Raw genomic sequence first — 40,757 nt, 5'->3', positions numbered from 1 at the left:
CTCCTGGCCAAAGGCCTGTCCGCCGCCAGCTGGCAGGAACTTGCCCGGGATCCGGCCCACCCCCTGATCAACAAGGTGATTGCAGGCCAGTATGCCCCCGGCTCCACATTCAAGATGATGACGGGTCTGGCCGGTCTGGACGCCGGCACCATCAGCGCCCGTCACCGGGTCCACTGTTCCGGACACGTCAGCCTGGGCAGCCACCGCTTTCACTGCTGGCGGCGGGAAGGCCACGGATCGCTGGACATGGTGGATGCCCTGGCCCAGTCCTGTGACGTGTTCTTCTATGACGTGGCCCAGAAAACGGGCATTGACCGCATGGCGGCCATAGCCAATCGCTTTGGCCTGGGGCAAAAGCTGGGAATCGATCTTCCGGGTGAAAAGGACGGCGCCATTCCCACCCAGGCCTGGAAACGCAACCGGTTCGGGGAACGCTGGCAGCAGGGCGAGACGCTGGTGTCCGCCATCGGCCAGGGATATGTGCTGGCAACCCCCCTGCAGATTGCCGCCATGATGGCCCGGCTGGCCAACGGCGGGAAGGCTGTGGTTCCGCGCGTGATCCGGGAGATTGAGGGGGAGCCCCCCCTCCTGCCCGAATGGCCTGACATGGGCCTGGATCCGGACCATCTGGACCTGGTCATGCAGGGCCTGCGAGCGGTCACCCAGGACGCCCGGGGCACAGCCCGCGGCTCACAGATCAGAACACCCGGCCGGGAAATGGGTGGCAAGACAGGAACTTCCCAGGTGCGACGCATCACCATGGCCGAGCGTGCCCGCGGCGTTATCAGCAACGACAAGCTGGAATGGGCGTCCCGCGACCATGCCCTGTTCACAGGCTATGCCCCCCTGAACAAGCCGCGCATGGCCTGTTGTGTCATCGTGGAACACGGCGGCGGCGGATCATCGGTCGCCGCCCCCATCGCACGGGACATCCTGGACTTCGCCCAGGGCCTCACGACCATATAGACTCTGTCCTGCCATGTCTGATACAAGACCGGTCCCGGAGTTTATCAGGATCCCCCGCAGAACCCGCTGCGGTGAGGCAAATGTCAGGAACGAGGAACGGAAGACCGGAGCGTACACGGAAGTACGTGAGGATCTGAGGACCGCAGTGACGTGGCAGTTGACCACCGCAGTCAGGGTTATGGAGGGGATCGGCGGGCGCATAGCTCAGTTGGTAGAGCAGCTGACTCTTAATCAGCGGGTCGCAGGTTCGAGCCCTGCTGCGCCCACCATGACCGGCCTCTCAGGGTTTGGGGTTGGGCCCCCTGGCAGGATCAGGGGCCTCGACATATTCGCAGTTATAGCCCCACCGGTCACGGGAATCGTCCTTCACACTGCAGATCTGCGTAGTCACGCCATACAGAACATTCTGGTATGCCGGGTCTACCAGACCGTGCCGCTGCATCAGAAAAAGTACAGACATGGCCATGTCAGAACCCTTCGGGGTCCGGGCCAGCATCAGCCAGTCCGTCGCAGCATCCCCATATCTTGTCCGGGGCTTCCCGGCAAGTTGCGCCATCATGGTTTTCGGGGGCGTTTCCAGGAATTCGCACTGGCGCTTCCTGATGGCTGACAGGGCTTCCTGCAGAAAGGTGAAATCCAGCTCCTGCAGGCGCTGCTCCGGAGTTTCACCATGAGCTGCCTGCACCACCAGCGCCAGCGGATATGCCGTCATATGCTGGTAAATTACAGGATCGACGCAGGAATATCCTGATCCGGGGACAAAGAACCACCCGTCCAGGATTCCCTGGCGGCCCAGAAAATCACGCCATGTCCCGTCCTCCTTCAGACCATTGCCCTCAAGCCTCTTGCGGCTCTGGTACAGCTGGAAATCTGCTGCTGTCTCCATTGCCAGAGGTACCTCTACGCTGGCCGGAGACAGACGGAGATCCTGGAAAATATGTCCGTATTCATGTCCCAGAATCTCTCTAAACCCCTGCCTCTCATTATAAAATCCTGGCATTACCGGTATAAAGACCAGCTCTTCTTCCGGCCTTGCAAAACCACGTACCCTGCCATCCCTGAAATAGCTGATTGCATAGTCCACATTCGAGGCAACAGCCAGATCAACATCCCGCCAGTATCTGGTATATCCGTCCCGGGTGTCTTTTATCACCCCCTGCAGGCCTTTTTTGTTGTAAATATCCGTCAGCTTCCGGATCATCTGCCGGCGAATGTCCAAAACATCCGCTTTCGGATTCCAGCGCAGATTCTCCAGCCGGCGCAGCTGTTCGCCTGTTACACCAAGGCGCAGCGTGGTCACAACGGTGATCTGTTCCGGCCGGAAATCAGGATGGTCCCCGAATTCCAGTGCGGCCATCCGCTCCAGAGTCTCATCCATCGCCACATGGATGGCCTCTATCTGCACCCTGTATTCTGGCCCCCACTTCCTGTCCGCGTGGTATTTGTCCCAGCCTGCCGACACCTCGGCCAGATCATCCACCAGCTTTCGCAGCTTCACATCCTCAAGAACCAGCTGCAGTTCCCTGTTTTTCTGTTTGGCAGCTTTCAGTTTTTCTGATTCCTCTTTTTCCTTTTTTCTGATTTCCTCAAGCTCCCTGTCCTTATCTCCCAGTTCCTTTTTTGCTCTTCCCTCTATCCAGATGCGGTCTTCCTTCTGGCACCAGCCGAACAGCAGGCTGGCGGCTGTGGTCACTACCGCACCCAGCCATGCCCATCCCTTTCCGGACGAGGGTGGCCCGGATACGGATGGTTCCGCAGCCTTTTCTTCATCAGCACTCACGGAATACCTCCTGTGGTTGCAGTTCCGGTCAGGACGGATCGTGCCACGGCATGGTTTATTTCAGGTTAACGAACTTGCCGGCGCGGACATCCGGTCAAACAGGCGCAGGGCGTTTTCGGTGGTTTTTCTGGCCAGCTCTTCCACAGGAATTCCCTTCAGTCCGGCCAGGACGGCGGCGGTGTGGACCACAAACGCCGGCTCGTTGTTTTTTCCCCTGTGGGGCTCCGGGGCCAGCCAGGGGGCATCCGTCTCCACCAGAAGGCGCTCCAGCGGCACATGTTTTGCCGTTTCACGCAGGTCTGCTGATTTTTTGAATGTGAGAATGCCGGACAGGGAGATGTAAAATCCGAACCCCACCGCCTGTTCCGCCAGCCAGCGGCTGGAGGTGAAACAGTGCAGGACGCCGCGTAGTCCCTTTCCGTCCGCCTCCTCCCGCAGGATGCGCATGGTGTCTTCCTCGGCGTCCCGGGTATGGACGATCAGGGGCAAACCTGTCTGGAGAGCGGCGCGGATATGGCGGCGGAAGCCCTCCTGCTGCTGGTCCCGGGGACTGTGCTCATAGAAATAGTCCAGGCCGCATTCCCCGATTCCCGCGGCTTTCGGATGGCGGGCGACGGCTACAAGCTGGTCCACTGTGGGCATTTCCCCATCATCCGCCGCATGGTGGGGATGCACCCCTACGCTGAACCACACGTTCGGGAAACGCTCGGCCACCGCGCGGACGGCCGGCAGCGTGGACATGTGGGTGGAGATAGTCACCATCCGCCCTACCCCCGCCGCCAACGCACGGGCCACGACGCCATCCAGATCGCCGGAGAGGTCAGGGTCGTCCAGGTGGCAGTGGGTGTCGATCAGCATGGCGGAAATCCTGTGTGGGCCCGGCCCTGCATATCACGGCAATGCCTGTGAGTCCAAAACCCGGACAAAACATTCTGGACGAAAGTAATAGGCCCGGCCATACAGGAACAGGGTTTTTCTGCCAGGGTATACAGCCATGACTCTCACAAATATCAACCAGATCAATTCCCTGCCTCAGGGAACTGTTTACATGATCGCGATCTCCGGTAACCGGATCCTTGTCACCCGGGGTGGGAAAGGTGAAATAACACTGCCGTCCTGCGCACCGGCAACGGACCAGATCCCGGAACAGGCTGCTGCGCAAATTCTGAAAGATCTGACCGGATCAGATGCCCTCGAAATCCGTACCGTGGCAAAGATGTTCAATCCTTCCGGTCCGGCCATGGATATTTACATCCGGTGCAGGATGGTGCCAGTGACACCCTGCAAAAATACCGGTCATGAGTGGATGGACATGGACAGGCTGACCCGCCATGCTGATATCCAGAAAGAACACAGCTGGTACTCCTGGCGCGGCAGAAGACATGACTGGTTTTTCGATGAAACAATTGCGGCACAGGACAGGGAAAAAGGGAATTCCCCCGATCACAGATCGCCCCTTATGGTTACACGACACCTGATCTGGCAGGAATATTCAGCCTTGCAGCGCGGGAATCCTTCTCCCACAACCCCGGCCATAAAAGTTCAACTGACAGCCTGACGGCACAGACAGTCCGCTTTCTTTCCACGTCACACAATCGCCGGGATCTGTGCTAGGATCCCGCCGGTTATTCACTGCTGAACCGGAATCTGTCCCATGAAAAAAGCATTCCTGCCTGCCGCCCTGTCCCTGTCTGCCCTGCTGATGGCGTTCCCGGCGCTGGGGGCCGAGGGCCTGGCCCTGAAGCGGGTCATGCTGTCCACCGGCGGCGTGGGCTATTTCGAGTATGAGGCCACGGTCAGCGGCGACACCACCCTGCCCCTGTCCGTCCCCCTGGACCAGGTGAACGACATCCTGAAAAGCATCGTGGTCTATGACGACCGTGGCGACGTGGGCGAGGTCAGCCTGCCCGGGAAGGAACCCCTGCGGGAAACCTTCCGGTCCCTGCCGTTCAGCCAGCAGTCCCTGAATTCTCCCGCCGATCTGCTGACAGCCCTGCGGGGGGCCGAGGTGCGCATCCGGGGCAGCCTCACCGGCCGCATCCTGTCCGTCACGCCGGAGATGGTGAACCTGCCCGACAACCGCGGCTCCATGCTTCAGCACCGGCTCAGCATCATGACCGTGGGCGGGCTGAAACAGTTCATCCTGGAAAACACGGATTCGATCGAGTTTGTGGACCGCAAACTGCAGGCCCAGGTCAACGAGGCGCTGACGGCTCTGTCCCGCGACACGGCACAGGACAGCCGCACCCTGACAGTCCGCCTGAATGGCGACGGTGAGCGAACCGTGCGGGTAGCCTACGTGGCCGAGGCGCCCCTGTGGAAAACCACATACCGCCTGACCGTGCCGCAGCAGGGCCAGGGGAAAAAAGGCCAGCTGCAGGGCTGGGCTGTGCTGGAAAACGTGAGCGGCGAGGACTGGAACAACGTGGACCTGACCGTTGCCTCGGGCAATCCGGTCACCTTCCGCCAGCAGCTGTTCGACGCCTATTACGTCAGCCGCCCTGAAGTTCCCGTGGAAGTTTTCGGGCGCATCCTGCCAAAGGTCGACCAGGGCGCAGCGCAGTACGCGGACATGGACAAGGACATGGACGGACGCGACATGGCGGAAGAGGCAGCCTTTGGCAGGACCATGGGAGAAGTCTCGGCCTCTTCCGTTGAAAGGCTTGCCCCTGCAACGGTCGCAAGAGAAAAACAAATGAGAATGCAGGGTGGCATCCCCGCAGAAATGGCGCCCGCCCCACCACCCGCGCCTATGCCTGCAAGGATTGAGGCAGCCGCCAGCGCCGAGGCCGCCACCCAGGTCACGTTCCACATGCCAAAGCCTGTGACGGTTCCCCGCGGGCACTCGGTCCTGCTGCCCATCATCAGCCGGGACGTGCCTGTGGATCCCGTCTCCTTTTACCAGTATGCCATACAGGGCACTGATCCTCTGGCTTTGGTGCGGGGATCCGGGCCTTCACCTCACCCTCTGGCCGCCGTCCGCATGACCAACGACAGCGATACGGGCCTGCCGCCCGGAGTTCTGACGCTGTATGAGCGCGACGCGAAAAGTGGCGACGTCAGCTATGTGGGCGATGCGCAGATGGCCCCCCTGCCCGCCGGCGAGGACCGCATGGTCAGCTTTGCGCTGGACCAGAAGGTGCGCATCCTGCGCGATGGCGCGGGAGAGGAGCTGGTGGCCGACGGCAGGATCGCCGACGGGATCCTGCAGCTGAACATCGTCCGCCGGGACGCCACCACATACACCGTCACCGGCGCAGCGAAAGAGGATCGCACGGTTCTGATCGAACATCCGAAATACGAGGGCTGGACGCTGGTACAGCCGGATCCGAAGTCGGTCCAGGTGACCGACAGCGCCTGGCGCATCCGCGATACGGTCCCGGCCGGAAAAACCTCGAAAATCACTGTTGTAACAGAACTGCCCCAGCTGCAGACTTTCCACCTGGTAGACCTGGGCACAGGACAGCTGCAGTACTTTGCCGCCGCAAAGCGTCTGTCTGACAAGGTCCGGCAGGCCCTGACAAAACTGGCGGAATACAGCGCAACCGTCGAGGACAGGCAGCGGAAACTGGATGAGATCCAGAACTCCATGGATACCCTGGAACAGGATCAGGAGCGCCTGCGGGAAAACCTGAAGGCCGTGCCAAAAGACAGCGATGTGGCTGAAAAGTACCTGAAAAAACTGGATACCCAGGAAGACGCGCTGGAGGATCTGGACAGGCAGCGCACAGCCGCCCGCAAGGCCCTGGACAAGGCAAAACAGGAACGGCAGGAGTATGTACGCAGCCTGAAACTGTAAGGGTCAGGCTGGCGGACAGGATACCATGACAGAACCGTCCGGCACTCCGGAACAGAGCACCGCTGACCCCGCGGAAAACGACCTGCGGGAGCGGATCATCGCGGCCCTGAAAACCGTCCACGACCCGGAGATTCCGGTCAACATCTATGACCTGGGCCTGATCTACAGAATCACCATCCGGGAAGGCGGAGCCGTGGACATCGACATGACCCTCACCGCCCCGGCCTGCCCCGTGGCCGGGGAAATGCCCGGCATGGTGGAACAGGCCGCGGAAACGGTAGAGGGCGTCACATCCGCAAAGGCCACACTGGTCTGGGATCCCCCCTGGGACCGCAGCATGATGTCCGAGGATGCCCGCCTTGCACTGGGGTATTACTAGGATACGCTGACATACCAATCACCTTTCACTGCGGCACCAATTTCGGACCGTAAATCCTGCGCGGATCGGCCATCCTGAAAAAGGACGGGCAGGCCATCAGGCATTGAGCCATCTGCCGGCGCAGTCCCTCTGTCCCGGAGGCATCACAGCCCTCCAGAACCTCCAGGGCTTTCGCCTGGCAGGCCTCACCGGCGCCAAACACCCGCACCAGGTCTGTACACACCGTAACGGTCTGGACAAAAACATCCGCCGCCGCTGCGTACCGGCTGGCCGCCAGCAGCTGGTCCAGGTATTCCGGAATACAGTCGTTCAGCGTCTCGTCCATTTCCTCTGTGTGCTCGCCCGTCAGATGCCCCTGACTGAAAAGAGCCTGCAACAGCGGCAAGGCGCCCAGAGACTGCTGACCTTCCAGACGGTTTCTTCCCACAATAGCTTCCACATCATTCAGCGTTGTAGCCACCATCAGCTGCGCCTGAATGGCCATGATCAGCACATGGGGTATCGACGGAGCACCCGCCGGACAGGGTGCCTGACGGTGGGCGACAGCCTGGATAAACGCCGTCTGGTTGATCCGGGCGCAGTGGGTCAGATATTCCTCCCCATAGTCCCGGTATCTGGCCGCACAGACACCAAAATACAGAACGGCGTGAAGAACATCCCCGTGCGTTTTTGCCTCAACGAACCCCCGGGCGTTATACAGCTGGCTCCAGTCATACCGGTACCCGCTGGTCACCGTCTTCGCCATGGCCGGGACAAAACCCGGCAGGGCGGCTGCTTCCGGGGTTGCGGGCCTGTGGCGGCAGAGGGTGTGGAGGATTTCGATCTCCGCCTCTTCCTGTCTCACGGCCCTGTATATTTTTCCGAAAACGCCGATCTCCTGCGTCTCTTCTGACTTTTTCCGGTTCTCTTTCAGCGCCTCGATCCGAAGGCGCAGCGCGCGGGCCTGTTCGGGATGAAGATCCTGAAAATCCGCGTCGGTCAAATGGAATATTGATCTCATGGTCAATGTCTCCTGAAGGTTTTGAAAGAACCGCCGGAAACAATTCCATGCACGTGCAGGGGCCTTGCCATCTGGCGGCCCCTTGCGGACTGGTTTTTAGGACAAGAAAATTCGCCGGGCCTTTATGTCAGGGCCCGCCACCACAAACAGGACAGGGTGCGCATCGAACTCATGCCCGAATGCTGGCATATCCTGCTTTCCGCCGTCAACACGTTTCAGATTCAGCTGCACATTTCTTTACTTTCCTGGTATGGAAGGGGTTATGAGCAAATCAAGCGCACTCGCACCCAAAGTCGGAATCGTCAGCCTGGGATGTCCCAAGGCACTGGTGGATTCGGAACGGATCCTGACCCAGCTGCGCACGCAGGGGTACCAGATCTCCGGCGACTATGACGGGGCCGACGTGGTGCTGGTGAACACCTGCGGCTTTCTGGACAGCGCGAAACAGGAATCGCTGGACGCCATCGGCGAGGCCATGCGCGAGAACGGCCGCGTCATCGTCACCGGCTGCATGGGCGCGGACAAAAATTCCATCCTGGACCATTATCCCAACGTGCTGGCTGTCACCGGGCCGCACCAGTATGAACAGGTGGTCAAGGCGGTGAACGAGGCCGTGCCGCCGAAACACGACCCGTACATGGATCTGGTGCCTCCCCAGGGCTTAAGATTAACGCCGCGCCACTATGCCTATCTGAAGATTTCCGAGGGCTGCAACAACCGCTGCTCGTTCTGCATCATTCCGTCCCTGCGCGGCGATCTGGTCAGCCGCCCGGCCAACCAGGTACTGGCCGAGGCCGAGCGCCTGGTCAACGCGGGCGTGAAGGAACTGCTGGTCATCTCCCAGGACACAAGTGCTTATGGAATTGACGTGAAATACGCCGAAAGCGCCTGGAAAGGCCGGCAGGTGCGGGCAAAGTTTCTCGATCTGTGCCAGGAACTGGGCACGCTAGGCGCGTGGGTGCGCCTGCATTACGTGTACCCCTATCCCCATGTGGACGACGTGATTCCCCTGATGGCGGAAGGAAAAATCCTGCCCTATCTGGATATCCCCTTCCAGCATGCCAGCCCGGCCGTTCTGAAAAACATGCGCCGCCCGGCCAATCAGGAAAAGGTGCTGGATCGGATTAAAAACTGGCGCAAGGTATGCCCCGGTCTGACCCTGCGCTCCACGTTCATCGTGGGCTTTCCGGGAGAAACCGAGCAGGATTTCCAGATGCTGCTGGACTGGCTGACCGGGGCAGAAATCGACCGGCTGGGCGCGTTCAAATACGAACCTGTCCAGGGTGCGAAGGCCAACGATCTGCCCGACGCTGTGCCCGAAGAAGTGAAGGAAGAACGCTGGCACCGCCTGATGGCGCACCAGCAGGGCATCAGCAGCAAGCGCATGCAGGCGAAGGTCGGCCGCACCATCGAAGTGCTGATCGACGAGGTGGATGAAGACGGCGCCGTGGGCCGCTCCTGGGCTGACGCGCCCGAGATCGACGGCAACGTGTTCCTGAACGACGGCGCGAATTTAAAACCCGGCGACCTGGTGAAGACCAGAATCACCAACGCAGAGGACTATGACCTGTGGGGTGAGGTAAACCCTTCCTGATCTCCTGAATCTCCGGCCCCTTCTGACCGGACAGGGCAGGCACGGCTCCAGGATCAGGATCCGGCCCATCCAGCCGCTGACACCGGAAAGAAAAATCCGGTGTACAGTGCATACCAATCACTATTCCCAGACCAATCACACCAAGCATCAGCAGAGCCTGCTTCTCCGACCTGGAGAGTCCCGCTTTATTTCGCTGTGGCCCGGACCGGGCCGCGCGGGAAAGCTTCTGCCACACCCCTGCTGTGTAATCCGGAGGCTTTTTCCCGAACACGGTCAGAAAACCCCTGTAAGTTTCCGATACCTCCCACATCTATCCGGAAAAGATTAACAGGCCCTGAAGGCTTCTTCTGTCCCGTCACCATCCCCGGAAACATCTTTTAGTTGTAAAATTCATGTAAAAACAATTATTTGCTGCCCCTGGTCAGGATTATGTCTATTACCAGTAAACACGCCTCTCCGGGCCTGTAACCTGCAAACTTCAGGAAAACATCATGTCACATCTGAAAACTGCCCTGGTGGCCTGCGTTGCCGCCCTGGAAATTTCCTGCGTAACGCTCCCGGACCGGGAACCTCCGCCGCCAGCTCCGCCGGACGATGCGCCGCCCACGGTGAAATGCGCATATTTCCAGGACCTTTGCAGGCATGAACAAGGGGAGGCAAGCATAGAACTCGCCGGAATGGTCGCCGCCTGGACCGCATGGGGCATCGCACGCAAAACAGGCGAAGAAGACAGAGACAAAGCGCTGGCGCTGAAGAATGTAGCAGTACAGCAGGCTGACAAAGTCGCAAGCCTGCTCACACAAAACGGGCAGACACTGAATAATGCAGAGACTGTTTGCGGGTTGGCAAAAAAGCCGGTGCCTGGAGAATTCCGGCGATGTCTTGTTGCGGGACGGGACAGTGTACGCCTTCACGCCACCCTGTTTGGAAACTCTGTACGCAATTTCGTTGGACTGAAAAATTCCGACAGGCCACGCCCTGCGAGCCTGTTTCCTGACATTGTGACAGCTTTTACGGCTTTCGAATTTGCTGCGTCGGAATTTCAGCGTCTCTGTGCCCCCGGGACAGATTACCCCAGGGAAGTCCATATCGACGGGACAAAAGGGAAATTGCAGGAATACTGGCTTGCCAACGGGGCAATCCGCGATATCCCCGGTTTCATGCCCCCCCGGCAGCAGTACAGACATGAATGACGCCGGATATGCGCTGTTCCGGAAACCGGCAACAGTGCATACCCACCCTTGAACCCTTTTGCCGGTGTCTGCTACAAGAACCCTGTTCTGCTTCCGGCGGGCCTGTAGTTCAGCGGTCAGAACGCACCGCTCATAACGGTGTTGTCGCAGGTTCGAATCCTGCCGGGCCCACCATTCCTCTATTTCAGGGCGCTTCACGTTGCGTCACCAGAGGGCAGAAAATCAGTAAATACCTCATATAATCGCTGTCAGTACGCTTCATGGCGCTTCAGCGGCACCCTTTACAGTTCAAAAATTCGGGGGCATATTCGGTGGCACAAAAATGACCCCATCCCGGAGATGCCCCCATGAAGCTGACAGAGCTGGCCTGCCGCAACGCAAAGCCGAAGGAGAAGCCCTATAAACTGTCTGATGGCGGAGGGCTTTATATGGAAGTGTTCCCGACAGGGGCAAAATACTGGCGGATGAAGTACAGGTTTCTCGGCAAGGAAAAGCGTTTGGCCTTCGGGGTGTACCCGGAAGTGTCGATTGCAGAGGCCCGGGGGAAGCGTGAGGTCGCCAGAAAGGTACTTTCCGAAGGCAGGGACCCGTCCTTTATCAAAAAAGAGACAATCCTTCAGCAGAAGATCGCGCATGCCGATTCGTTCGAATCAGTTGCCAGAGAGTGGTTTGAAAAGCAGAAAAACACATGGTCTGAAAAATACGCGGAAAACATGCTCGGTCGCATGGAAAATAATTTGTTCCCCTGCCTTGGCAAGTCGCCCATCGCCCTTATAGAGCCTCCGGAGTTGCTTAATGTTTTAAGAATTATGGAACAGCGCGGAGTCCATGACATGGCACACAGATGCCTTGGCATTGCTCGATCAGTTTTCCGGTACGCAATCGCGTCAGGGAGGTGCAGAAGAAACCCTGCCACAGATCTCGAGGGTGCCTTAACGCCCCACAAGAAAAAAAACTATGCCGCTGTTGAACAATCCGAAATTCCAGCTCTAATCAAGGCCATCTCGGCATATGATGAAAGGGGCATGAAAATTACGCAAATCGGCCTGCAGCTTCTGGCTTTAACTTTTCTGCGAACTTCTGAGCTTATTAAAACAAAGTGGATTGAGATTGATTTCGAAAACGCCCTGCTTTGTGTGCCGGCAGAGCGAATGAAGATGGCACAGCGAAGGGGCACAAAGGAGGATCATCTGGTGCCGCTGGCACGGCAGACAATCAGGCTTCTTCAGGAGCTCAAACAGATCTCCGGAGACAGCCCATATATACTTCCGGGCCGGAATTTCTGGGAGCACATGAGCAACAATACGATGCTCCAGGCACTGTACAGGCTTGGGTACAAAGGCTTGATGACCGGGCACGGCTTCAGAACCCTGGCCAGTACATTCCTTAACGAAACGAACCGTTTTCAGGGAGACGCCATCGAGTGCCAGCTTTCACATCATCAGGACAGTGTACGTGCAATATACAACAAGGCGAAGTACCTGCCCGAACGTCGCGACATAATGCAGTTCTGGGCGGACCATCTGGAAAGTGTGGTTCAGGAGAAGAAGGTTATTCCCTTCAGGGTGGCATAGATGAAAAAAGCCTTGCTGTTCCTGGCCCTTCTGCTGATTCCCTGCCCCGTTATGGCACAGGCCTATTTGGGCCCGTATCAGGCAACCGTGCAGAAGGTCATCGACGGGGATACCTTCGACGCCTCATTCCCGGTGTTTTATGGGGTCATAATCTCGGCGAAGATCAGGATCCTGGGTATAGATACTCCGGAGATCCGGGGGAAATGCGAAAAGGAAAAGCAGCTTGCCCGGAAGGCCAGGGATTATGTCAGGGGATTGCTGAAGGATCGCGCTGTGCTGGTGGATGTGTCGCCTGACAAGTACAGCGGCAGGTACGATGCCCGGGTCCTGACCGCAGACGGGAAGGACGTGGGCCAACAGATGATTGCTTCAGGATTGGCCCGGAAATATGATGGAGGCAAAAGGGCGGTATGGTGTTAAAAACCACTTTACGGGCGGGGCATTCCTGTGTTAACCACTCATATTTTCAGGAAAGTGAAGATTACCCCTTTTTTAATGTACACGACTGGTGTACATATAATCACATGACGCGGGGGGATCGGCCCCCTGCAAGAGGTAAGGAGACCTGAAGATGGCCTACGAAACAGAAATTCAGAAACTCGAAGAAGCGGCTCGTCATATCAGCGGCTGTGCGATGACAACGCCCTGCGGTGGATCGGACATGGAGCTTGAAGCCATTTCCCTGAGAAATCACGCTGAAGTTCTTCGCGCTGCGAACGGGGACAGGAGAGCGCAGCAGAACGGGGGGTATGACTGGGATGAACCGGGGCGGCTCGATCGCGCCCTGGCTGCTTATGAAAACATAAAGAATTACTGATGGAAACGGTTTTCCAGATACTCCTGCAGTCCTGCGGCCTCTCTCACAGGGAGGCCGCTGAATTTCTCGATGTGCGGCCGGACACCATAAAAAGCTGGTCTTCGGGGCGGAGGGCTGTGCCGGAAGGCGCCGTGAACCAGATCCTGACGCTGCTTAAGGCGCAGGCAAAGGCTGCGCAGGAAACCGTCAGGGTAATCCAGCGGAATCCATATGCCGAGACAATAGAACTGGGATACGCCTCCGATGATGCTGAGGCTCAAGGCCTGGGGTGGTTCTGCGTCGGGGCGCAAATGGGCGCACTGCGGAAAGTTCTTGAGCTGCTGATGCCTGAAGAAATTGTCAGGGTGAAGCTTGTACCCCGCGGATCAACACCGGGGACAGCAGCGGCGGCAGATCAGCATTAACGCACCAGCCCCCCTACCCTGCCCAGCCGCTCCCGGCAATCCTGTCCAACATCAGCGAGCGCAATGATATATCCCGCCAAGTCAGCGTCGGTCTTCATCTCGGGGACAGCTGGCTCTTCCTGACAGGTCAGAAGGTCAGCGGGAGGTTGCGTCTTGACCAGCTGCAGCTTTGGGTACGGTTGTCCTGCGCAGGCCGTCAAAAGCAGCACGAATGGCAGGGCTATCAACACAGGCAGTAGTGACCGGGGCATGGGATATGTCCTCTCTGATCTTCTGGGATTTCTGCAGACGGGCAACTTCGGCTTTGCGAACCTCAGCCACGGCCTGCTCGTTGCGTTCTGCCTGCTTCTGGGCTTCGGCAGCAATGGCCGCATTCTCTTTCGCAACCTGAATTGCCCTGTCGCATTCGATTGTCAGGCGGGCGTTATTTATTTGGAGGTGTCTGACATACCAGAGACCAGCCACAACAAACAGACCAGCAAGGCCTATGCCAATGGCTTTCCGGAAGCTCCAGAGCGTTGAGAGTGCTGCTATCATTATCGCTTATCCCATCTTGCAGGCGTTTCCCGTGTGTCCAGGTGGACGAATGATGGATACTGGCCAATCCCCATAAACCCGACCTCTTCCGCTGCATGTGTCAGCCTGTAGCGGTCATGGCCCTTCAGGGAAATGTCAAAGGCGATCCCCAGAAGGTGCTTTGATTGCGGACTGCCCCCGACCTTCGCATTGTGCGAGGGGCTTCTGTAGGCTGAATTGATGATAAGCGGCTTGCCGATGGTATCCCGCAAAGCCTGCAGTTTATCCAGGGCTTCCGGAACGATCGTGATGGCCCCCGTGCCACGACAGGCAATCTCTTTCGGGGTGAAGTTTGGCCAGCGCCATTCTGCTGCGGGAACCTGCGACCAGTGGGCGTAGAAACTTTCCATTATTCGCCCTTGTTCCGGGATTCCAGCCCGAACTGCTTCTCCAGAATGGCCCGCCAGATCTTCAGGCAGGATCCACCACAATTCCCGAACAGGGCCGCCATGGTGCACCCGATCAGGTAGTGGAGATCGAGATACAGGGCCAGACCCCCGCCCATAAGGCCAAACAAAACAACCGTGGACATCCGGTATATAATTTCCCGGACAGTGATTTTCTGTTTGTCGGCAATTCGGGCCGCGAGAATACGGGACAGAACGCCGGGAATGGCCGCTATAGCGGGGCCGGCAGCGTATTTAAAAAACATGGACAGAAAGCCCGTGTCCGGTGGTAGATCCTGCATCACGCATGGTTCCTTACTGGTCCGAAGTGGTTTTCGAGAAGGGCAAAACAGTTGGTTTTCAGCGACCATTGTGTACCGATCAGGCTGTCGAGACAGGCGCGGTCTTCATCAGTTGCCGGTCCGATGTGAACCATCCGGCAATGCTTCAGCTTTCTCAAGGCCGCCTCGCCCTCCAGCCGGGTGAACCCATGGTTCCTGCGGTAGGTCCAGATCTTGCCGTCCAGATAGACCCTCAGACCGCTGTAGGGCCGGAGGAACAGGGACAGCAGAAGGCTCTTGAAGTCAGAGGGTGCGGAGAGGATGTAGTAGAGGTGACCGTCCGCAAGCGGTCTCTGTCGTGGCGCATGTGGCCTGCGGGAAAACATCCAGAGGACAAAAACAAGCGCAGTTATTGTGGTGACGACATCCCAGAACTGGACTGGAAAATCTGTGAAGGCCTCAATAGCCTTGCAGATAAAAATAGCCAGCTGCCACAGCGTCCAAATGGACCATATCACTTTTGCAGCAGGCCGGCTGTAGGGAATAAAAATTGCCCCGGCAAGACTTACGCAGAAGATGATAAAATCACGCGATACAAGGCTGACATACCATTGCATGTCACCCTCATAAAAGTAGGGGGCGTACCCCGCCAGCAGGGCCGCCCCCAAAAGCGCCAGATACATTAGTTCTAGCGATGCGACATCGGTTTTTTGGGAGTTTTTACCTTCGGTGTAGGCCGCGGCGCATTCTTGACTGCCGCTGCAGAGGCTTTTTTCCCATAGGCTTTCAGTCCCTTGGTGGGCTTCATGTCGTCTTCTCCGGTTTTTCTAGGAAAGGCCAGAACGGCCGTGAGCAAGCCAAACAAGCCAAGCAGGAATGTTCGGCGATCCATGAAGCCTCCACCGCCCGGAATCGGACAGTGAAGGATTCATGCAACTTGTGAGAGAGTCAATCCTTTGGGATGAAACTTGACGTCAGGTTGCTTTCAGACTAGCGTTTTCCCAAAAATGGAGGGGAAAATGCTCCGGTATCTTGTGTTCCTTATGCTGTTGGTCGTTTCTTTTCCCGCCCAAGCAGAAAATTACGAAAGCCTTGACCCAAGAACAGGTAACAATTTACTTGCACTATGTAAGGAGGCAGAGACACAAGGGAAGTATCTTTCTACAGGTCTTTGTTTCGGTTATATTGCAGGTGTATTAGAAACGGCAGCTTTTGTAGAAAAAAGCAATAATGTTTGTTTATTAAATTTGCCTCAAGGATTAACTTTTGGGCAGGCAGCCAGAATTTTTATAAAACACGCTGAGGAAAAACCCGAGATCCTCCATTATCGGTCTGCCCAAATTGTTTTTGCATCTATGATCCAAGCCTTTCCCTGCAAGACGCCTGAATAGCCTATGTATTATCATGCACCGTAATGGTGATAGACGGGTTTGTGGCCCCTGACAAGGTTGCATACAGAATGATATCGTCACTGTTGCCCGATCCGCATCCAAGCTCGACCTGGAAATTATCAGCCGCCGTGGTGGTATAGGATGTCCCGTCCGCTTTCTTGATGGCCACTTTCGTTGTTCCACCATCCGTGGACATGTTCAGGGCAACAGTACCGCTCCCGAAAGTCCCGAAAATGTTGAATGTGCCGATCCACTTGTCCGCATTGCGAGGCTTTACAGCTGTGCAGATAGCGGTGTTTGTTGCGTTCGCGGACAGTGTTACCGAGTGTTTTGCCATTGTGTTCTCCTGTTTTTTATCTTTGTGGGGCGACAAGTCTGGGCTGGGAAGCTTCAAGCTGGGCTAGCGGACCTGCCAGAAGGGCAGCCGGCGTGCCCGGGATCTGCGGAAGGGTTTTTGTAAGGTCCAGTCCGCCTGATGCGGCCCATTTGACCAGAGGCTGGAAACGGTTATAGGCTTGGTACCCGGCGGCCGCTCCCAGGGCTCCCAGTGCCTTGAGCGGGTTGAGTGCGGCCAGCCCACCCCCAAAAGCGGAGTAGGAGGCAAGGCGCTCGGCCGTTCCCGTGTCGCCGATCTTGGATTTCAGTAATTCGCCGACTTTGGCCAGATCACCAAGCTCCCCCGCATTGCCGCGCGCAAGATTGAGGGTGCCGAATTTATTGGAAACCTTTTCCCTGAGAAGGCCCGGGCCGATATTTCCGTTCGAGGTTGATGCTTTCGCCAGAAGTGGCTCAAGTGTTTTGAGGTTTTTCCACTGATAACGGGCCTCGGTGAGCAGCTCCCGTGCTGCCGGATTGCCTTCTGTCGACACATCGACAACTGTTTCAACAATGTCGTCCAGATACTGCTTGATCCCCGGGTCTGCCGATCTTGATATTTTTGTCAGGGAACTGCGGATATCATTGATTTTCTCGCCGCTGATCTGCTGATTTTCGTCAAGGTTCCCGAGAACACGATCCACAGCTTTTTTCAGGGACTGGACTTTGTCCGCCGCCAGCCCCTGAGAGGCGTCATCAAGGATATTCTGGAACCTCTGTACGTGATCGGGCGTTATGGTAATTGTTTTTCCCGCCAGAACATCATCGAATTTTTCACCGATAGATCTTGCCGCACTGTCAACGACCTCTTCACTCACCCTGTCGGCTTCAACATTTATCGTCTTCAGCACACTTCGGTTGAAAGCCTTTTGCTGCGCGTCCGCAAGCTTGTTGCCACCGCTGAGAGGGATGCGGCCAGTCGTAGATGTCAGAAACTGCCGTGCCTTGCTTCCTGTAACCTGGTCCAGGCCAAGAGGGATTTTGTATTTCCGGGCCAGCTGAACAGCATCCTGCAGCCCCTCGGCCACCCTTGGCACAATAACGTTTCCGATGCCCTTCAGGGCACTGCCAGCAATGGGGAACCCTCCGCCCAGCCCGGCACCCCACATGGCACCCTCTCCGGCGGCGTCCAGGCGATTGTCGATCCCACCTTCCCCGGCCCCAAATCCTGCAATCGCTCCAACAGGTGCGGCGGTTGCTGCGCCTTTGATACCGGCCCCCAGCGCTCCGAGCGCACCAGTAGCGCTTTTGGCTGCGTTTGCCGCTGCCCCTATAGGAACAACAGATCCACCGATAAGGCCGCCACCAATACTGGCCAGTGCATATCCGGTGGGGCTTAACTCCTGAGTTTCCCTGTTGAACGCCCGGATCTTTTCCAGATTTTCCGCAGCGGATTTCTGGAGGTTACTTGGCCCCTGCCCTGCTCTGGCCCGAATGGAGAACGGGTCAGTCATGGCTTCCCACGGGTTCTGCACCTCCGCAGCGACGCGGGCCATGATTTCATCGCCGAAATTCAGGGGAAGTGCTGTCAGGGCCGCCAAACTGGTTCTTGCCGCGGCCTCAGGGAGGGCACGAAGATAGGCTCCCGGGCCCTGGGTTTCTTCCACACGACGCTGCGCCTCTGCCATGGCCCTCTGCATACCGGGGCTTGAGGGTGTCTGGTTGGCCTGAACGGGGGCTTCGAGCTGTTTCAGAAGGGTTTTGTCTGTCACAGGCCTACGGCTGACAGGAGGGGCGGGCTCCGGGGCGTTCAGAATCTGAAGAAGAGCGGGATCAGTGACCGGCTTCATACCACTGCCCCCCCATCCTCTCGTATTTCCTGCCGCCAACCTCCCGTATTGCTTCCGGAGCGCCAGGAGCACCGGAGGCAGCCTGTTTTCCTTTTGATTCAGCTTCCCCGGACTTTTTGAGAGCCGGGCCTGCGGCCCTTCTCATTCCGTCTGTGGCTATCTGCCTTTCCTTGGCTTTTTGGGCAATAACCTCCGCGCTATCGCCAAACTGTGGAAAATACTGCTTTTCTGCATTGGTGTATTCGTCTTTTCCAATTGCAGCGCCTGATTCTTCCCTCAAAACGGCATTTATGAAAGTGCGCTTTGCCTGGTTGAATTGTTGGCCCTGTTGCGACATGGCCAGGTTGTCCAATCCCCAGTCCAAATTATTTGCAACAATATCCTGTACCCCGGGCGCATTGTATCTCGCGCCCGAAAGCTGGTCTAACTGCTCATTAGCTGCTGTCATACGCTCTGCAAATGTTGCTGCGCTGGTCTGTTCTTCTGTAAATTTGGGTCCAGTACCCTGCTTTACGGTTGTTATTCCAGGCGGGGATTGAGCGCCATCTGCTGATATCTGACCACCTGTCCTGCCAACCAGGGCAAGAGGACTGGCAAACTGAACCCCTCCGCCAGAATCCGTTAAGGTTTTCCCCGCTAAAACAGTAGCGCCCTCTTCTTCGCTTAAAACACCTTTTTTAATAAGAAATTCTATGGCATTCGCGTTATCAGAATTGCCAAAATCAACACCAGCAGGCTGCTGAGGCTGCGATGCTTTGGTCATCCATTCTACCAGGGCACCGCCATACTTTTCGGGATCAGAAACAGCGTTCCTTTGCATGATTTCGCCAGCCGTTACCGGACGGGGAGGTTGCGGGCCTTCTGGACCATCCGGGTCAATAACGGGCTTTCCATCGGGGCCGACCGTCAGGCTTTCATACCATTTCGCCAATGCTCCTCGGTTTGTCACTTCCTGTCGCCTGGCCTGTAATCCCAACTGACCCTCCTGAAGCTGTAGTTGAGCCAGGGACAGTTGGGCCTTGCGCATGGGGTCGTTTTCCCGCTGCATGGATTCAATCAGACCCGGAAGGTACCGGGGATCCTCTGCAGCCAATACCTTTTGAAATTCCATTCCGCTGAGAACACGCGGCTGTTCAGGGCCCATGGGGCCGACCACAGGAGACATCCCGGTGCTTACAATTTGCGCAATTCTTTCATCGGCCAGGGCCTGTTTCTGGCGTTGTTTTTGCTGGTACAGAAATTCATCCTGCCGCTGTAATTGCTCTTCGTACCGTCCGAGTGTCGATGGATCTGCCGTATTTTGAAGGATCAGGCCAATCTTGCCCAGAATGCCCATATCAGAAAAGGGAGCTACGCCAGCCATTTAAACCTCCCTGAACCGAACGCCAATTTTGCTGTAGTCAACAGCCAGATACCCATCCATTTCGGCAACGGCCTCGGGGTGCGTCTCCAGGACTTCATCCGCCATGACGCCGATGTACTTCCTGTCGTCACCCCTGTAATTGAAGCGGTAGACCCTGTGGCCGTTTTCCTCGCCGGCCCCTTTGATGTTTTCCTTCAGACGGCGGTCGGAAAAGGCAAACAGCGATCCGAGCCCTGACAGAAACCCTCCGCCACCGGCAGCCGCTCCCGCTGCCCCAGCCGCTCCCGCTCCGCCGCCAAACAGTTTATCTGCAGCAGAAAGACCCCCACCAATGGCACCCAGCAGGGATGCGCCCAACCCGCCGCTTTTCTGTGTTGTCTGCGACGTATTCGCGATAGCAGAATTAAGACCCAATCCCTGGGCCAGCCCTGTAGCCGTTTGAAGCGCTGTAACGGGGGCCTGCTTTGTCTGGGATTCAAGGCCCCTCTGGAACTCCCCGATACCGAGAAGGCCCTGGGCGTCCGCCGCGCGCAGCTGGGGGAGCACTGTCAGGGAATTCTGCATGGCCTTGTCAAACTGACCCTGCAAAAATGACCCTATTTGCTGTGTACGGGTCAGATCAATATCATTGGCCCCGAGCATCTGACGGTTGCTGCCCATCTGGCCCGCTTCATTCATGGCCTGCTTCAGGATGCTGTACTCCCCGCCCGCCTGTCTGTTGATTGCGCCAATCACAGACTGGTTATAGGGGTTCATCTGCAAATTAATGTCAGATGCCAGGCTCTGCTGTGTAGGCGCAAAGCCCTGTCTCAGGATATCAAAGGCCCGCGTTTCGTCCGCAGTCTGGGCCATGGGCGTAAAGCGGGAGATATTGTTTTCGCCCGTTACATACTGATTTGATCCGGAGGCAATCCTGTCGATCATTCCCTTGAGATTATCAGGCAGGGAATAATAGCCTGTTTTCGTCGTTTTTTTGCTGCCGCTGAAAAAGCCCATAGGTCACCTCACCATGTGGACAGCGCCACACGCCGCCATGCAATTGTTCCCGCGTTGTTGACGCAGAGGTAAAAAAAACTGGCGCTGTAGTTGAAGTCCCCCTCACGGTCTGTGGCCGCCACATCCGTGCTGGCAGAAGGAACCTTTTCTACCTTTCGGCCCCGCATATACCTGTTGGGCAACCCGTCCCAGTCACCAATGTCGTCGCCTCTGATCCGCGTGATTTCCCGCAAAATATCGGCAATATGCCTGGGGTTATCGCCCAAGACCTCAGGGAAACGCTCCATTATTGCCTGCTCCCCGGCTGAAGCTCCTCATACCAGTCACCCATGGACCATTCCTGTTCGGCGGAAGATCCCGACAGGGTGATGTCCCAGAACCTGCCCATAACCCGCGTGGACACCCGTTCTGTCGTGCTTCCTATGGTATAGGACTGGCTGAACGTGGCTGTCTGGCTTTGAGGAAACCTGTAGGACTCTACCGTGGCCGTGATATTTCCGTTTTGAAGGCTGTCTGGTATCAGGCCCGCCAGAAGGGCATTGTCCCTTCCCACCCCACGACGGGGCGAGGTCAAACTCCACGTCATGGCAGAGCCATCATCATCATGACCGACCTCGTGCCGGTACAGCGTGCCGTTGCTGTTAATCAGATAGGGCTTGTCAGAATTGATGTTGGGATATTCGGCCGCAATCCGGTCCATGGTATCCGGCGTCCACGTCAGGTCGTGGACATTGAACCGGGCGATCCTGTCCGCATTCATGCTGTCGGCGGAAGGGTAATGCCACCAGATTTCTCCATATTTCGGATTGTACCAGGCAAAGGCCTTGCTGGTCTGGGCCAGATTGATGTCGTCATAGATATAATTGAGAAGGGTGGATGATTTCTGGGTTGCCGAGGGAATAACCTCAATATTACCTCCCCGGTACATGTATAGATTCTCACGCCCCATCCAGTATGGAATACCCGCCACCGTTACCCGCGCCATCGGACCGATAATGCCGATATTGCCGTCCTTCAGCCTGATCTCGAAAATGTTGGGAAGGCCTATATACCGGAACGTGAATGTCTGGCTGTCCGAGAAGATCAAATTCCCGCCCGAATAAGGCGCATGGGAAATCAGACGATCGACCCCCTCAATATCATCCTCAAAAACCTGGTTTGTGCTGCTGGCCGACCAGGTGGTTAACGCCCCCTGATCGCTTGTTTTAATTTTATTGGGTGTGTTCGACGCGCCAAACGTTACACAAATATTATCCGTAACAAAGGCATAGTTAATAGCTGCAGGGGCATTTGTTACAAGAACAGGAGCAACAGATGTAGAACCATCCCATGAGTACAGACCGCCCTGCCCCCCGGGAGTGGCAATAACAAGTTCGCCGAAGCGATCAAAAAACCATATGCGGGACAGGTTTGATCCAGACGAACTTGTTTTTGAAACGCCGTATAGGCCAAGGCCATAAAGCCCCATGCCATAACCACGCCCCGTATTATCGTCTTCGAAACCGGCATCAATTTGTGTTTGGTAGGTTGTGCTGGCTCCGCCACCCCCGGAAACCGATGAAGTTGCCGTTCCCGATGTAAATACATCAAATGTATTCGCGGCCACATTGCGTATAATGTGCTCACGATTTATCTGAGCCGCGACAATACCGCCTGTGTCTGCCGCGCTTGCAAGTTTGGCCCTGTCACCATTGCTCATGCCATGAGATGCAGCCGCGACCGTGAGCAGTCCGGAAGAGCGGACTACAGATGCACCCCCGCCTGACCCTGTACTTGTTGCTGACGCTGAAGTCATCAATGTAACGGTCCCGGAACCAACAGACCGCACAATATGAGTTGCATTTATTTGAGTATTGGGAATGCCATTGGTTGTTGACGCACCAGAAAGCGTATAACCATCGCCTGCAACAAATTTGCCCGCAGTACTATCCGTAATAACGATAAAAGCACTTCCATTGGTGGTGGCGATCGGATTGTTGCCCAGGGTTGCATAATATGTACTCAGGCTGTCGGCTATTGCTGTCGTCGATGTTTCCAGGGGCGTAACATTGACAAGCTCGGTGCCAAAAAGGCTATACAGCCTTGTATGCGTACCAACCATTGTCTGAACGCGATTGGAAAATTTCGCGCTGTAAACAGATCGGGCCTTGCCAGTAATCGTGTTGCTGTCGTTGAAAGAAACGCCTTGCCATCCATTAATCTTCTGGGGCTTTCCGTTAACAAATCGAATTTTGTCAGCAGCCGTCCAGTGTGCGGTCGATGTTTTTGTTTTTTCGGTATCTGGCTGCACTCCGGGAAGAATTTCCAGGAGGCGTAACTGAGCTTCACTTGTTGTCATGCGCCGGCATAAATAATGTAGTTACAAATGATTGTCGGCTGAATGTTATTATGTGCTCCATCGGAGCCAACACTTGTTGTTCTTCCTAAATTAGGCTCTGAGGAATTTCCACCCAAAAGATACGCAAAAGAGCTGCCCGGGTCTCTTGTTTTTGCTATTGATTCAGAAGAGGAGCTAAGCCCGGCTCCAGCGACTGCATCAACCACAGTTAAATGCCTGTGCGACGGCATTTCGCCCGTTACCAATGTATGTGATTCAGCCCCTCCCGCCGCTCCCAATGTGTCACCCTCAACCCCACCAGATTGATTTGTCAGCCTGTTCGCAGACGATCCGCCCATATCGCCCTTACCGGCCGACACCCGATCTCTTTTGTCAGGCAGATTGAATGTCGTGCTGCCATCCCCGGCCCCATAAGTTGTGCCGATTACAGCAAAAAGGGCTGAATATGTGGTCCGGCTGACTGCCTGCCCATAAGAAAACAACCATCTTGATGGTGCAGAAGCCCCCCAATAATCCATACCAGAACCTATGGGAACAGACGCTGCCGCGGCTGTATCACTCACCGATTTTAACTGCGTATCGATTGTATCGAGGTCGGTATTGAGATAGCCACCCCACAGATCTTCATCTACAGGGTCATTTACAGCCGGCTTTATAAGGCTGTAATTAGTTGTTGTTGTTGACATTTTGCCAATGCTCCCAGAGCCTGAAAACGGCTTCCTGTGGGCGGTATGCGGTGTACCCGTTCTGTCCGTATTCCTTGCCCACAGCGGTACATTTGCGCTGCCAGAGGGTATAAGGATCGGGGATGTACTGACCGCTTAGCCTGGCGACAACATCATCGCCTTTTTTGCGGTAATAGATCCCGTCCGCATAATGCCAGCCAAGGCCCGTCGGTTCTTTAAAGACCAGTTCCATGGATAAAATCCCCCTGTCATGACGCCCATTCCGGGGCGTCACGCGCAGGACAAAGGTTCAGGCTACTTTCTCGATGTAGACAGAGAATTTGATCGATCCGGTGCCGCTGTGATCTGTCGTTCCACCGCTGTACTGAAAGCGAATGGCCGCTGCAGATACACTGGCGGTGTCCGACGTTCCGGTCAGGAAGGGCACCTTGGTATTGCCCCACTCAAGGGTTGCCGAAGGAGCACTTTCAATGTCGGCATTGGCAATCGTGGTCCAGACTGTGGTGCCGTCTGTCAGGCTGATCAATCTGTCACCACCAGCGCCAAAGCTTGTGCCGCCGCCAACAAGGCGGATGTTCCTGATTTTGTACTGGTCACCGGAAACCCCGGCGATGACGGGCACGGTTCCGGCAGAGTCCAGAAGCGCCGCAGTCACGGTCACATCCACCCATTTTATTTGCGACATTGTCACGCTGTCACACTGAAAACCCGTTGCCGGGAAATTCGGTGCACTGCCGAAGGTTTTCGCGCCGTTGACGGTCTGGGCACCTTCCGACATGACAAAGGACGCAGAAGCACCGGCATCAGGGATCGTATAGGTCCGTGCCCCGGCCTGTGAAGCGTTCGTGATGGTTGTGGTCGTATCACCGACGCTGTCGGCAGCGGAAATGGCTATCTTTCCCTTGGCCGCTGTCGTTGGGAACACATCCACAGTACCCGCAGTTCCAGAAGCTCCGGCATCGAGGTTCGTTGTAACAATGGCCGGAATGGTTTTTGTCCCATTAACTGTCTGGGATCCCTCGGTCATCACAAAACTGGCATTGTTGCCGGCATCGGGAATGGTGTACGTGCGCGCAGCAGCCTGGGCAGCATTGGTGATGCTCAGGGTATCGTTATTGGTATTGTTCGTTGCCGTGATCGCAATTTTCCCCTTAGAAGCCGTAGAGGGGAAAACATCCACAGAACCCGCCGTACCTGATGCGCCGGCATCCACGTTTGTCGCATTGACAGTCGGAGCGTTGACCGTAGTAATATTACCGGTTGTTGAGGTCAGGGTCGTGACGGTACCTGTGGTGATAGTTCCTGTGGTGATGGTGGCTGTGGTTGCTGTCAGCGTTCCAACGGTTTCTGTAGCTACAACCTCGGTCGTTGTATTCAGGGTCAGACCTTCCAGCCTCTGGATTTCGCCTTTGGTAACGGGCATTTTTTTCTCCTATAGAATGGTATCGACAGAAAGCGTCCCCGTACCGATCAGCATGGCTGTGCGGGTCTGGAGATTCTGGTATTCGGCTGCGGCTCTCGCGGAGTAATAGGCTTCCATCTTTTCGTCCTGGCGAAGCTCCCCGTGAAGGCGGGAAAGGGCCTCGTACAGAACCAGCCTGTCGGCATACGCGGTAAAGTCGTTCGTATCGCTGTCGCCGGAAAGGTCTGAATAATCCTTGATGTAGTACAGTTTCAGCGTGTAGGCCTGATCCGGATATGGACAAACCTGATAGCCGCCGTTGCGATACGTGTAGATCGCCGGCAGGCCAACGCCTTCGCTGTCTTTGGCATCAAAGAAGTTATTGTCGACCTTCACCAGCGGATAGCGTGAACTCGCGTACTCAATGACAAAGCCATTTTGTGAAAGTTCGTACAGAAAGGCAGAAGGCATTCCGGTGATATCAGGATCGTCCTCTGTGAGTGTCGGAGTGGCGGTTGCCTGATTGAACCAGAAGCGCTTCTGCTTCCAGAAACGAATAGCCGCGTTGACAGAGTCACCCACGTCCGATGCCGAGACAGCAGTATTGCTGTCATCCATCAGCCTTTTGGCTGCGGACGTTTTCAGACTGGCAAACGTGGGCATGGCTCTGTGCCTTAACCGTCATAGGCAAGACAGGCTTGCCCCTTGATGACGCCTGTGTTGTCGGTTGTGGAGCCGCCAGTGGTCGCGACAATCCATCCGTCAGCATCGGCAACCCATGACAGACCGGCGTGCTCATCAAATGTGATGAGGCCGCCAGCCTGCCCTGTGGTCAGCGCAGAGGCAAAGGCGTCGTCATCGTTTGTGTATGTGGTGTTGTCGTCGTAGACATACCCTACATTGAACGTAAACGATCCATCACCGATGTTTTCCACATAGAGCTGCGTCGCCCCCTGGATAAACCGCGCCCCCTTGCGGAAGGGAACAAGGCCGACAACGGTGCTGGTTGCTGTGCCGCTGGGAACCGACACGGAAACGTATTCCATGCGCAGTGCTCCGCTACGGTCGATTTTGGCAATCAGGAAATCGCCATCATCACCGGCGTACTTGGTTGGTACAATTGAAGGTGTTGTCATTGTGATGTCTCCCGATCAGGTATGGGCGGCGGCGTAGGTGGAAAGAACGATCGTGCCGATATCTTCCTTGTCGGTCGGCGACATTTTCTTCAGACCGTAGATCAGACGGGCTTCGACGCCCTTGTAGTAGTCGTAGTCCTTCATCTGCACGAAAAGCTTCATCGGCACGTCCTTGTCCGTAACCCGGCCACCATAGGGGGAGGCAAAGGACACAGCGTTTGAACCTACAAGAACAGCCCGACGAACAGTCGTGATCACTGCCGATGTATCGCTCCGCAATCCATAAGCCACGCGGGGCATGGAGTAGATGTAGACGTTGCGGTACTTGCCGGCGCAGATCATCCCGTTCTTGAAGCGGTTTTCGATGGTGTTTTCAGATCCGCCCTGGATTTTCGCCAGCTCGATGTTGTACCACTGCACCTTTCCAGCAGCGTCGTGCTGAAGGTCAACCAGCTGTTCCGGAGATACGAAAAGATCAAACGTATCGCCGTCCAGACCTTCCAGAGGCTGATCGGAACGCTCGGACAGCTCCAGGGCATAATCCACCAGATCCAGCGTCATCTTGTTGGACGATGACAGGGACTGGTCGTTTGCCGCAGCGCCCGCCCGCAGAATGCGGTTGGTCGTCGGAGCAACGGGGGTATTGTGACCCTGGACATGCAGCTTTTTGGCTGTCGTGTCATAGGTCGTGCCGTTGATCGTCAGGGTTGTTGGTGCAGCGCCGGCCAGATGATAGAACAGAGAGGTATCCATCAGTTCCACACACCGCATGGACAGCTGTTTGCGGGTGTTTTCCTCAAACTGGACATTGGTACGCTGCTGCTCAATCGTATCGTCATTCGGATTCAGAACCGGAATACGCGATACGTTCATGACCATGGAATGACTGGTCAGATCCAGCGCTTCCTCGTTGCCATCAGCTGTTCCGCCTTCGCCAATAGGAACACCAGTCAGTTTGCCCACATAGGGAAACGTGAACTGGTCGCCGGCGGATTTGGTGAGACCCTTTTCAGGGAAGTAGATTGCTCCGCGATTGAACATATGCCCAAGAGCGGACCGTTGCATGGCCTGCAGCCATGCCTTCTTCTCCCACAGCTTGACAGTCAGGCTGTTGGCAGAAGTCATTGTTGTGGATGACATGTGTGTGTGCCTTTGTGTTGGTTGAAAAAAGTGTTTCAAGCAACAGTCGCGACACAGATTTGAAGCTTCTGGAGAGCCTGCGTTTTAGCGGGCGCGACCCCGTTTGACTGATAGGCGGACAGGCTCCGCGAGCCGCACCTTTAAAGCCTTGTGCGTGGGCGCTGCTTTTTAGGGCCAGCGATGGCCGGGGCAGTTAAGCCGCCCCTCTTTCCAGCTCCGCCAGTTGGGACGGGGTCAGTCTGGAGAACTCCGCCAGTGACATACTCGCTGCGGCTTCCGCCGTCAGCCTTGCTCCACTGGACTGACCGCCAGCAGAAAGGGGAGAAGCAGAACGCTTTTTATTCTTCTCGATCGTGGCCAGGTCGGGACCCTTTTTCTTTTCGGGTTCGGTGGACCTGTAGCCGTATTTTTCCTTGGTTATATGGTAGAGTTCTTCGACCGGGTTCAGGCCCTGTCTGGCGTATTCAGATGCGAACCTAAGGATTTGTTGGTCGACAGCCGCTTCCACCTGATTGTCCGCTGCGTTGGGGTACAGGGCGTGTAGGCTGTCACCCAGTCTCTGCCTCAGGTGCCGGGCAACGGCTTCGTAGTCCTGGGCGTTCTTTTTGAACTCGCCCTCATATCCCGTGAATTCCTGGACAGCCGACTGATAAAGCCGGGCCTGCTGTTCCTGCTGGTCCCTCAGGGCCTGCTTCTGGGCGACTTCTTCGACCCTTTGCTGGGTCTGGCGGAACTCCCACTGGGCATAGGCGGCTGGATCAGCGGCTTTGTCTGGCACAGAATCGGCTGGTTTGACGGCAACCGGGCCCTGGGGAGTGGGCGCTGCTTTTGCTGCTTCGATCTCAGCCAGTCGCCTTTCCAGTGCAGACTTTTCACGACGCAGGCGCGCAAACGCCGCATTATCCGGCCTGTCTTCTGTTTTATCTTCCGCTTCAGGTTTTTCAACAGGCGGACCGCCTTCTTCAGCGGCCTCCTCAGCCTTTGCCACAGCTTCCGGAGCAGGCTGACCATTTTCCGCAGGAACTTCAGGGGTTTCCTTTTCTGCATCGGGTTTTTCGGCTTCCTTTGATGCATTTTCCAGTTCCTTTTCTTCCTGCTCAATTTGGTCGTAAAGCGTAGACATTCAGTCTCCCTGATTTAAAAACAAAAAGCCCGGCAACCTTTCGGTTCCGGGCCGGACAACTCTGCAGTTCCTGTTAATCAGATAACGACGCGCGTTTCCTTGACGGCAAGATCACCAACGCTGCTGAGAAGCCTGTTCTCAGCGCCTTTCTGCTCTGCCTCTTCCATGACCTTGACGGTATCAGCCGCTGTCTTCTGCACCTTGGCCATGGTTTCATCGACCCTGGCTGAGGTCAGCCTGGTCTGCGATTTCAGAGCGTCCAGCTGGGCCTTGCCCATTTCGCTGTTCACCGCCTGCAGTTGCTGCTCAAGCTGCTGGACGTAGGCCGGGTCGACCTGGTTCTGCGGCGTGAAGATCTCCAGCAGTTTCTGTTTGTCTTCCACCTCGATGGGCAAATACTTCACAGCCACAGCATAAATCTGTTTGGCCGACTGGTCGCCAGTCGCCAGCAGCTTGTCAGCCATGGTGACCAGGGTGCTGGCGAATTCCTGCTTTTCGTCTGCGGTTTGTGGGGCTTCCTGAATGGATATGTCGTACTCGTTCACGAATTTGTCAGCGGCGATCTTCAGGAATACTTCCTTGCCGTTCTCCCCGGTAATGCGGAACAGGGAGCCGTCGTTGTTCTCCACATAGACCCGCATCAGATCGATCAGCAGGCGGGCATGCTCTTTCTGGTACAGCGTGACGGCGTCAAAGTAGCAGGCCAAGGTAGACATGACCTGACGGATGCGCTGTCGCTGCAGAAGGGCCGTTTCCTGCCTGTTTTCAGATGATCCCAGAAACGCCCGGTCAATGCCGTTTACATCCGAGATGGAGGCATCCGAAAGCTGGATGACCTCTTCATACCCCGTGGGTGTAAAGGGCGTTTTCTTTGGCTGGATCTTGCTCCCGGACAGCGCCCCCGCGTTCACCATAATCACGGAATCTGTTTTGGCGTATTTTTGTTCAAAACTGCTGACGTCCTGAACCGCGCCCTCCTCGACCAGAACACCGCCCTTGCTGTTGGCTCCGATGATGAACATCAGCTCGGTCAGGGCCTTGTTGTAGTACAGGACGGGCTCCTTCATGGAATTCACCATGCCCGTCCAGATCTTGTTCTTCGCGTCGAAATCGCCGGTCTTGAACTTGATCGTAAAGCCCTGCTGGCAGACATTCTCGAACTTCGTGAACACCTTCTCGCCGCTGATCACGGCGGAATAGAACACTTTCTTCCTGAATTTATAGGGCTTGACGAATTCACCGAAGGATTCCAGCAGCTTCTTTTTGATTTCCCCGTCAAAGGTAAGGATCTCTGCAGCAGGATTGAACTCAAACAGCCCATTATCTTCCTGCTCAGCCGCTATGGCCTCCAGGGTCAGTGTGGCCAGCCGGACGGCCTCAGGATTGGTCAGACTGTTGATGGGGTTATCCGCCCGCCAGAACATTTCAATCTCACACCACTGATAGAAGTGGACCCTGACCAGTTCGGCCTCTTCATCCGACCAGTCCAGACCTTCCTTGATCTTGCTGTAGACACCGCCCGCCGGGTTAAAACTGTACCCTGTATCAGGATCCTGGGGGCCATCCTCAAAGTCATCCGGCTTTGAGCCTTCAAACAAGGTCAGCGCCGAATCCAGGGCGTATTCCTTTGTGTACCCGACCCACCTTCCGTCCAGCAGGTTTGCCTGCCTGGCATGGGGATCCCACCACACAGAGTGCGGATCCAGCCGCATCATCAGGATCTCGCCGTTCGGATCCCGGCTGGCATAGCCCTCCCCATAGGTCAGGTTGGTTTCGACCGCCCCATACCCACAGGTCAGCATATCGCCGTCCTGCTGGGTCTCTACCTGGTCGGCGTTGGCGTTCTCGCGGATATAGTCAGCCAGGGAATTTGTGTACTGGCCGTACAGGTTCCGCAGGGGCTCGGCCTCTACCCGCGCTATATACTTCGCTTTCCGGCGGTTCTGGGCCATGAAGCCCTTCACCGCGTTCACATAGGGCTTGACCTTGTTGAACTGCACCATGGCGCGTTTTTTCTGGCCTGTAGGGTCAGAAAACTGCACCCGGTCCCGGTAGGACATGAAGTCGCCGGCGTAGAAGGCTTCACATTCCCCGGTGTTTTTGTACTGTTCAGAAAGTCCGCGCTCACTGATCTTGTGGTGCTTTCTGAACTGCTGCACAATCTCGAAATCGGATTTCATCAATAGCCCAGCCAGCTTTCAGTCTGCGCCGGATAAGCGGCGGCAATCATTTTTTGCGCCGATGTCTGCACAGGCATCGGGAATACAGCATTCAGATCTTCGTCATAAACCCGCGAGAGAGCGTCCAGCATGTCGTCAAAGCGTGCCCGGGGGAATGTAGGCATCTCTGAGCGAACCAGCTCCTGTACCAGGTCAAAGGTACGCCCCTCGCAGTCCGTGTACATAAGATTGGCGGGAAACCACCACCGCCTGTTCTGCATGTCCGGGATCAAACGACGGATACGCTCGGTCTTTTCCATCGACCCGCCCAGCTCGATCAGGCCGAACCGATAGGCGTCCCTGTTCTGCTTTTCGCGGATGTAGTGGATATCGGTCATCAGGCCGTACTTTTCGTACCCTACGGCAGGGGGTTTGCCGCACAGGCCGTTCCACTTCCGGTGCAGTTCAAAGAGCCTGTCGATCCGTTCCGTGGGATTGAGACGGTCCCTGACGATGTCCAGTAGGTAATAGTTATTGTCCGGCGCGAGACCGACCACCATCATGGCGGTCCAGTCCGAAAGCTTTTTCTTCTTCCGGTTAACCTCCTCACCGCCAGCAGGATCCACCAGGATGTAGACGTTCATGGTGGAGGGCTTTACCCCTCCCGCCTGGTAGTACTGCGCCCACTCTTCCTTGAACTCACCGCCACCCAGAGCCACAGGCTCCTGGAGGTACTGCCCGACATAGTGATAATCGAGAAGGTCGCGGCGGGTTTCCTCAAGGACCTTTTTGGTCAAACGCTCAGGAAAGAGAAGCTCCCCTTCCTTCATGCTCCAGGTCTTCTTGCCCAGAGTAATGCTTACCGGCTTTTTTGCCTCGGCAGGCAGCTTGAGCAGGGTATATCCGCCATCGCGCAAAAGGTTGCCCGTAGGGTCATCCTCATGCAGCCGCTGCATGATCAGGATGAACTTGCCAACCCGCTTGTCATTGAACCGACTGAACAGGGTCGACCGTATCTCTGTATTGGTTGTCTCCCGGATTGTGTCCGAGAGGGCTTCCATCGGGTTTACAGGGTCGTCAGACAAAACGTAGTCCGCTCCCGTACCCGTAATGCTGCGCAGGGCACCCGCATAGTACATTCCCTGCTGCTTCGTCTCAAAATGGTGCTTTTCGTTCTGGTCCGGAGTGAACTCAATTCCCCCGAAGCACTGCTGATACCAGTCGTCCCCCATGATCCGCCGCGTCTTCATCACCATGCTGCGGGCCAGCCTGAAGTTGTGACTGGCCATGATGAAGCGCTGGTGGGGACTCTTGCCCAGCACCCAGGCGGGAAACGCTACTGAAACGAGAAAGCTTTTAAGAGTTCGAGGAGGTATATTAACAATAAGCCGCTGGATGTCTCCGGCATAAACTGCCTCCAGATGTTCCGCGATACAACCGATATGCCAGTTCCATTCGTACGCCGTTCCTGGCTCAATGATCCTGAAGGCCCTCTGCGCAAACGCGTCGAAACTCAGGCGACACGCCGCATTGACCTCTTCCTGCATAACCTGCATTATCGGCGCATCAGGCTTTCAGCACACCGCACAATGACTGCGAGCGGCTGTTTCAGCGTGCCGCTGTCTTCCTTCTGCCCGGCCCTCAGGTGAAAGCAACCGTCACTGAATGTGACGTGCAGGCCACGCTCCAGATACGGATGAAGCACCTCCAGCACCCCGTCTTTGGTATTGGAGAATACGGATTGCCGGGACCTGGCTTTTTCCGCCATTTCTTCCTTCGGCCGCTCTGGTGAAATCTGGGATGTCACTTCCATGATCCGGCTGAGAAGTCTCTGCCGCTTTTCACCCTCCGAGATGCCCAGGCCAATGCCAACAGCAATAGCCTTCAGCTCGTCAAAGCTCTTTGTGCGCAACGTCTCGAAGGTATATTTATTCATCCCTGCCCTCATTCAGAAGATCCTGCCCCCTGGTTTCCACAAACCTCTTCAGCAGGGAAACGTCATCGGACGACACGGCCATCCTGAAGGGCTGGTCATCCTTGTTTCCGACATCCACCTGATTAAGGCGGGGATGCATGTAAGGCGCTGCGCTCTTGGCAGCGTCCATGGCCATCTCTTCGTCGCCCCGGGCATCCGCACTGCGCATTATTTTGAGCATGATTTCGAGGGGCGTCACGCCGTCCCTCGAAAGCCTGTCTGCAATTTCTCTTGTTAATGTATTCCTGCTGCCCGGCTTTCTTCCCGAGCCTTGCCTTTTTCCGCCCTTGGCCATATTCAATTTCTTTGATTGTTTTTCAATTTTCTTTGATTGTTTTGATTAAGCTGGCCAGCCTGTTGTGAAGTCATAGCTCTCAACGGCTTCTATCGTTGCGGCCACATCTATCTGATCGTCATGATCCCTGACCTCCAGGGCATCTATTGCGTTTTGATGCGTTACGTCACTGGAGTTAACGCCGCGACGAAATGCCAGGGCAGCTTCCGAAAAAGCCACCATATCCTCAATCTCCGATACGGTATAAAATTCTCCCGCAGTCGTAATAATCGGTACCGGCTCCCATATAAGCGACTGGTTGTCAGCCACGTACCGCAACGCCAGTATATTGGCTACCTTGCCCTCGCCCACGTTAAAGCGTTTGTTGTCGAATGAAAATCCAAGAGCGCATTTTTCGAGCGCATAATCATGGCACTCTGTCTTTTTGTTGGTTTTGGCCAGAGCAAGGGCAGCGTCCAGTATTTGGGGCCAGGATGGCTTTGGCCTGTTTTCCTCGGGCAGCCATATAATGGCATCATAGGCCTCCCGGCGGTTGGCCGTTAATGACCCCCTGTAACGGGCTCGCGGAACCAGGGAATGCAGTGCCAGAGCTATATCTGTGGGCATATCAGGACACCTTGAAGGTTCTTACGTCTGCAAAAACTTCCGTGGTTCCTATGTTGGCAGGGATACCAAATCCTGTGGCTGCCGAGGTTGCCACGCTCTGGACCTGAAATTCTATTTCCACGGGATCATCAACCACGGAGAATTCGAAATGAACAACCATGTTTGACGTTGAGGCGGATCCTATATTGTACTGGTTGACAGACTGCGCCAGGGTGACGCCGTTGGCCACATCCTGCATTCTGGCCTGTGTGACAGACGAATTGAAAATGGGACAGATTCCGGTACCAAAGTAATCTCCTGGCTCGGTAAATGTCATCTTGTTTGATCCGAGCGAGGCACCCACTATTTCGTTTGTTATTACGGTGTTCAGGTCATGCGTCCGCCACGCACTATCAGTGAGCGTTCCACCGTTCGTTCCGGCGGCCTTCTGGTCCTGGACATGAAAAATCTTGAGCGAAGTGCCGCCGCCAGCACCAAAACCGGCACTGATGATAGGTGCGATGATTGACATTGGGGACCCAATAAAAAAGGGCCGCCCGGTGAAGGGCAGCCCCTGAAAAGAAAAGGCCCGGCAGGTTTCCCTCCGGGCGCAGATATCCAACTCTGTATTTATGCAGTAAACTAACTCGCAACGGATGTCAATACGCTTTTCTCACACACCAAAATGCTCCGCCAGAACGTCAAGGCTGTTGCGAAACATGGTCCAGTGCGCCCCAAAGAACGGATGACCCCTCTTCGGATCCATGGACGGAGACAGACAGTTATCCATGATCACACCGTCCAGAATGGCCTTGGCAAGAATCCACCCCCGGATGTGCTTTTTCAGAACGGCGTCAATTTCTGCAGCGGCAGCGCCTATCTCCTGCTCCTTTTCCTCATCAATCACATCACAGGACCGCCCGACAGAGGCGCCGTAAAACTGGACACAGGGGACACTGCGTCGGGGCGCGCCCAGCTCCCTGGACAGGATTTTCTCCCACATGCCCCAGATATACCCGGCCTTGCAGGCGGCATAAAACTGTTCCGGGGTGATTTTTCCGTTCAGTTCCCATTGCCCGACAAGATATCCCGCTTTAGGATTTCTGGCATTCTCCGCTCCGACCGTCGCTCCCCTGATCTCCAGGGTGCGGGGCAGAATGGCAGGTTCGTGCCTGTAGACCGTTCCGTCAGGGTACCTCTGCGCACCCTCTTTCCGCTTCCGTCCGGCCATTACGCCACCTCCCCGTTTCCCCTGATGATATTTCCAAGTTGGGCGAACCCGTCAGCAAGACGCCTGCGCTCTTCCCCGACCGGGTAATCCGGTTCCGGTACGGATGATGTTTTTTTTCCCGGAGGTGTACCTTCGCCAGACGCCACTGAAAGTGCCGCCTGGTATTTCTTCATGGCCTGGCAGGCTTTTTTCAGAAACTCCGCACCGTTCGGAAAAAACGGGCTTTCAGGATCCCGCCTGTATTCCCGACAGACCTCGTTCACCACAAACTCGCTGACCCCCTCATCCACAAGATCAAACACCAGATACGCAATCACCGTTGACTGCTTCACGTCTGATTTCCCGACCGGCTTTATCTGGCCCAGGATCTCCAAGGCCCTGTGGATGCCCTGTTTTGTCCCCGGAGCGGTCGCACCCTCCAGAGCCCTCACCTCCTCCGGTGCCGGATTTTTCACATGGCAGACCACGCTTCCGGTTTCGACAACGGCCGTTTCCCACCCGTAAATATTCCCGTCATAATCCTTTCGCGGAACCTGCCTGGTCTGCGTTTCCACAGAGATCGTCAATGAGCCGCGCCGTTGCATTGACGCGATTACGGAGGCGGTCGTCTGCAGTTCCGCCGTTGTCAGGGCGGCCTGTCGTTCCTGGAGAAGCGCTACTGCTGACATTGTTTTTTCCTTTCACGGGCCAGAGATCTGTCCAGTTGTTGACTGTTGACTGCTGAAGAACTTCCGATGGCGAATGGCCTTCGGCAACCAACCTCTCCAGCTGGCGCGCAAGAAGCGCCTTGGCTCTCTCGGTCGGAGGTTTTTTCTGAATTTTCCGCATTTCCAGGAATGCCTCCCAGTCGTCAGGAGGGATCCATTCGGGAAGTAAGTGTTTTTCCCTTGGGGGACTATGGGGGGGTATTACGTCAGTAATACCTTTCTTATCTCTTCTATTCTCTTCTAATATGCTTGAGCCTGGCTCAAGCCTGGCTTGGACAGAAGCCTTGATTTTACTTGGTTTGTTATCATTTTCAGAAGATTTTTCTTCTGGTTTCGTTGAGGTTTCGTTGAGGTTTCGCTGAGGTTTCGCTGACTTTTCGACCCTCGAAATTCCTCCGAGACGACCATTTTCGATATGCCTTTGAGAGGCCTCAAGGGCATTCTGGATCTCCTGCATGGCCTGTGTATCTATGATCTGCCCTTCCCGGCATATAATTTTTCCTGCAGCGATCAGCTCTTCCCTTATTGAGGCCCACTTTCTGAGAGACACGCCCATAATGCCGGACAGATAGCGGGGATCGTCCGCTATGGGTCCGCCATGGTCGTGCATCAGATCGACCAGAAGAGAGTATGCGCCCTTCAGTTCAAGGGACATGCCCATGGTGCCCATAATGAAATCTTTGGGATAACGCTTGTACCAGTGCTCAGCCCTGCTCATTTCTCTTTTCCCCCGACAGACAGATTGAAAATGGCCTCGTTAAGCCAATAGAGGGCCACTCCCTGCATGGCCATGGCCCGGAAGTCCCTTGGGTTCTTCGCAATGGTCCTGTTGGCCGTCTCCAGCTTCTTCCACCATGACCTGATGGTCCGGGATGCTTCTGCAGCGTCACTCATGGTCGCCTCCCCACCAGAATGAAGAGCGGCCGCAGCAGAGCCTTCAGGAACCTCCGCCGTTCCATGCACTGCACCTCACCGCGCAGCATGTCATGGACAATGCGCTTGTTTCTCGCGCGCACGGCCTGACGCGCCTGGTTCGGGGGAGCCGCGAAGAAAGCCGCCTTCAGGCTGTCCATGTAGTTGCTCATGACTGGCCAATCTTTGCGATTGCGATGCCAAGCAACATCCAACCCATGCACAAAAGCACTAGTGAGGCGGCCCTGTTATCAACCAGCAGCGAAACTAAAAAACAGGCCGTTGATATTATACTTGATGTTAAAGAACTCATCTGACCTTGACCTCCCTGATGACCACGTTGTGGCAGGCCTCCATAAGGCGCTTTTTCAGCTTGTAGAGGGGCGTCAGCATACCTTTGACATCCTCGGTAATTTTCATGCCGTCCTCGACGTACACAAAGTCCGCGATGTACTTGCAGACCACCCGCCGGTTGACTTCACAGATAAATGGCACCTGTAACTTCAGGTTCTGTATTCGCCCCATCTGCTGCATCATTTTCAGCTGCTGATATCGAATGGATTCAGCGCGGCTGGCAAAGCGTATGCCGTCCACTTCCGTAGGCTGGGCGTTGTATTTGGAGGGTTTTGGCCGCTCGGGCGAAAATCCGTTTCTGGCCTTGTATTCATCGGCAGTCATGCGGGTAAATGTCACAGCGCACCCCCTGAAGTACGGCGCGCAGCCCTTATGCTGTGGCTGTCCCACAGATCCTCCCGCTTGATCCGGTCACCACAGGCGTGGCAGAAGCGGTTTCCGTAATGCTTGCTGGTGAAGGAAGACGGGCAGCCAAGGCACTTCCGGCGCTTGACCTGGTTCGGGAAGGCGTTGAAAGACCGCCTGGACCCGTTTTCAGATGATGGCATCGGCTCGCCGCACAGTTCCCGGTACCGCGCTTTCATTTCCTCGGGCAGGCGGGAATAGACCGGCAGGGAGACGTTCTGCTGCCCCGTTTCAATCCGGGCTATGGAATATGCAGAAACCCCCAGCCTTGCCCCCAGGGCGGCCGGGGACAGCCTGTTGCGCCGCCGCCACTGCCCCAGCTCAATCCCGAAAATCAGCAGGGGATCCATGACACCCCCTTGCTGAAGGCGGGCCGGGGATCGACTCCCCGACCTCTCTCCCCTATAAGGTCCGTGCAACCAGTAACCTTATGGGGAGAAAACACATGTCCATCTTTTCCACCTACCCAAACGGACCACAGGGCGTTGTGCGACCATTTATGGCGCGCGCCCTTGAACACATCGCCCATGCCCTGTCTGCGATAGACCATAATCTGGAGGTCCTCGTTAACAGAATGCCGAAGAAGTAAGCCCGGCAATGCGCGAGGCCTCCGTCGCAGTAAAATCTGTGGCGGAGGCTTTCAGAACGAACGCCCGCATTTTCGTGGCAGCCTCAATGACAGCGTCCACAGATGATGAGCCGTTTACCTGTATGGAAAGCCTGAGGCACTCCAGGTTTAGCTGTTCCAAGAAATCTGTCATCGTACCCCCTTGCTGAAAGTGGTAATCCGAAATTTCCGCTTTAAGGCGCACAAAGCCTTGCCAATGCTGGCATTGGGTTCACACACGCACTTACTCCCTGAAAAAATCCTCTGGCTTAAGATCGATGCCGTGCTGGCGGGCGGCCTGCAGAACAAGCTGCTGCTGACGCGCCGGGATGAATCCACGTGTTTTCCAGCCCTGAACCGTTGTCGTGTGCCTGTGGCCAAGGAGACGGGCTGCCGCCGTCGCGCCGCCAAGCCTTCTGATGATGTGATCTGCCTGCGTCATACACACCGGATACGCCTGTTGCGTAAAACAGTCAACATGGAATGTGTATTAATTTCATGATACGCTTTTCGCGTAATATGTTTTCTATGGGGGCATTCCAGTGCAGGCAGAAAAAAAGTTGTCTCCGGCGGAACACCTGAAAGATCTTGTGCGAAGGGCTGGCATGGATCAGCAGTCTTTTGCCAGGGCTTTGGGATACTCCCATGCATCTGGCGTGCAGAGATACCTTGACCCTCGTGAAAAATATGGCTCTGACCCGTTTCCGTTTTCGCAGGCGCAAAAATTCATCCGGGCCCTTGCGGGAAAAGGAGATCCCCCCATCACTGAGGAAGAAATCCTTGATCTTTCAGAGGTTGGCATGATCAAAACAGGAGTAAGAGGCCTGTTCAGGCAACTCCCGGCTCCACAGCTTATGCAACAGGCAAAAGAGGCTTCCCGGGGTTATATTGGCGACGACACAGCCAGAGATCTTCCGGTTTGTGGCACGGCCATGGGCGGCAGCGAAGGCGACTTCAGGTTTAATGGCGAGATAATCGAGTACATAGGCCGTCCGCCAGGGCTGGCCACGGTCAAGGACGCATTCGCCGTTTATGTGGTTGGCGACAGCATGATCCCCGCATACAGGCCCGGCGACATCATTTATGTCACGCCGGGGCGGGCCCCCATCCAGGGCGACGATGTGATCATAGAACTGAAGGGCAGCGTGGGCGGGGAACTGGGCGGCTGCTTTCTGAAACAGTTTGTGCGCAAAACCGACGGAAGGGTTTCCTGCAAACAGCACAACCCGTCAAAGGACGTTCATTTTGAACTGGGCCAGATCAAGGCCGTCCACAGGGTCATGCGGTGGAAAGAAGTTCTTGGGGGCCTGTAACAACCAGCAGTATCACCCTATGAAGGATATACCCTTGCAGGATGTGCAGGTCCATGGCAGGGTGGTCTGGATCGGGAAAAAAGTGTGAAGGTGATGCAATGCTCGAAATTGCTGGCGGTATTATTTTAGGGTTTCTGGGGATTGTCCTCATAAGAAAATTTTGGCTCCTGTTTGTTTCCCTATGCATAACAGGCGGAATTTTGGCTGTTTTTTTGGCATTCGTTCTTGCCTGCATCTTTATTTTGCCAGATTTGTTAAAAACAGTTATCGGCCCCAAGATTGCGAGTATTCTTGTTGTGCTGGCGCTCTCTCCATTGGCCATCATTATTTTAACAATAAGAGACAGGCTCAGGGAAAGAAAAAACGTAAACAAAGAAACGGCGTATATTCTTCAGAAGGATGAAATTCTGTAGTGTGCCTGGCCGGGCTGCAATACGTCCTATGCCAAGTTGCTCCAGCCCAGAATGGCTGTCGACCGGTACCAGCGCGTTATTGATTACGGGATCAAGGCAATACCTGACCTTCACACAATGAACCTCTCATTGGCGCAAAGAGAAATCTTTGAGTTTTATGGATACAATCCTGAGGGATGGGAAAGCGGCAGGCCCCTGGACCCTGTACCACTAACCGTTACCGGTTAGCTGCCTCACGCGATTGGAGACTCGGGCTGTTTCCAGCGTTGCCTGCCAAACACATCAAGCCATACCCCAAAAATAAAATCAAGGCCGCGCCAACTTTTTTCACCCTCCTTACCCCATGTCCTGATCACGGGATAGCCGGAAAGCCAATACCCATAAGGGGTTCTGGCGCGTGGAAGATTTTCTGAAAAATACGCATTTTGTGTATTGACGCGCGTACATAAAGTGTGTAATTTACCCCCATAAGGTAGCAATTCAGACATCGGCACCGCGCCGTGATTGCATGGAGGGGACAATGGGAAGGCATCGTGTAGCGGGTCAGATCGAGTGGGCCGGTCTGGAATGGCACTGGTCCGGATGGGCTGAGTACCAAGGTGAGGTTGACCTGGACAGCTGCAAGGCATCCGCGATTGGCCGCAGCATTTTCATACCGGTCGATCTGAAAGATCTTCACCACACCCTTTACGAAAAGATCTGTCAGCAGGCGGATGAGGAGGGAGAGGGCATGCCGAGGTCCAATCCCATGCGTGATCAGTCCCCTGCCCTGTACTGACCATAATCGACAGAGAGGAAAAACAATGCTTGCGTTCACAAACACCATCGAAACCAAGACATCGGCACTGGCAAGGGCGCAGGCCCATTACGATGCTGACAATTACATCCAGGGCGTTTTTTGGGAAGACGGGAAGGGTTGCTCTGTCGGATGCATGGTCCATGAATATAAGGAAAAAACAGACACAAATTGGCATGAAGCCACAGAGCCACTTTATGGGATTCCAAGATCTTTGTCCTTTCTTCAGGACAGAATTTTTGAGGGCCTTCCGGCGGAAAAGTCCAAGGAATGGACAGTGCGATTTTTCCGGGCCATCCCCGAAGGGGCCGATCTCTCCATGGCCACAAGCAGGTTGATGTACTGGCTGATGTCGGATCCAGACATGGTTCTGAAGCAGGCTGATGTGACTGGTGCCAAAACCATTAATGCCGTGGCTGACCTTTATAGACGTCGCCTGGGAGGTGACGAGCCAGGCGGCAAAGAATGGGCGGCGGCGAGGGCGGCGTGGACGGGGGCGGCGGCGGAGGCGGCGAG

Annotated in this window: 50 protein-coding genes and 2 tRNA genes; 19 read left to right on the top strand and 33 right to left on the bottom strand. The window is 55.7% G+C overall.

The features are described from left to right. Positions 1-966 (top strand): penicillin-binding transpeptidase domain-containing protein (locus M3O22_00450; GenBank protein ID MDP9195238.1); only part of this gene is annotated, 966 nt, incomplete at its 5' end. Positions 967-1,159: 193 nt separating this feature from the next. Next, positions 1,160-1,235, top strand: a tRNA-Lys gene (locus M3O22_00445). Positions 1,236-1,246: 11 nt separating this feature from the next. Here M3O22_00445 and M3O22_00440 read toward each other — a convergent pair. Continuing rightward, positions 1,247-2,746 carry a hypothetical protein gene (locus tag M3O22_00440; protein MDP9195237.1) on the bottom strand — a complete coding sequence of 500 codons (1,500 nt, stop codon included), beginning with the start codon at positions 2,744-2,746 and terminating at the stop codon, positions 1,247-1,249. 60 nt (positions 2,747-2,806) lie between these two features. Further along, entirely contained in the window at positions 2,807-3,604 is a 798-nt protein-coding gene (locus M3O22_00435; protein MDP9195236.1) for a TatD family hydrolase, read from the bottom strand. A 136-nt stretch (positions 3,605-3,740) separates the two neighbouring features. Here M3O22_00435 and M3O22_00430 point away from each other — a divergent pair, with 136 nt between their 5' ends. The 3 genes from M3O22_00430 to M3O22_00420 all read left to right on the top strand — a co-directional run bounded on the left by M3O22_00430 (position 3,741) and on the right by M3O22_00420 (position 6,924). Beyond that, positions 3,741-4,304, top strand: coding sequence for a hypothetical protein (locus M3O22_00430; protein ID MDP9195235.1), 564 nt, complete (start codon positions 3,741-3,743; stop codon positions 4,302-4,304). Positions 4,305-4,400: 96 nt separating this feature from the next. Further along, positions 4,401-6,545: a DUF4139 domain-containing protein gene (locus tag M3O22_00425; GenBank protein MDP9195234.1), complete on the top strand. Its 2,145-nt coding sequence runs from the start codon at positions 4,401-4,403 to the stop codon at positions 6,543-6,545. Between the two features lie 25 nt (positions 6,546-6,570). Then, positions 6,571-6,924, top strand: a complete 354-nt coding sequence (locus M3O22_00420; GenBank protein ID MDP9195233.1) for an SUF system Fe-S cluster assembly protein — start codon at positions 6,571-6,573, stop codon at positions 6,922-6,924. Positions 6,925-6,949: 25 nt separating this feature from the next. Here M3O22_00420 and M3O22_00415 read toward each other — a convergent pair whose 3' ends face one another. After that, entirely contained in the window at positions 6,950-7,924 is a 975-nt protein-coding gene (locus tag M3O22_00415) for a hypothetical protein (GenBank protein MDP9195232.1), read from the bottom strand. A 262-nt stretch (positions 7,925-8,186) separates the two neighbouring features. Between M3O22_00415 and rimO the strand changes: the two genes are divergently transcribed. The 8 genes from rimO (at position 8,187) to M3O22_00375 (ending at position 14,028) form a co-directional block, all read left to right on the top strand. Next, positions 8,187-9,518 carry a 30S ribosomal protein S12 methylthiotransferase RimO gene (rimO, locus tag M3O22_00410; protein MDP9195231.1) on the top strand — a complete coding sequence of 444 codons (1,332 nt, stop codon included), beginning with the start codon at positions 8,187-8,189 and terminating at the stop codon, positions 9,516-9,518. A gap of 491 nt (positions 9,519-10,009) precedes the next feature. Further along, positions 10,010-10,711, top strand: coding sequence for a hypothetical protein (locus tag M3O22_00405; protein ID MDP9195230.1), 702 nt, complete (start codon positions 10,010-10,012; stop codon positions 10,709-10,711). A 98-nt stretch (positions 10,712-10,809) separates the two neighbouring features. Beyond that, a tRNA-Ile gene (locus tag M3O22_00400) sits at positions 10,810-10,885 on the top strand. 173 nt (positions 10,886-11,058) lie between these two features. Beyond that, positions 11,059-12,285, top strand: coding sequence for an integrase arm-type DNA-binding domain-containing protein (locus tag M3O22_00395; GenBank protein MDP9195229.1), 1,227 nt, complete (start codon positions 11,059-11,061; stop codon positions 12,283-12,285). After that, positions 12,286-12,705 carry a thermonuclease family protein gene (locus M3O22_00390; GenBank protein ID MDP9195228.1) on the top strand — a complete coding sequence of 140 codons (420 nt, stop codon included), beginning with the start codon at positions 12,286-12,288 and terminating at the stop codon, positions 12,703-12,705. Positions 12,706-12,856: 151 nt separating this feature from the next. After that, entirely contained in the window at positions 12,857-13,102 is a 246-nt protein-coding gene (locus M3O22_00385; GenBank protein ID MDP9195227.1) for a hypothetical protein, read from the top strand. Further along, complete coding sequence (locus M3O22_00380; GenBank protein ID MDP9195226.1) at positions 13,102-13,506, top strand: hypothetical protein; 405 nt, start codon at positions 13,102-13,104, stop codon at positions 13,504-13,506. The genes M3O22_00385 and M3O22_00380 overlap by 1 nt, the downstream gene beginning before the upstream one ends. 153 nt (positions 13,507-13,659) lie before the next feature. Further along, entirely contained in the window at positions 13,660-14,028 is a 369-nt protein-coding gene (locus M3O22_00375; protein MDP9195225.1) for a hypothetical protein, read from the top strand. 14 nt (positions 14,029-14,042) lie between these two features. Here the strand turns inward: M3O22_00375 and M3O22_00370 are convergent, their stop codons facing one another. Genes M3O22_00370 through M3O22_00355 form a run of 4 tightly spaced genes read right to left on the bottom strand, consistent with a single transcriptional unit; the run spans position 14,043 to position 15,641 of the window. Further along, the gene (locus M3O22_00370; GenBank protein MDP9195224.1) at positions 14,043-14,432 is read right to left on the bottom strand and encodes a D-Ala-D-Ala carboxypeptidase family metallohydrolase; all 390 of its coding nucleotides are present in this window, start codon (positions 14,430-14,432) and stop codon (positions 14,043-14,045) included. Then, entirely contained in the window at positions 14,432-14,773 is a 342-nt protein-coding gene (locus M3O22_00365; GenBank protein ID MDP9195223.1) for a hypothetical protein, read from the bottom strand. Before M3O22_00365 ends, M3O22_00370 begins: the two co-directional genes overlap by 1 nt. Beyond that, the gene (locus tag M3O22_00360; protein ID MDP9195222.1) at positions 14,770-15,432 is read right to left on the bottom strand and encodes a hypothetical protein; all 663 of its coding nucleotides are present in this window, start codon (positions 15,430-15,432) and stop codon (positions 14,770-14,772) included. Before M3O22_00360 ends, M3O22_00365 begins: the two co-directional genes overlap by 4 nt. A gap of 5 nt (positions 15,433-15,437) precedes the next feature. Next, a complete protein-coding gene (locus M3O22_00355) occupies positions 15,438-15,641 on the bottom strand; it encodes a hypothetical protein (GenBank protein ID MDP9195221.1) in 204 nt (67 codons plus the stop codon). A 127-nt stretch (positions 15,642-15,768) separates the two neighbouring features. On the opposite strand from M3O22_00355, the gene M3O22_00350 reads away from it, so the two are divergent. Beyond that, entirely contained in the window at positions 15,769-16,140 is a 372-nt protein-coding gene (locus M3O22_00350; GenBank protein MDP9195220.1) for a hypothetical protein, read from the top strand. Between the two features lies 1 nt (position 16,141). Here the strand turns inward: M3O22_00350 and M3O22_00345 are convergent, their stop codons facing one another. The 26 genes from M3O22_00345 to M3O22_00220 form a co-directional block, all read right to left on the bottom strand. Then, positions 16,142-16,477: a hypothetical protein gene (locus M3O22_00345; protein ID MDP9195219.1), complete on the bottom strand. Its 336-nt coding sequence runs from the start codon at positions 16,475-16,477 to the stop codon at positions 16,142-16,144. Positions 16,478-16,493: 16 nt separating this feature from the next. Further along, positions 16,494-18,227, bottom strand: a complete 1,734-nt coding sequence (locus tag M3O22_00340; GenBank protein ID MDP9195218.1) for a hypothetical protein — start codon at positions 18,225-18,227, stop codon at positions 16,494-16,496. Between the two features lie 61 nt (positions 18,228-18,288). Beyond that, the gene (locus tag M3O22_00335; protein MDP9195217.1) at positions 18,289-19,668 is read right to left on the bottom strand and encodes a hypothetical protein; all 1,380 of its coding nucleotides are present in this window, start codon (positions 19,666-19,668) and stop codon (positions 18,289-18,291) included. Then, the gene (locus M3O22_00330; GenBank protein ID MDP9195216.1) at positions 19,669-20,664 is read right to left on the bottom strand and encodes a tail fiber domain-containing protein; all 996 of its coding nucleotides are present in this window, start codon (positions 20,662-20,664) and stop codon (positions 19,669-19,671) included. 8 nt (positions 20,665-20,672) lie between these two features. Then, a complete protein-coding gene (locus M3O22_00325; protein ID MDP9195215.1) occupies positions 20,673-20,951 on the bottom strand; it encodes a hypothetical protein in 279 nt (92 codons plus the stop codon). Further along, positions 20,951-23,002, bottom strand: a complete 2,052-nt coding sequence (locus tag M3O22_00320; GenBank protein ID MDP9195214.1) for a hypothetical protein — start codon at positions 23,000-23,002, stop codon at positions 20,951-20,953. The genes M3O22_00325 and M3O22_00320 overlap by 1 nt, the downstream gene beginning before the upstream one ends. Next, on the bottom strand, positions 22,999-23,688 hold the full coding sequence (locus M3O22_00315) for a tail fiber protein (protein MDP9195213.1): 690 nt from the start codon (positions 23,686-23,688) through the stop codon (positions 22,999-23,001). The genes M3O22_00320 and M3O22_00315 overlap by 4 nt, the downstream gene beginning before the upstream one ends. Further along, entirely contained in the window at positions 23,669-23,920 is a 252-nt protein-coding gene (locus M3O22_00310; protein MDP9195212.1) for a hypothetical protein, read from the bottom strand. The genes M3O22_00315 and M3O22_00310 overlap by 20 nt, the downstream gene beginning before the upstream one ends. A 57-nt stretch (positions 23,921-23,977) precedes the next feature. Then, positions 23,978-25,111, bottom strand: a complete 1,134-nt coding sequence (locus tag M3O22_00305) for a hypothetical protein (GenBank protein MDP9195211.1) — start codon at positions 25,109-25,111, stop codon at positions 23,978-23,980. Positions 25,112-25,120: 9 nt separating this feature from the next. Next, on the bottom strand, positions 25,121-25,753 hold the full coding sequence (locus tag M3O22_00300) for a hypothetical protein (GenBank protein MDP9195210.1): 633 nt from the start codon (positions 25,751-25,753) through the stop codon (positions 25,121-25,123). A gap of 11 nt (positions 25,754-25,764) precedes the next feature. Next, positions 25,765-26,226, bottom strand: coding sequence for a hypothetical protein (locus tag M3O22_00295; protein ID MDP9195209.1), 462 nt, complete (start codon positions 26,224-26,226; stop codon positions 25,765-25,767). Positions 26,227-26,241: 15 nt separating this feature from the next. Next, the gene (locus M3O22_00290) at positions 26,242-27,366 is read right to left on the bottom strand and encodes a DUF4043 family protein (GenBank protein MDP9195208.1); all 1,125 of its coding nucleotides are present in this window, start codon (positions 27,364-27,366) and stop codon (positions 26,242-26,244) included. A 193-nt stretch (positions 27,367-27,559) separates the two neighbouring features. Next, positions 27,560-28,489 (bottom strand): hypothetical protein, encoded by a 930-nt coding sequence (locus M3O22_00285; protein ID MDP9195207.1) that lies wholly within the window; start codon positions 28,487-28,489, stop codon positions 27,560-27,562. A 77-nt stretch (positions 28,490-28,566) separates the two neighbouring features. Further along, complete coding sequence (locus M3O22_00280) at positions 28,567-30,669, bottom strand: hypothetical protein (protein MDP9195206.1); 2,103 nt, start codon at positions 30,667-30,669, stop codon at positions 28,567-28,569. Beyond that, entirely contained in the window at positions 30,669-32,204 is a 1,536-nt protein-coding gene (locus tag M3O22_00275; GenBank protein ID MDP9195205.1) for a hypothetical protein, read from the bottom strand. Before M3O22_00275 ends, M3O22_00280 begins: the two co-directional genes overlap by 1 nt. Then, entirely contained in the window at positions 32,204-32,584 is a 381-nt protein-coding gene (locus tag M3O22_00270; GenBank protein MDP9195204.1) for a hypothetical protein, read from the bottom strand. Before M3O22_00270 ends, M3O22_00275 begins: the two co-directional genes overlap by 1 nt. Then, positions 32,577-32,918 (bottom strand): hypothetical protein, encoded by a 342-nt coding sequence (locus M3O22_00265; GenBank protein MDP9195203.1) that lies wholly within the window; start codon positions 32,916-32,918, stop codon positions 32,577-32,579. The genes M3O22_00270 and M3O22_00265 overlap by 8 nt, the downstream gene beginning before the upstream one ends. A 45-nt stretch (positions 32,919-32,963) precedes the next feature. Next, on the bottom strand, positions 32,964-33,524 hold the full coding sequence (locus tag M3O22_00260) for a hypothetical protein (protein ID MDP9195202.1): 561 nt from the start codon (positions 33,522-33,524) through the stop codon (positions 32,964-32,966). 1 nt (position 33,525) lies between these two features. Beyond that, positions 33,526-34,035: a hypothetical protein gene (locus M3O22_00255; GenBank protein MDP9195201.1), complete on the bottom strand. Its 510-nt coding sequence runs from the start codon at positions 34,033-34,035 to the stop codon at positions 33,526-33,528. A 141-nt stretch (positions 34,036-34,176) separates the two neighbouring features. Then, a complete protein-coding gene (locus M3O22_00250; GenBank protein MDP9195200.1) occupies positions 34,177-34,734 on the bottom strand; it encodes a hypothetical protein in 558 nt (185 codons plus the stop codon). Further along, on the bottom strand, positions 34,734-35,189 hold the full coding sequence (locus M3O22_00245) for a hypothetical protein (GenBank protein ID MDP9195199.1): 456 nt from the start codon (positions 35,187-35,189) through the stop codon (positions 34,734-34,736). The genes M3O22_00250 and M3O22_00245 overlap by 1 nt, the downstream gene beginning before the upstream one ends. A 58-nt stretch (positions 35,190-35,247) precedes the next feature. Next, positions 35,248-36,159 (bottom strand): YdaU family protein, encoded by a 912-nt coding sequence (locus M3O22_00240; GenBank protein MDP9195198.1) that lies wholly within the window; start codon positions 36,157-36,159, stop codon positions 35,248-35,250. Beyond that, entirely contained in the window at positions 36,156-36,335 is a 180-nt protein-coding gene (locus tag M3O22_00235; protein MDP9195197.1) for a hypothetical protein, read from the bottom strand. Before M3O22_00235 ends, M3O22_00240 begins: the two co-directional genes overlap by 4 nt. After that, positions 36,332-36,526, bottom strand: coding sequence for a hypothetical protein (locus M3O22_00230; protein ID MDP9195196.1), 195 nt, complete (start codon positions 36,524-36,526; stop codon positions 36,332-36,334). Before M3O22_00230 ends, M3O22_00235 begins: the two co-directional genes overlap by 4 nt. A 136-nt stretch (positions 36,527-36,662) precedes the next feature. After that, on the bottom strand, positions 36,663-37,046 hold the full coding sequence (locus tag M3O22_00225) for a DUF1064 domain-containing protein (protein ID MDP9195195.1): 384 nt from the start codon (positions 37,044-37,046) through the stop codon (positions 36,663-36,665). Beyond that, entirely contained in the window at positions 37,043-37,462 is a 420-nt protein-coding gene (locus tag M3O22_00220) for a helix-turn-helix domain-containing protein (protein MDP9195194.1), read from the bottom strand. The genes M3O22_00225 and M3O22_00220 overlap by 4 nt, the downstream gene beginning before the upstream one ends. Before the next feature lie 468 nt (positions 37,463-37,930). On the opposite strand from M3O22_00220, the gene M3O22_00215 reads away from it, so the two are divergent. From M3O22_00215 to M3O22_00195, 5 genes are all read left to right on the top strand, one after another. After that, positions 37,931-38,221: a hypothetical protein gene (locus tag M3O22_00215; GenBank protein ID MDP9195193.1), complete on the top strand. Its 291-nt coding sequence runs from the start codon at positions 37,931-37,933 to the stop codon at positions 38,219-38,221. Between the two features lie 352 nt (positions 38,222-38,573). Continuing rightward, complete coding sequence (locus M3O22_00210; protein MDP9195192.1) at positions 38,574-39,032, top strand: hypothetical protein; 459 nt, start codon at positions 38,574-38,576, stop codon at positions 39,030-39,032. Between the two features lie 53 nt (positions 39,033-39,085). After that, complete coding sequence (locus tag M3O22_00205; protein MDP9195191.1) at positions 39,086-39,445, top strand: hypothetical protein; 360 nt, start codon at positions 39,086-39,088, stop codon at positions 39,443-39,445. Between the two features lie 520 nt (positions 39,446-39,965). Further along, on the top strand, positions 39,966-40,223 hold the full coding sequence (locus tag M3O22_00200; protein ID MDP9195190.1) for a hypothetical protein: 258 nt from the start codon (positions 39,966-39,968) through the stop codon (positions 40,221-40,223). Then, positions 40,198-40,757, top strand: a 560-nt coding sequence (locus M3O22_00195; GenBank protein MDP9195189.1) for a hypothetical protein, incomplete at its 3' end; no start/stop codon positions are given. The genes M3O22_00200 and M3O22_00195, both read left to right, overlap by 26 nt.

It is taken from the genome of Pseudomonadota bacterium, assembly GCA_030775045.1.
Classification (GTDB): domain Bacteria; phylum Pseudomonadota; class Alphaproteobacteria; order JALYJY01; family JALYJY01; genus JALYJY01.
The sequence above is the reverse complement of the archived record's forward strand: the minus strand, read 5'-3'. Positions and strand labels throughout refer to the sequence as shown.

Bases quoted from the DNA above. Each gene is read 5' to 3' on its own strand.
- M3O22_00420 (MDP9195233.1), top strand. From the start codon at position 6,571: ATGACAGAACCGTCCGGCACTCCGGAACAGAGCACCGCTGACCCCGCG.
- M3O22_00230 (MDP9195196.1), bottom strand. From the start codon at position 36,526: ATGAGCAACTACATGGACAGCCTGAAGGCGGCTTTCTTCGCGGCTCCC.
- M3O22_00265 (MDP9195203.1), bottom strand. From the start codon at position 32,918: ATGGCCAAGGGCGGAAAAAGGCAAGGCTCGGGAAGAAAGCCGGGCAGC.
- M3O22_00395 (MDP9195229.1), top strand. From the start codon at position 11,059: ATGAAGCTGACAGAGCTGGCCTGCCGCAACGCAAAGCCGAAGGAGAAG.
- M3O22_00425 (MDP9195234.1), top strand. From the start codon at position 4,401: ATGAAAAAAGCATTCCTGCCTGCCGCCCTGTCCCTGTCTGCCCTGCTG.
- M3O22_00385 (MDP9195227.1), top strand. From the start codon at position 12,857: ATGGCCTACGAAACAGAAATTCAGAAACTCGAAGAAGCGGCTCGTCAT.
- M3O22_00285 (MDP9195207.1), bottom strand. From the start codon at position 28,489: ATGTCTACGCTTTACGACCAAATTGAGCAGGAAGAAAAGGAACTGGAA.
- M3O22_00240 (MDP9195198.1), bottom strand. From the start codon at position 36,159: ATGAGCAGGGCTGAGCACTGGTACAAGCGTTATCCCAAAGATTTCATT.
- M3O22_00255 (MDP9195201.1), bottom strand. From the start codon at position 34,035: ATGTCAATCATCGCACCTATCATCAGTGCCGGTTTTGGTGCTGGCGGC.
- M3O22_00205 (MDP9195191.1), top strand. From the start codon at position 39,086: ATGGCAGGGTGGTCTGGATCGGGAAAAAAGTGTGAAGGTGATGCAATG.
- M3O22_00415 (MDP9195232.1), bottom strand. From the start codon at position 7,924: ATGAGATCAATATTCCATTTGACCGACGCGGATTTTCAGGATCTTCAT.
- M3O22_00325 (MDP9195215.1), bottom strand. From the start codon at position 20,951: ATGGAGCGTTTCCCTGAGGTCTTGGGCGATAACCCCAGGCATATTGCC.
- M3O22_00235 (MDP9195197.1), bottom strand. From the start codon at position 36,335: ATGAGTGACGCTGCAGAAGCATCCCGGACCATCAGGTCATGGTGGAAG.
- M3O22_00275 (MDP9195205.1), bottom strand. From the start codon at position 32,204: ATGCAGGTTATGCAGGAAGAGGTCAATGCGGCGTGTCGCCTGAGTTTC.
- M3O22_00250 (MDP9195200.1), bottom strand. From the start codon at position 34,734: ATGGCCGGACGGAAGCGGAAAGAGGGTGCGCAGAGGTACCCTGACGGA.
- M3O22_00390 (MDP9195228.1), top strand. From the start codon at position 12,286: ATGAAAAAAGCCTTGCTGTTCCTGGCCCTTCTGCTGATTCCCTGCCCC.
- M3O22_00435 (MDP9195236.1), bottom strand. From the start codon at position 3,604: ATGCTGATCGACACCCACTGCCACCTGGACGACCCTGACCTCTCCGGC.
- M3O22_00310 (MDP9195212.1), bottom strand. From the start codon at position 23,920: ATGGAACTGGTCTTTAAAGAACCGACGGGCCTTGGCTGGCATTATGCG.
- M3O22_00350 (MDP9195220.1), top strand. From the start codon at position 15,769: ATGCTCCGGTATCTTGTGTTCCTTATGCTGTTGGTCGTTTCTTTTCCC.
- M3O22_00330 (MDP9195216.1), bottom strand. From the start codon at position 20,664: ATGGGCTTTTTCAGCGGCAGCAAAAAAACGACGAAAACAGGCTATTAT.
- M3O22_00345 (MDP9195219.1), bottom strand. From the start codon at position 16,477: ATGGCAAAACACTCGGTAACACTGTCCGCGAACGCAACAAACACCGCT.
- M3O22_00305 (MDP9195211.1), bottom strand. From the start codon at position 25,111: ATGCCCGTTACCAAAGGCGAAATCCAGAGGCTGGAAGGTCTGACCCTG.
- M3O22_00370 (MDP9195224.1), bottom strand. From the start codon at position 14,432: ATGGAAAGTTTCTACGCCCACTGGTCGCAGGTTCCCGCAGCAGAATGG.
- M3O22_00200 (MDP9195190.1), top strand. From the start codon at position 39,966: ATGGGAAGGCATCGTGTAGCGGGTCAGATCGAGTGGGCCGGTCTGGAA.
- M3O22_00430 (MDP9195235.1), top strand. From the start codon at position 3,741: ATGACTCTCACAAATATCAACCAGATCAATTCCCTGCCTCAGGGAACT.
- M3O22_00220 (MDP9195194.1), bottom strand. From the start codon at position 37,462: ATGGATCCCCTGCTGATTTTCGGGATTGAGCTGGGGCAGTGGCGGCGG.
- M3O22_00270 (MDP9195204.1), bottom strand. From the start codon at position 32,584: ATGAATAAATATACCTTCGAGACGTTGCGCACAAAGAGCTTTGACGAG.
- M3O22_00380 (MDP9195226.1), top strand. From the start codon at position 13,102: ATGGAAACGGTTTTCCAGATACTCCTGCAGTCCTGCGGCCTCTCTCAC.
- M3O22_00405 (MDP9195230.1), top strand. From the start codon at position 10,010: ATGTCACATCTGAAAACTGCCCTGGTGGCCTGCGTTGCCGCCCTGGAA.
- M3O22_00280 (MDP9195206.1), bottom strand. From the start codon at position 30,669: ATGAAATCCGATTTCGAGATTGTGCAGCAGTTCAGAAAGCACCACAAG.
- M3O22_00320 (MDP9195214.1), bottom strand. From the start codon at position 23,002: ATGACAACAAGTGAAGCTCAGTTACGCCTCCTGGAAATTCTTCCCGGA.
- M3O22_00295 (MDP9195209.1), bottom strand. From the start codon at position 26,226: ATGACAACACCTTCAATTGTACCAACCAAGTACGCCGGTGATGATGGC.
- M3O22_00335 (MDP9195217.1), bottom strand. From the start codon at position 19,668: ATGGCTGGCGTAGCTCCCTTTTCTGATATGGGCATTCTGGGCAAGATT.
- M3O22_00300 (MDP9195210.1), bottom strand. From the start codon at position 25,753: ATGCCCACGTTTGCCAGTCTGAAAACGTCCGCAGCCAAAAGGCTGATG.
- rimO (MDP9195231.1), top strand. From the start codon at position 8,187: ATGAGCAAATCAAGCGCACTCGCACCCAAAGTCGGAATCGTCAGCCTG.
- M3O22_00210 (MDP9195192.1), top strand. From the start codon at position 38,574: ATGCAACAGGCAAAAGAGGCTTCCCGGGGTTATATTGGCGACGACACA.
- M3O22_00290 (MDP9195208.1), bottom strand. From the start codon at position 27,366: ATGTCATCCACAACAATGACTTCTGCCAACAGCCTGACTGTCAAGCTG.
- M3O22_00260 (MDP9195202.1), bottom strand. From the start codon at position 33,524: ATGCCCACAGATATAGCTCTGGCACTGCATTCCCTGGTTCCGCGAGCC.
- M3O22_00360 (MDP9195222.1), bottom strand. From the start codon at position 15,432: ATGTATCTGGCGCTTTTGGGGGCGGCCCTGCTGGCGGGGTACGCCCCC.
- M3O22_00315 (MDP9195213.1), bottom strand. From the start codon at position 23,688: ATGTCAACAACAACAACTAATTACAGCCTTATAAAGCCGGCTGTAAAT.
- M3O22_00355 (MDP9195221.1), bottom strand. From the start codon at position 15,641: ATGGATCGCCGAACATTCCTGCTTGGCTTGTTTGGCTTGCTCACGGCC.